Consider the following 57671-nt stretch of genomic DNA (forward strand, 5'->3'; position numbering starts at 1 on the left):
CTCATGAAAGTTGTTTAGAGAAAGAATATCGTTCACAGATAGCGATTGATTACGATGGTGAAAAATTCGATGATGAGTTTTATGCAGCTACCGTATATCTTTGGTATTATTCATCTGGTTACATTAAAGGGACTGGTACCCTGTTTGATTTAAAGAACAATGATTTTAAAATTGAGGTAGAGAAAGAGCTAAAAGAACTGTTAAGACAGAATTCTACCTTTTAAACTAGATCTCACGATTTCCCAAAAAACCCAAAGAATAATTCTATTGTCTTGATATCAAGTCTTCCGGTTTATGGAGCCTTTTTCAAACTAAGCGGATGAAAGTATTGAACTAACGGAGCAGAAGAGTTTAAGAAGGACGTTTACAACGTTGCTGTGTTTGGTTCGAGTAGGTAAGATAGAACCAAAAAAAGAAACATTGTCTTAGAAAACGCAGGCACTAGCTCAAGAAGAAAATAATGCTAAACAGAGCTTCTATTTAAATGGAAGCTCTGTTTTTACTTTACTTAAATATATACATAATTTTTATAGGTTATAGTTTTCCAAAGAATATTGAAACCAAAAACTAATTAATAATGTCTAAATATGTAAGGTGACGTTAATAAGGGGTGAATAGTTTGGAACAGGAGAGTAGCCAATTAAATAATCAAAAAAATATAAAAGAGCAAGACCATAGGGAGTTTCAAAATTTAGATAAGGAATATCTACTAAAGGAATTAATGAAAAAATACACTAACAAAGTTTATTTACTTGCTTATTCTTTTGTAAGAGATAAGGGGATTGCGGAAGATATTTCACAAGAGGTTTTCATAAAATGTTACCGCCACATTAATACCTATCGAGGTGAAGCAGCAATTACTTCTTGGATTTATAAAATTACTGTAAACACCTCGAAGGACTTTTTAAGGAAGCAAAAGTTATTAAAATGGAGATTTCCTCTAAAGAGTGAAGATCATCACAGTAAAATAGAAAGTTCAGAAGAGACAGTTCTTAAAATGGATAAGAAAGAAGAAATATTAAGTTTTGTATTTTCACTGCCATTAAAATACAGGGAAGTGTTAATTTTACACTATTTTCATGAGCTAAAAACCCTTGAGATTTCTGAGACATTGGATGTAAGTCTGAATACGGTTAAGACAAGGTTAGCCAGAGGAAGGAATAAACTAAAAGAAAAACTAAGGAGTGAAGGAGGAGAGAGCTATGTTTGACAAACTTCTAAATGAATCAAAAGACTATTATGAAAATAATTATGTCGATGAAGAAACTTCAGTGCGAATACAAGAACAGGTTCTAAAAAGAATTCGCAGGAAAGAACGAATGCATAAGAAAAAAAGTAAATTAATGTATTTCACTTATGCAGCAGCCACCGTAATAGTAATCTTAATTGGAACATCTTTTACTTCCTCCACGGTATCAAATGCCTTAGCTCAACTTCCTTTTTTAAATTCAATTTATGAAGAGAATTCAGACGCAGGATTAGTCACGGACGTAAAGAAAGAATTAAAACCAACATATAATATTGACAGAATAACCATTGATTATTCGACCAAGACCATGAATATTGGTGTTTTGGGAGAACAGAATTATTTAAATAAGGTAAAAGATAGTATTCAACAATCTGTTCGCGAAATCTTAGATAGAAAAGGTCTAGATGCATATAGTATCAATGTCTATCACGATAAAGGTAAAACAACAACTACTCGTGCGAAATTAAACCAGACTGATGAAACGAAAAGTATGGAATCAACAATTAAACAACAAATAAGTAACCATTATAAAATTGGAAAAGTTGTGCTTTTCCCACAAGAAAAAATACTAAGTTTGGGGGTTAAAGGTGATAGCTCATACTATTATGGTGTGAGTCAGTCACTCAAAAAGAATATTACCAAAATCTTAAATGAGAATGGTTTAAGTAACTACAAACCAGAAATTTTTCATCAAATCAAAGGAACAAACATGGACTTTATTTTGGAAGATACCTGGGAATCACTACAAAAAGTTCAAAGGCAGAGTCTCATCATACAAAACAATGTAGAACATGAATTGGCTAGGAAAGGTTATAAGATATATAGTGTTCAAGCAAGACCCAATCCTAAAGAAAAATTTATGTCCATAGAAGTGCTGCCTTCTGAGTTGAGACATAAAGAGATTAAAGAGTCCGCAATCAGAATACTAGAAAAAATGAATTTCAAAGGTTTTACTGTGAAAACATATAAAGCGGATTATCTACTATCTCCAGGGTGGACAAAAGTATTCACCTCTATTAACCAAGGTTTAATAGGTGTGAAAAAATATAAAGTAAATAATGTTGGTTTTTCTACTTCACCATTGACTCTAAGTGTTAACACATCTCTTAGCTCAAGTAATCCAGATGCAAATAAACTGGCAGAAGAGATTAAGAGTACAGTAAAACAGTTTGTTCAATCCGATGAAGTAAAAGAAAACATTCAAGAAGATGATTATATAATTAACATATATAGTGAAGATGGAAAAAGAATCAACTAAATACTAAGCGTTCTAAGAGAATTCTTTCTTAGAATGTTTAGGTTATTCATCTGAATCAATGGTTTAATATAAGTTAGAAACCGTTAGTTCGTTAAAGTAGGGAAGTTTATGGAAGAGGCGGGAGGCTGGGAGCAATTAAAAGGTCTTTGAAGACACTAATTTTTTTATTTATTATAATTGGGATAGGACTGCTCGGTTGTTCAAATCAAAAAATAAAAGATACCAAGGAAGTTATAGATGTTTCAAAAGGGGATGTTTCAAAACCAATAGAAGAAAGAAGTAAATCCCAAGCCCAAAAATTTGAACTATATCAAGGGAAACCATTACATATCGCTATATTAGGGGAAATACCTAAAGTAAAAGAAGAAAATATAAGGTTTACTAGAATTTCTTTTAGAAATCTAAAAAGGGAAAAATTAACTTCCTACGATGCAGTATTCGTCATGGAGGATACTTTTTCTGAAGCATCATCTAGCCAATACTCAGAAGTTTACTTGAATTCAACTATTCCTTATTTCTTTATTTCAGCCAATAGTTATATACCATTCATAGTAAGCAGTACTGAATTTAGTCCAAGTTGGAAGTGGGAACCAGGTAAAAATTATGCGGTTGGGGTTATCAACAATCCAAGTAAAGATAAATTGAACTTCTGGGGGTTTGGTTTATACAATGATAAAAAAACACAAGAACATATCGAAGAGGTTTACTCTAGGATATTTAAAGTAATTGAAGAACTTAGTCAATAATAAAAAATGATAATTTTTGAAAAAAGTAAATTTTGTTCATAACAGGTTTTCGAGAAGTTTTTCGAAAACCTGTTTTTGATTCATTGATCATTTTGTTAACTGTTCCTTAGGTACCGTAAAGATAGAATTTTCAAAGAGTTGATTTTTAGTTTTAATCAATTCAAGAACGATAAAACGAAATTCGTGATCATTAAGTAGCTTGTCCCTTCTTCAAGTACTATGAGGTAGTTACGGAAAGTGAGTGGTATTTGACCAAACGTCAAAAATAATTGCTTGTGAAAAATTGGGTAATTTCTCTACATCTCATATATATTTTATTCATTTTCTTGAAACCTAAATGCTAACTCGTTAGTCCTAAGAGTATAAAGGAGGGAGAAGAGTGGAAGAAATGTCATTTCAAAATAAAGAAAATCTTTCCGGTGAAGAAATAGATTCTATATTGGAACAAATTATGAATACTTATTCGAAACGAATTTATCTATTAGCTTATTCCTATGTAAAAGATAAAGAGAGTGCTGAGGATATTTCACAAGATGTTCTCATAAAAGTGTATCATCAATACAATCAATTTCGGGGAGACGCGGCTCTTTCTTCGTGGATTTACCGAATTACCGTCAATCGATCAAAAGATGTTCTGCGGCGTAAAAAACTAGCACAGTTGAAATATCCATTCAAGTATTTTGAAAAAGAACATTGGACGGAAAGCACAGAGAACAATTATGTGAAGAAAAATCGGAAGGAACAGGTGTTGAGAGCAGTTTTTTCCTTGCCAGTGAAATATAGGGAAGTGCTCACTCTTCACTACTTTCATGACCAATCCATTGAAGAAATGAGTACCACACTAAACACAAATGAGAATACCATCAAGACAAGACTTTCTAGAGGAAGAGAAAAATTAAAGTCGAATCCAATTATACGAGAGGAGTTGATTTAGTTGGGAGACTTATTCAAAGAGACTAAAAAGCATTATCAACAAGATTATTACAATGATATGATTCACCATAGAATAAAACAAAAGGTTAAAGAATCCATTAATCATAAACCGAATAAGAGGAAAAAGGTTACGTATTTAGCCTCAGCCGTCGTTATTTTTCTAGGTGTTCTCATAGGATCTGCCTTTATCTCTCCTTCCATTTCTAATGTCATGGCTGAATTTCCTCTTATTGGACATATATTCGATGATGAAGAGCCAGCACCTCTTGCATCGGAAATTAAGGATTATCTAATTTCCGAAGATTATCATATCCATGCAGTTAATTCTAACTTTCAACAAAAAGCATACGAAATAGAGGTACCTGGAGGCAATGCTTACTTTCACCAAGTGAAAGAAAAGATTCAAAACCATGCACAAACACTTTTGAAAGAAAAAGGGTTGGATGCCTATTCGGTTAAAGTGGTTCCATATGAAGAAGATACCCACACCCCTGTGAAAAAGAGCCAAGAACTTATAAATGAAGAGCAAAAAATCAAAGCTAAACTTAGTAATATGGGCTATTCTATCGGGCTAGCGTTTTATATACCGAATGCAGATACTTTTACTATAGGGGTTAAAGAAGACGAACAGACATTTAAAGATAACCAAGAGGTTGTAAAAAGTGAAGTGACTACCCTCCTTAAAGCTTTCCATAGAGACGACTATACTGTTGAGATTTTTCGATATGTAGAAGGGTCCAATATAGAAAATGTGGACTACGAGAGGTGGTCAAAAGCAGAAAAATCATGGAGAGAAATAACCATTCTTTCCAGCTATGTGGAAGAAGCTCTTTCCTCTAAAAACATTCCTTATCAAGGGGTGAATTTAAATTATCCTAATCATACTTTAACGGTCAGCGCATGGGGATTTCAAACTAATGCGGAAACTCTAAAAGCAGCGCTTCCGAAAAAAATAGATTCAGTGGACTCAGATTCTTATGATGTAAAAGTGAACATTTTAGACAGAGAAAAAATGGCAAAAGGAGAGAAAGCCCGTCAACTGAGTCGGCCATTGGCTATTGCTTTGGCAGGTCAGAAAGGATTACATGTGAAAACGGTGGGAGTGTCCCTTCAAAATGAAACGTTTAATATTTTTGTCAGTACCACGTTAAGTTCTAATAGTCACGATAAAGATCAAGCAATAACTGAAATAGAAAAACAGATTAAAGAATTCTTAACCTCTAAAGAAGGTAAGCAGTTTATTGAAGAAATAAAAATTCATGACAAGAATGGGAATGTTATCTCCGATTAACGATTTTAATTTAACTAATCTGATTATTAGACTAACCTATCTATCATAGATAGGTTAGCCTAATTAATGACAGGTATGACGACTATGACAGCTAAATTCATTTGTCATATAAGTAATGAGTTTTGGCAAACACTACTGCTGATAATTTGGTCATATTTTGGTCATGCATTATAGATTTTTATAGGTGATTAACGGATATTGTTCATAGTAAAAATCCTTTATAAACCTTTTTATGCCAACGGCTAAGACCACTTTAAGAAATTAAAGGATATTTGACTTTCCAAACTGGCAGTGTAGAGGTCAGCGGTTCGAGCCCGCTATGCTCCACTACCTTGAAACCCTTGATAATCAAGGGTTTTTTATATTTTTAGAGTATTTAATGTCGAAATCAGGTGAATAATCGCTATTCATCATGGACTATGTAATAGCAAATCCTAAACTCCTTTGACAGGGGTTTAGGATTTAATAGGTTCAATGAGGGAAATTTGAAGTTAATATCGCTCCCTTTTAATAATTGAATTTACTATGCCTTGAATGGATAGTATGAAAAGCATAAATAAAAACAATGAAGGTAAAACCTGCCAGTAGTTACCTGTCATTAAAGAATTTCGTGAAGAAGCTACTAAACCAGACCATTCATAGGTGGTAGAAATCGATGGACCGCCTAAAGCACCTAATTGAGGGATCGTCCCACCCAAAAAAAGAGAAAATAATCCCAAATGTATAAAGATATAGAGGGTTTGTATTGTATGCTGCCCCCACTGTTCTATAAGTCTAGAGAAAATATTAGGAGTTATATATTTAGTTAGAATTCTATAGTTACTTGCACCCAATACTTTAGCACTTTGAATATATTCTTTCCTGGTTAGATTTAGCATGTCATTTCCAATAATATTGACCATCATGGGTAATACGAGAAGAGTAAGTATGATTACTTCAAGAGTTATTCTCATCCACATTCCTTCGGAGGCACTTGCGCGATCAACCATTAATATCGGTAACAATAATAGGTAAGCAACAAGACTCAAAGGTAGAAATTGCATACCATCCGCAATAGATTTAATAACGTTCCTTATCATTTTTGGCAAGAAAAATGTATAGATAGCACCGAAGAAGTAACCGGAAAAGACTCTTAAAAATCCTATGAGTATTGAAAAAACTATCGTGAATTTTGCACCAACAATCAATTTCTCAAGAATTGAGTATCCATAGGCGTCCGAACCTAAGATTAATTCTTGAGAAGGAGGATGTGGCGGCGTACTTTTTATTGAACCGTCGGCAGCATGTATATATCTTATTTGTTTTACTGGATCATCAACTAACTGAGGATAAACAATGCTGGTTATTAGGATCAGGAATATAAAAAGAAATCCTATTGCAAATTGTTTTTCCTGCATATGAATTTTAAAAAAGTTAAGAGTACTTCTGAACTTATGAGGAATATGATGCCATATTTTTTTAATGTTTAGATCGCTTTTTACATCAACAAAATAAAGATTTACATAATTTCCTTCACGGACAGTATCTGAATTCGTATCATTTCTGAATAAGAGTAATTCCATTATGTAATAAAGGAAATAAAAAGGGGTGAACAGCATAGCTAACATTAGAAAATTATTAAATGGATCTAAATTAGCAGTAAAGTGCTGAATAACTCCAGGTATCATGAAAACTGTTTCAATAACGACTAAGCTGCTGAGCGTTATCCAGAGGACAGATTTCGATTGGTAAAATAAAGAGTGTACGATGTTTCTCATACAATGCTTTAATAACACTATGGTGTGAGTTAACCCTTTACTCTTTGCAAATTGACTATAATCTTTGTTTAACTCTTCTTTCAAAAGAAGAACGATCATTCGATAAAATAAAATGGCAGGGAGTAAGCCAAGAGAAATGATGGGAGCTAGATATATTTTTTCTCCATTGATATAGACAATATTCATAAGGAGCACGTCAGTATGTTGATAGAACCATACAATAAACATTTGGAATAAGAAAAGATAAAGAAGATCAGGGATAGCAATCGTAAATTCAGAGAGGAAAAATAGAAACTTACTCCATTTTCCGGGAAGAAGGAGCGTTATTATAGCTAAGATAAGACCAATTATTAGAGCAAAAATAAATGAGCCAACAAGTATTTTAAAAGAATATAAGTAATTGTTCCAAAAAAACTCTTGGATTGATTTCTCTAAAATCTGTAAAGTTCTAGGAGGATGATAGAGAATGACCCAAGTATCAGGATGAAATAATTTTTGAAAGATACTAATTATTGAGTTGAAAAATTTAACAAAAACCTTTTCTTTAGAAGAGAAAAATATGGGTGTACAACTGATAAACAGTATACCTAATAGTCCTAATAAATACTTACCAATAAATTTGAAGAATTCTTTTAGTAACAAAACGCTTCCACCTCAGAACCAATTTCTAAATTTACAGAGAAAACTTTAGTTATGTAAAGAAAATAAATTATATTTCATTTCTTCTTAAGTATGCTATTAGTAAACGCGGTTTTAATTATTCTCCCTTGAAAACTTGTAAATCATAAATAAAATAAGAATGATTACAATAACGAAGTAAAGCACGAACGGTAGTCCCAAAAATTGAACCACTAAAAAAGGGAAAATAAGTATAGCTAGTGTGTAAATAATAGTATTCATAAAATTAGTAAACATATTTATCTTTGTCTTACCTCCTAACAATTATTTAATAATCTACAAGAAAACTTTATCCGATTATTAATTTTTTTGGATGTCTTATATCACTCTTCTATATGAAGTTACTTCATTCCTTCCTAAAATTTCTTTATACTATAATATAAATATCAGGTGTGAAATGCTCCCTCACCAATTGCGGGGATAATTTCATGCTGCTTAAAGAAGTGAGAATTTTCAAATTCATCTGCAGCTAAAGCTGGGAGGTAGAAGATTATGAATTCGTTGTGGAAGCAAGTAGACGATTATTATAATGAAAAATTGAACACCATGGATCCTGTTATGGCCTCTGTTCTCCAAGCAAACAAGAAGGCAGGATTGCCGGCGATCGATGTTTCGCCATTGCAAGGGAAGCAGCTTTATTTGCTTGCTAAACTTAAAGGCGCAAAGAATATCTTAGAAATTGGAACACTTGGAGGCTACAGCACAATTTGGCTGGCTAGAGCTCTGCCGGAAGACGGTAAGATGATTTCGCTTGAATTCAGTGAGAAGCATGCGGCAGTGGCTCGGGAAAATTTGAAAAGAGCGGGTGTCGAACATAAAGTCGAAGTTTTAGTTGGACCAGCACTAGAAACGCTCCCTGTACTTGAGGAAAAAGGATTTTCTGATTTTGATTTCGTGTTTATCGACGCCGATAAAAGTAATAACCCGGGTTATCTCAAATGGGCGTTGGAACTTTGTGTTTCTGGTGCTGCAATCGTGGGAGACAATGTTGTTCGAAATGGGGAGGTAGTAGAACAAGAGAGTGAAGACGAAGGGATCAAAGGAATTAGAGAGTTCACAGACCTTTTGTCTACGGACAGTCGGATTGATTCGACAGCTGTTCAAACCGTAGGCAGTAAAGGTTACGATGGATTTGTTCTCGGGATTGTGGAAAAGTAACGTAACATAAGGTAATTAAAAAGGACTGTTCTCCGTAGTTTAGGGAACAGTCTTCTGCTGCTAAAGACATTCAACTGTTATTCAAACAGTGGGCAGTATAGGTTTTATCCTCGAGTTTGTTTATGAAAATATAAGGTCAATCATTTTTTCTTTCCTTATTATCAAAATAGATATATAAACTACCAGTAATTACTAAACCAATCATTAGGATCGTCCACCAAGGGTCATTGCTTATAGTTGAGTGATTTACGATGATTGTTCCTATGCAGAATAAAATTGTTATGGAAAGGAAAAATATTACCTTTTTAATGCTAATCCTCCTAGGGTGTTTTAAATTATATTACCTCTCTATTCAACGGGCCAAACGTTATCCAATGCATTCATGGAAAATTACGTGTGAGAAAGTTGATAAATTCTAAAAAGTCAAACAGGAATTTTAGTGATTTTTAAAGAAAAAGTATATATAGACAAAAAGGAGGAATACACATGGCAGAAGTATCTTCTATGAAACAAGCGGTGGATTTGCTACGGGGGAAGGGACTTTCCAATAGGGAAATCCTTAGTAATGTGGATAACAGCCATTTCCCTTTCGATGATGAAGAAGTCGTAATGACGTTCATTGATTTACAAATTGAATGTTCCTCTGATCAAGATTTTGACAAATTAGTAGCTTATTTATATCAATTTGATTTGAATGAATCATAGCACCATAAAGAAAGATAACCAAGAGGAACAATGAATACAAATAAGTCCCGCATCCAGAGACGGATGCGGGACTTATTTAAGTTAAAGTTTACCTGAAAATTTGAATTGAATTTAATTCTTTTATAGAACCAATTAAGAAGGTAGCTTCACTTCTATTCTACGCATAAAACTTCTGTGTCCCACTATGGTATGTAGGATAGATTTAGAATTAGAGGGTTGTAAAACGCTTTCAACCTATGTATAATCCAAAATAAGTTAATGATCCAAAACGTTTCGGAAAGGAAAATGTAAAAAGCTATGGCTACCATCAAAGATATTGCAAAACTGGCTGGAGTTTCCGTTACAACAGTTTCTAGAGCTTTAAACGGTTATTCCGATGTAAATACTAAAACCAAGCAGCGCATCGAAGAAATAGCAAAAGAAATCGAGTACAGTCCGAACGCTTTGGCAAGAAGTCTTGTGATGAATAAGACGAAGACAATAGGTTTACTGGTATCCGGGCTGTCACGGGAAGGAGCAAAGGATAATATTGTATTCGATGTACTTACAGGAATTAATGAATTTTGCGGTGCCGAAGAGTATGACCTTGTCCTTTTTAATACGACCACCTCTAAGCAGAAGGAGAAGACCTATGCTCAGTTATGCAGAGAGCGCCGGGTGGAAGGCGTCATAGTTCAAGGAATAAAGAATGACGATCCCTATCTTCAAGAGATCTTTGACAGTAATATTCCGTGCGTTCTAATTGACGTACCGGTAGAAAGTGAAACAGCTGGGTATGTCACAACGGATAACGTCGATGGAATAATGAAAACAATTAGGCATCTAGCAAAGCTTGGACATGAAAACATTGCCATGGTAAATGGCCATGATCAGGCTTTTGTAAGCAAAGAACGATTTAAAGGTTTTGAACTGGGTATGCTTGAAGCCGGACTGACTGTTCGTAACGAATGGGTTTGCGATGGAGAATACAGTGAAAGAAAAGCTCAAGAGGAGGCCCTGAAGCTGCTAAACACTTATCCAGAAATTACAGCTTTTGTATGCGCGAGTGATCTTATGGCACTCGGGGTGGTGCGTGCAGCTAAAGAGCTGGGACGGAAAGTTCCGGACCAATTATCGGTAACAGGTTACGATGATATTACCCTTGCTTCCTACGTGACCCCGGCGCTTACTACAGTAGCTCAGGATTGTTTCCGAATGGGTTATGCTGCTGCAGATCTGCTGCTAAGTATTCTTCGTCAAACTTCAGGGGACAGAGTACGATTGATTGAAAATGAATTAAAGATAAGAAATACGACAAAAGAAATAAAATAAATTTTTTTATGAAAGTTCCGAAACGTTTCGGATGTTATTTTTTTAACCAGAATTCAAAACGTTTCGGGTAAAGGGGTGTATGAATGGATTACCGTGTTTTGAAAGACAATGAATTATTTTTACTAACAGATAAAGGTGGAGATATTCCACTTGAGCATCCTTATGGGCTTGGACTTTATAGACGGGATACTCGGTTTTTAAGCGAAATGTCACTGACAGTTAACGGTGAACCATTGGTCCTGCTGAAATCGGAAGCAGGTAAAAGCTATGAGTCTTCTATACTCTTAACAAACTCACATATGGAAAAGGATGGTGTGCTTGAACTCTGGAGGGAATCGATAGAAATTGAAAGGTTCCGCTATATCTCGGAAGACGTTCTATATGAAACAATTCGAGCGAAAAGCTACTATCCAAAACCTGTCAGCTTTTCATTGGAGCTTTCCTTTGAAGCAGACTTTGCGGATATGTTTATCGTTCGAGGATTTCAGCATGGTGAAGTGGGAACAAAGCATGAAACGAAAGTAGAGGATGATCGTCTCATCTTTAATTACACAGGTTCGGATCAAGTCAACCGGTCCACACAAGTGATTTGGAATTCTTCTTCCGGAGCTGAGGTGGAAGGAAGCACGATCGCTTTTCCATTTGAATTAGCACATGAAGAATTGAAAGAAGTAACCGTACGGGTGGTCGCTCTCGTGGGTGAGGAGAGGAAACAGCCACTACCCGCGCATCAAGCCTTTCAAAATCTTAAGCAATCGCATGAAAAATGGAAGGATACGGCGATGAAAGTAGTCACAGATCATCAACCGTTGAACCATCTGATTGAGCGAAGCGTACAAGATCTTCGTGTACTGTCAACTGATGTTGGGTTCGGACCATTTTTTGTAGCTGGTCTGCCGTGGTTTGGTGTTCCTTTTGGACGCGATAGTTTGATTGCAGCTCTTCAGGTGCTTCCTTTTCACCCGGAGATAGCTAAAGGAACTTTAAGGACGATGGCCCGTTATCAAGGCACAAAGAAAAATGAATGGCGAGATGAGGAACCGGGAAAAATTATGCACGAAATCCGCTATGGCGAGCTGGCGAATACGAATCAGGTTCCTTTCACCCCATACTACGGAACGGTTGATGCGACACCTTTATATCTGGTGCTTTTAACGGAATACGTAAGGTGGACAAAAGATATAGATTTATTTAAAGAACTACTTCCGAGTGTTGAAAGCGCTATCGAATGGATCGATCAATTTGGCGATCGAGATGGGGATGGATTTATCGAGTACCATCAAGCATCTAGTAAAGGGATAGCCAATCAAGGATGGAAAGATTCAGCAGATTCTATTGTCCATAGAAACGGGGATTATGCCAAATCGCCGATTGCTTTAGCAGAGGTTCAAGGGTATGTGTACCAGGCACGACTTGGAATTGCTGAGATGTACCAATCTACGGGCAATTCTAGAAAAGCGGAAAAATTGATCTCCCAGGCATCCCGCTTAAAGAAAGAATTCAATGAAGCTTTCTGGATGGAGGATGTTGGATATTTTGCAATAGCCTTGGATGAGCATAAAAAACAGGTCGGTACGATTACCTCCAACCCAGGGCACGCATTGTATGCTGGTTTAATAGAAGAAGGTAAACAGAAACAGGTGCTAGATTCACTCGTTTCCCCAAAGATGTTTTCAGGTTATGGAATTCGGACGATGGCAGAAGGGGAAGCCGGGTACAATCCGATGAGTTATCACGATGGAAGTGTATGGCCTCATGATAACAGTTTGATTTTGCTTGGGATGGGTTTTGTTCAGGGTCATCACCAAGCTAATGTTGTCATGGAGGGACTGATCGAGGCATCGCGTTCTTTTGAATATGCGCGCCTTCCGGAATTGTTTTGTGGCTATGGAAGAGAAGAAGGAAAGCCGGTCCCTTATCCGGTTGCTTGTTCTCCGCAGGCATGGGCAGCCGGTACTTCCTTAACGTTTGTTCGGACGATGCTAGGTCTTTACCCCACATATGACAGCAGGGAAATTATACTTACTCCAAACTTTGTGAGCGGAATGAACGAAATGTCAGTCCAGGACATGCCATTAGCTGGGGGGAAAGTCTCTTTTACCGTCAAACGTCGAGGAGAAAAGTACGAGCTCGATGTTAAAGCAAACTCCAGTGGTTTGAATATAAATCTTCAATTCGAATCACAAATTCACATATAAAACTTTTGAAGGGGTAGATACATGATGAAAATTAACAAAATACTGGCTGCTGTTGGGGTAACTGGAATGTTAATGGGAACTGCTCTTACGGGATGCAGCAATGATACTTCCGGACAGAAAGACGAGGGTGGAAGCGATGGTAAACAGGTAACCGTCGAACTTGCGGGCTGGGGCAGTACTCCCGAAGAGAAGGAATTGCTGGACCAGACACTTAAGGAGTTTGAAGACTCTCATCCGAATATCAAAGTTGAGCATGAAGTCATTGCCGATCAATACATGGATGTGATGAAAACTCGTCTCGTTGGGGGAGAAGCTGCGGATGTATTTTATCTCGATGCATTTGAAGCTCCCGGGCTTGCTAAAACTGGGGTGCTCGAACCTCTCGACGATTATGTGACGGAAGAATTCGATATCAATGATTTTCAGGATCCGCTGTTAAATGCTTTCAAGCTTGATGGGAAACAGTACGGATTTCCGAAAGACTTCTCTACCCTTGCCTTATTTTACGATAAGGAAGCATTTAAAAAAGCAGGCCTTGAAGGTCCTCCCAAAACGTGGAATGAACTTAGAGAATATGCGAAGAAGCTGACAGTAGATGAAGACGGAGACGGTGAACCGGATCAATACGGTCTGGGTTTCTCTTCTGAGCTTGCTCGTCAGTTCTATAAGCTAAAGCCTTATGGAGCGAAGGTCGTGGATAAGAACAATGAAGCAGCTTTCGCGAGCGATGATGCGATTGACGCCCTGGAGCCAATTGTTGAAATGAAGAAAGATAAAATTGCCGCTCTTCCTTCTGATACTGGAACAGACTGGGGCGGAGATATGTTCGGTCAAGGGAAAGCAGCCATGGTGATTGAAGGCAACTGGACCGTCCCATTCCTTGAAAGCAACTTCTCAGATAAGGACTATGCAACAGCTGAACTCCCAACCGTTAATGGGGAGAAGGCAACAGCTGCGTTTACAGTGGCTTATGTAATGAACAAACAATCGAAAGTGAAAGACGCTGCGTGGGAATTAATTTCCTACCTTACTGGTAAAGAAGGAATGAAAACTTGGACAAGCAAAGGTCTTGCTCTTCCGACTCGGGAATCGGTAGCGGCTGAGCTTGGATTTGACCAGGATCCCATTCGTAAAGCATTTGTCGACGGAGCGTCTTATGCTCAGCCTTGGCAGGCAGGACCTAATCTTCCGACCATTAATAATAATTTTAACAACCAGTTCACCAGCGCTCTATTAGGCGATCAATCTCTTGATGATGCTCTCCAGAAAGCTCAGAAAACGGCGAATAAGGAAATAAAAGCATCTAACTAAATGAACGTGAGAGTTACTGATAGTTAACTGAAGGGAGGGCCAGATCCCCTCCTTTCATCCTTGACTTTCATCTTAATGAAACAGACTAAGGGCAATCCTTAATGAAAGAGGTGGCGATATGGAACCGGCTAGAAAAGAAAAACCTTCTGTGGAACATAAGTATTCGAAACCGCCGAAAAAAAAGAAGCGGCCGAAGCGATACATGAGTAAAGGAATGAAAGAAGGGATCTCGGGCTATGTGTTTATGAGTCCGACAATTTTCACTATTGGTGTATTTGTAGTCATCCCGATTATCTATGCCTTTTATTTATCCTTTAATGATGTGCAGCTGCTCGGCGGTATTGACTATAAGTTTATCGGAATGGAAAACTATGCTCGTACATTGGATGATTCGAGAGCCATGATTGCACTTAAAAATACGGCAGAATATGTGCTGATTGTGGTACCTATTCAGACTTGTCTAGCTTTATTACTTGCGGCAGCATTAAACTCCAATATTCGCGGCAAAAATGCTTTTCGTATTATTTTCTTTCTGCCGACGGTAACATCTTCCGCGGTTCTTACGATTATTTTCATGTGGATGTACAATCCAGATGGGTTGATCAACACATTTCTTAAGTTCTTAAGCCTTCCAACTTATAACTGGCTGGCAGACCCTGATATTGCATTGAAATCGATCATGATCATGAATATATGGGCAACTGCTCCATTCTTTATGGTGATTTATCTGGCAGCAATGCAGGATATTTCCGATTCCGTTTATGAAGCGGCAACCATCGATGGGGCAAATTGGTGGCAGAAATTCCTCTATATTACGGTTCCTATTCTGAAACCTGTTACTTTCTTTGTCGTCGTTATGGGAGTAATCGGAACATTCCAGCTGTTTGATCAGTCTTACATTTTCTCAGGAGGATCAGGCGGACCGAATAATTCGACATTGACAGTTGTGCTGCTAATCTATCAATACGCTTTTAAATCTCTTGATATGGGGTATGCTTCGGCCCTGGCTGTTGTACTTGCCTTCATCATTATGATCGTAACCATCATTCAGAAGAAATTCTTTGGAGAGGAAAAACTACATGATTAAGGGGGGGCACCAATGAAGAAAAATACTTTAACGAAGCTAGTTGTGTATGGAATATTAATTATTTATGCCGTAGTGACATTCATTCCTTTTCTATGGGCGATACTTTCTTCTTTTAAGCCTTTATCTGAAATTGTTTCAGGCATCACATTCTTCCCGGAACATTTCACTTTAAATAACTATACGGAGATCTTTTCAAGACAACCTCTCTTCTTACGGTGGATGTTTAACTCTATATTCATTACAGCTTGTATGGTCATTTTGAATATTATCTTTAATTCTATGGCTGGATATGCTCTTGCACGAGTGAAATTTGCTGGTCGTAAGTTCTGGTTCTTTCTCATCTTAGTTGTGTTGATGATTCCTTTCCAAGTTACCTTAATTCCTAGTTATCTCATTTTGAAGGCATTCGGATGGCTGGATACTTATCAAGGACTAATTATTCCCGGCATGGTCAACGCGACTTTCATATTTATGATGAGACAGTTCTTTCTAAATTTCCCTAAAGAACTAGAGGAAGCTGCTCAAATGGACGGTCTCAGCAGAATAGGGACGTTCTTCAAAATTGTTATGCCTTTAGCTAAGCCTGCACTTGCAGCTCAGGCAGTATTCATTTTCATGTCCTCATGGAATGATTTTATGCGGCCATTGATTATTATGTCTTCCGAAGATATGTTCACATTGACGCTTGGATTAAACTCATTTAAAGGACAGTACATTAGCTTTTGGAATTTAATTATGGCTGCTTCAACGCTTATGACGATGCCCTCCTTATTAATCTATGCCTTCTTTAACCGCTATTTTATAAAAGGGGTTACGTTCACAGGAGGAAAATAATATCCGGACTCTCAAGTTTGTAGCTTGGGAGTTTTTCTATGCTGTAGGAGGTCAAACTCTCTCAGCAACTAACTCTTAGATAGATGAGCGCTTTTATTCTGAAAAACAGTAAAATTCACTTTAAATATTTGGAAATTATTCGACAGTAAAGATGTAATAACAAAAATCTATTTTATTTAAATATCTCTCCAATTAATCCTTACGAGAAAAGAGGAATAAAATTGACGGTATCATTTAATTCTTTTAGTCATCGACTGATGGATAATAATCAAATTACTTCTGGTCAAGCAGCTAGAATGAATAATAAAGTTATAAATGTTAAATCGATTGAATTGGGGCATTAGACTCTGGAGGATGCTGTTGGGCCATTAGAAGAGGGAAGACCGCCACAAAAGCTTTAGGTATCCATTGTAGAACAAGAAGCAAACTCTGAAAAAGATTACTGCCGTCGTAAAAGATGCTGTAAATAAAAATGGAACCTTCTCCCATGGGGTTTAGACAAGTGATAAAGGAAGCATGTTCGATTTGCAAAGGTGATGAAAGGGTACGAGGAAATTCAACAACAACACTTAGGTTCACACTGGAACAAGACCAGCCAAGACCAAACAGATATAAATATTCAGCTGCTGCGAGATGACTGGAATAACTTCGTAAGTAATGTTTCTTCTCTCACAAATTATAAGGTCCATTCGAATAATAGCTTAGTGGTGGACTATAGAGTTTGATGTGGAATGAGCAAAGTAAGAATGCACTGCCTGATGTGAATGCTACGAGTGCAGTTTTGTTGGATTAAGGGTGGCAGAGAATCCATGCCTTATTTATTCTAAGTCGGTGGCATCCATAATTGCTATGAAGCTTCTAGAAGAGTAGAAATATCGACCTTCATTTATACAAAATAAGACTAGATAAACGATCTACATGTTTGAATTGTTCTCAAAAAGGATAAAGTCTAAGCGTGACGGAATTACAATAAATTCTTCTATATAAAAGGAGTTTTATCATGCGTAACTATTTAAAGCATTATATTAACGGAGAATGGGTAGAGTCTACCGGCAACGAAACGGAAGACGTCATCAACCCAGCAACCGAAGAAGTCATTGGAAAAATTAGTCTAGGGACGAAAGAAGATTTAGATAAAGCTGTGAAAGCAGCAAGAGATGCTTTTCCTTCTTTTTCACAGACGACAAAAGAAGAGCGCGTTGAAATGCTTGAAAAAATTGCAGCAGAATATGAGAGACGTAAAGATGATATTGTGGAAACCATTACGGATGAATTAGGATCTCCACTTGAGATTTCTGAAAAAGTCCACTTCATGATGGGATACAATCACTTTTCTCAGGCTGCTGAATCACTTAAAGAATTTTCATTTAAAGAAGATCGCGGCGGTCACACCCGCGTAAAAGAATCGATTGGTGTCAGCGGATTGATTACGCCGTGGAACTTCCCAACGAATCAAACATCTACGAAAATCGCCAGTGCGTTTGCAGCAGGCAGTCCGGTCATATTGAAACCGGCAGAACAAACGCCTTTTGCAGCGATCATTTTGGCTGAAATCTTTGACAAAGTAGGCGTTCCTAAAGGTGTCTTTAACCTTGTGAATGGTACAGGAGAAGTTATTGGTGACGGCATTAGCTCACATCCTGGTATTGACTTCGTTTCCTTCACAGGTTCTGGTGCTACAGGTGAGAAGATTATGAAAAACGCTTCTGAGTCGATTAAGAAAGTAGCTCTTGAACTTGGAGGTAAGTCACCATTGATCATCTTGGATGATGCCGATGTGGAGGGAGCAGCAAGAGCCTCAGTTAGTCATATTGCTAACAATTCTGGGCAGGTCTGCTCCGCTGGTACTCGTACACTTGTCCCTTCCTCTATGAAGAAAGAGTTTGAAGAGGCGGTTAAGAAAGTACTGTCAGATTATCCTGTCGGCGATCCTCGTGAAGGTAATCATATCGGACCGCTCGTATCGAAAAAACAGTGGGACACCGTACAATCTTATATTGAAAAAGGAATCGAAGAAGGCGCTAATTTACTTGTCGGAGGTCCTGGGAAGCCTGAGGGTCTTGAAAAAGGCTACTATGTGAAGCCTACGGTATTTACCGACGTGGATAACCATATGGTAATCGCTCAGGAAGAAATCTTTGGACCGGTCCAAACGATAATCACGTATGATTCCATTGAAGAAGCACTCGAAATCGCCAACGATACGATTTATGGTCTTGCCGGCTATGTTTACGGCAATGACCCAGAAACTCTTCGTAAGGTGGCGTCAGGAATTCGTGCCGGCCGTATCAAAGTTAATGATACAGAAGCAGATTTCTCCTCACCATTTGGCGGATATAAACAATCAGGAATCGGTAGAGAATGGGGTGACTTCGGTATTGAAGAATACCTTGAAGTGAAAACTGTTCTCGGCTATCCTTCTTAAGAGAAAATAACAAAAAGAGTGTCCTGCAGGTTTCTGCGGGACACTCTTTTTTTTACATTTTAATAAGGAAACGCCAAACTTGGAGATTGGCTGAGTGTTCATCTGGGTTTATCCAACCGCAGTTCTTTTACGGATGATCATTCCAATCACTATGAATAAAAATCCCAAAAAACAAAGAATACGTTCATCTGATTGAAATAGGATATAAGTTAAAAGCATATATGTTGAGCTAAACTTTGTCGGGTATAGGAACAATATAGGAATCAATCCGATTACTGTGATAAATGCACCCAAACTAATGAGTATTTTATAGAATATTTTGATTGAGAGCACTCCTTTTTGTGGTTATTTTTTCTTTATGTGTAATACTACACATTATTAATTACTTTTACAACCAAGGCATGAAGATGAAGTTATTAGAATTAAATTAAAGAAGCAGAGTGATACTAGCTTTCATTAGGAATTATAATTATGTATGATATGTATCATCAGAGTTGAAAAAATGGAAAATAAATAAGCTCGTCTTTCTTCAGAAATCGAAGAAAGACGAGCTTGATAACTTTTAAGAGGCTCGTATTCTATAAAATGATCGTATTCTTTAGAGCAGCAATAAGGTGCTCAAAGTCTTCATTTACTTGGTTAGAGAATTCAGGTTTTTTGTAATTTTTTTCTTGAGAGATTGATAACCCTGGCTCGATTAGAAGCGTTCTTCCACCCATAAGTTCAACTTCTAATTTTTTCGGAGGAGTATTGTCTGACATGCTGTAATCCACAAACCATTCTTTTAAGGAAAGGATCCTTTGTGCAAAAAGGGTTTCCTTTGTAACGGCCATGTCTTTTGAAATTCCAAGAATCGTCAGGGTCCGGTCATTTCGGTTTACGATATAAAGTTTTTGTTGTTCCGGAGTCAGCACTTCTAAAGAGCAATAGTTGTCTGACTCAAAAACTTCTTCTGAGAATTCCAAGACAGCAGCTTGACGTAAATTTTCCTGACTAGAAGATTTTAATCTTTCTTTTAGTTCGATGGACAATTCCATTACCTCCTTTATAATACTTGTAGGTAATGTCCCCGTCGCAGAACTTAAGAAAACTTAAATTGGATAAAATAAACAGGAATAACTATGTCTTGAAGGTTTCCCCCTATATAAAGTTCGATTCTCTCGACATAAACTAAAAAATTACGCTAAGAGAATAGTCTTAATGATAGGGAGGCGAATCTATTCTATCTGTCATAAATCATAAACCTCTGGCAGAAATCCTAGTGTTCAGTTCTGATGGATTCATCATTTTTTTCCGAACGGTTGATTACTGCAGCCCCAACAATGTCCCCGATTACATTGGAAGCCGTACCAGCCATTCCAATAATTACATCAACTCCTGCAATTAAAGCAACAATTTCAAGCGGCAGGTTGAACATGGTAAGTACCGCGGAGAGAGTTACGAGTCCGGCAGCCGGAATACCAGCCGTACCAATGGATAATAGCGTACCTACGAGCACGATGGTTAAGAAGTCCATCGTAGAAAGGTCCAGTCCAGTAACGTTCGCTGCAAATACGATTGAAACACCCATACGGAGCGCTCCGCCATCCGAATTGAAAACCGCGCCAATCGGTAAAGAAAAGTTAGCGATCCGTTCGGATATTCCTGCTTTTTTAGCAGACTCGATGGCCACGGGAAGAGAGGCAATGCTGCTGGACGTAAAGAAAGCTGTGGAATAAGCTTCTCTTGTATTACGGAAAAATTCTCGTATCCCCATTTTAGAAAACTTGATAAAAGAAGTGTAGACAAGCATCCATAATAGCAATACACCTAAATAAAAAACAGCTGTAAAAGACAGCAAGGAGCGAAATGTTTCCCAGCCCTGATTCCCGAACGAAGAAGCACTAATTGCAAAAATACCAATCGGTGCGTACAGTAGAATTCCTTTTAATAATAAAAAGAATAAGTCATTCCCAGCCTGAAACAACTGATAAAGGCGGGTGCCGGATTCCCGCAGCTTATTTTCATTGGAATGTCGCATTGTATTTAATCCAAGACCGATAATGATGGCAAGAAAAAGAATGCCCATCAGCTTTCCAGAACTAAAGGACTCAAATAAATTACTAGGGACAATATTCAGTAAGATGTCTGAAAAAGCAGGAGTTTCGGGTTTTTCCACTTTAGCGGAAGGAAGAGTAAGCCCTTGGCCAGGGTTGATCCATAAGGCGAGGATGACTCCTATCAATACCGCAGCTGCCGTAGTGACTCCATAATAAACCAAAAGCTTACCACCGACCCTGCCCAAATATCCGGGTTTCATCTGATTAATCGCTAATACGACAGTTAAGAAGATTACAGGAATTGCGATTAAATTAAGCAGGTTTATAAGAATGGTTCCCAGAGGCTTGATGGCCTGGGCGTCTTGTCCGAAAATTATGCCGGCTAGTATTCCCAAAAGGAATGCTAGTGTCATTTTTAATAAGAAAGAAGAATTTTTGTATGTAGACCAAATTTGTTTCATAACATCACCCTTTTTACTTTAAGATAATCTTATTATAAAAAGAATTCTGTTCAAATTGCGAATGTGAAGTCTTTTGCAGCCTGCTAAGAGTGATTTGATCTAGGTGAAGTGGTTAAATAAGAGTGAAAAACAGGAGTTGAAATCGTTGACCTCTCAAGTATAAGATTCGCTTAGTTTAAGATACTAATACGCAATCACTTTAAATAGGAGGCAGGAAGATGAAAACTGCAATTATCGGTGCGGGGTTATCAGGTCTGGCTTGTGCTTTAACTCTTGAAAAATACGGACATCAAGCAGAGATTTTTGAAAAACGGCAAATGGTTGGAGATCGATTCGTCATCGCTGAAGCCATGTTTTCCATGTTACATACTCCTATTGATGATGAGATTAGATATTTATCTGATACACACGGAATTCATCTTACTCCTTCAAGTAACATCCAAAAAGTATTCTGTTACTCTAAAAATGAGTCTGCGTGCCTTGATGGATCTATAGGTTTTACCAATATGAGAGGGAAGCATCCTGACTCCTATGAGAAACAGCTCGCGGCCCAGTTGAATAGTACGATTCATTATAATCATAATGTTCGTTATGATGACGTGAAAAACGACTACACACATGTCATTCTGGCAACAGGTGATGCCTTAGATACAACCCAATTTCAACCCTATGACGTAGCTTATAAAGCAAGCTTTAAAGGGGCAGTTCTAGCAGGGGAGTTTAATCCAACTGAAGCTCATACTTTTTTTAATAATGATTTTGCACCCAAAGGGATGGCTTACTTACTTCCTCATTCCCAATCTGAAGCTTCTCTAGTTCTCGCTTATCCTCAATATTCTGAAAATGAAGACCTGGATAAAGAGGAACTGTGGAAAATGTGTTACGAAGAATGTTCTAAGATACTGGATCAAGATTTTAAAATCATGCATGAATACTCGATTAAAGACTATCGGATCGGTAAGATAGAGCATGCCAGGATAGGTAATACCTTCTTCGTAGGAAACTGCTGGGGTGCCATAACTCCAGTCTTTGGATTTGGCCAGTTTGAATCAATACTAACCGGCATTTATGCTGCCCAGGATATAGCTGGATACGGGGATTATCAAAAGCTGGTTGAACCATTATCACAAGGGTATCACGATTCTCTTTCGCTTCGGCGGACAATCGAAAAATTTGATAATCACAAGCTTGACTTAATTATCAAATCATTGAATAATAAGGCGCTCGAGGGCATAATCACCAATAAAAATATCAACTTTTTTAAACTAATCAGCCGTCTGGTTCACCCTTTCAGCCGGCATGCATAAAGATAAACATTAAGAGAGGTTTTTCGCTGATAAACTGAAATTAAATCATTTTATCTTTTTTTGGGTAGATGGAATAGGAAAGTACAATTCTTTCATATGAGTGATCCGAAATTTATGTTATTAAAAGGTGAGAAACAAGAGAGGGAGCAGGGTAGGAACACAATCAAAAAGGTGCTAGTAGTTTTTGTATTGTGTGACCCTGGAGATGATGTTTGTGAAAACGAAGAATTACATGTACCATACTTCGTTATTCGAGGTGGAAATAGCAATGGCACCTGCTTGCAACGCTGTCACAACGTCTTCTTTTTCGCAAACAAGACCGCTTGCTATGATGGGGGTATCTATTTTATCTCTGACCCACCCAATCGCTTTTGACATCCCGCCAGGAAGGATTTCGATAAAGTGAGGGTTTGAATTGGCTACTTGTTTATCCATACTGTGAAACGAGAAGGAATCCACTAGGAAAAAGCGATGGATGGTATAGAAACCGTACGTTCTTGCAGCATGTACCATAGGTGCTTTGGTACTGATAATTCCGTCTGCTTCTGTGTTTTCTTTAAGAAACTGCAAAGCTACTTTCTTATTAGACGCTCCTTCGAGTAAATCAACATGAACAAAAGCGATTTTTCCTTGTTCTTTCACTTTTTTTACAATTTCACCCACATTAATAATGTCGCTGTTTAAGATGAAGATGATATTGCAATCGGTTGTAATAGCTTCCTTCAGTCCTTTCTTGTCCTTGACTGCGGCGATGATTGGGTTCTCTTCCAGAACTTCTTCGATATTTACTCTCATAACAGTCTCCTATTCTATACTCGATGGGGATATTATATATTAGTTTTTGGAAGAATTAAAGATACACGGGTTGGCAGAGTTTAGGAGAGCTTTTTCCTAATTAAAGAAAATGAGCTGACCCGGGGATGCGGTTGACAGTTTTGCAAGACCACCTTATACTGATAACTATTCAAAGTTACTAGAGCCGAGAGAAAAGTAACTTCCCTTTGGGGGAAGTGTGCTTTTCTCTCTTTTTTTTGCTTTATTTTAAGCAAAGAACCAGGAGGTAGATTAGGAGTATGTTGGATTTTTCGATGGATTATTTTTCACTGAAAGGACAAACGGCGCTCGTCACAGGAGGGAATTCTGGGCTGGGGCAGGCCTTTTCACTTGCTTTAGCAAAAGCAGGAGCGAACCTGTTTATCCCGAGCCTTTCTGATGACGATGGAACAACCCGCGCATTAATTGAACAAGAAGGAGTTTCCATGGAATTTATGAAAGTGGACATCACTGAAGAAGGAGCTCCTAAGCGAGTGATCGAAGCTTGTCAGAAAGCGTATGGTTCTGTGGATATTGTGGTGAACAGCGCTGGCATGAATAATGTAGCTGCCTTTGAAGATTTCGGCAGGGAAAAATGGGATCCGATGATCAATGTCAATTTAACGGCTGCCTTTGAGGTGAGTCATGAAGCGGCTAAAACGATGGTGCCGCAGCGCAGCGGAAAGATCATTAATATTTGCTCGATGTTCTCCTTTCATGGCGGTCAGGGTTCTCCTGCTTATGCAGCTACAAAGCATGGTCTGGCGGGATTGACCAAAGCTTATTGTGATGAACTGGCGCAGTATAACATTCAGGTTAATGGAATCGCGCCAGGATATTATGCCACTGATCTTACGGAGACGACGAGAAATGACCCGGATAAAAATGAAAAAGTAGTCGGTCATATTCCTGCAAACAGGTGGGGAGAAACCGAGGACCTTATGGGGACGACGGTTTTCCTTGCAAGCAAAGCTTCCGATTACGTAAATGGTCATATTCTTGCCGTTGATGGGGGCTATTTAGTCAGGTAGATCGTTCCAACTACAAACGAAAAGGAAATGTGATAACGCCATGAATGAGAAATACTTAATAGGAGTAGACTTGGGTTCGCAAAGTGCGAAAGTAGCGATATTTGATTTAGATGGAAACGTCGTGAGCGAAGGGAAAGAACGTTTAAGGCCGACGAACCTGCCAGCGCCTGGGAAGGTAGAACATCCAGATGATGATCTTTGGGATTCCGTGGCTGCGGCAAGCAGGGAGGCGATGACCCAGTTTACCGGCCATCCAGAGTCTATTGCTGGAATAGGACTGTGTACAATTCGATTCTGCAGAGCCCTGCTTAAAGAGGACGGGACGCTCGCCGCTCCAGTAATGAGCTGGATGGATGAACGAGTCTCCCAGCCCTATGAACATACTCAGCCAGACGTGAAGTATGTGACCACCTCATCCGGCTATATCACGCACCGTTTTACAGGAGAATTCAGGGATACAGCTGCTAATTATCAAGGGATGTGGCCGATTGATACGGATACGTGGGATTGGAGTGAAAGCGACCGCATCATAGATGAATTTAAGATTCCAAGGGAGATGTTGTTTACACTGCAAAACCCGGGCACAGTACTTGGCCGAGTTACCAAAAGTGCTGCTGAGGTGACAGGTATTCCAGAAAATATACCCGTCGTGGCCACTGCTAATGATAAGGCTGTGGAAGCTTTAGGGTCTGGTACATTAAGCGAGAATACGGCTCTTGTTTCCCTGGGCACCTATATAGCTGGAATGATTCATGGGAAAACCAACCCAAAGAATGTCAATCATTTTTGGACCAATTTTGCTGCTATGCCTTATGAATATTTGTATGAAAGTAACGGAATTCGCAGAGGTATGTGGACCGTCAGTTGGTTTAAAGAACTGCTTGGGAAAGAGCTGGTGAAGAAGGCAGATCAACTGGGGATGTCTCCTGAGGAATACTTGGATATGGAAGCTCAAGAGAATGTGCCCGCTGGAAGCGATGGCCTGATGACGGTTCTCGATTGGCTGGCTCCACCGGATCAGCCGTTTAAAAAAGGGATGATGATTGGGTTTGATGGCAGGCATACGAGAGCCCATATCTATCGTTCTATTTTAGAAGCCATTGCCCTTACGATGAAAACGCATGTGGAGGCTATGTGCAAAGAGCTGGATGCGGATCTTAAAGATATAGTTATTACAGGCGGGGGATCAAATGGAGATTTGATGATGCAGATCTTTGCCGACGTGTTCGGACTGCCGGCAAAACGTAATGTAATCAATGGAGCAGCGAGTCTAGGGGCATCGATCAATGCTGCTGTTGGTTTAGAACTGTACTCGAGTTATGAAGAAGCGATCGAACACATGGTGAAGATTCGCGATACGTTCCATCCAGAATCGGATACTCATGAGTTTTATGACCAGTTGAACAAGGAAGTCTTTCAGCAGATTACCGCAAGTACAGATGGAGTATTAAAAAGATCTTATGATTTATTTCGTTCCTGGGATTCTAAATCATAAAGAAGTTTAGTAAATAAATATTTTTCATAAAGGAGTTAAATCATGACATTAACTAGAGAACAAATCGTAAATGATGTTAAAGAAATTTTATCTGAAAAACAGGTCATTACAGATGAAACGGTATTAAGAGAAAACAGTGCAGATCGCTTTCGTAAGTATGAAACCATCCACGGGGTGTACACGCAGCCGATGCCCGCTGCGATCGTAAAAGTGAAGTCCGCTGAGGAAGTTTCTCAAATTCTCCAGTATATGAATGAAAACAAGCTCAATGCAGTTCCTAGAACAGGGGGTTCAGCAACCGAAGGCGGTCTGGAAACGACGGTTGAAAATTCTCTAGTTATCGACGGGTCAGGCATGAATGACATTGTTAGTATCGATTCTTACAATATGCTGGCCACGGTTAAATGCGGTGTGCCCCTGGAAATATTAGAGGATCAGCTTCGTGAGCAAGGATTAACGACCGGGCATTCGCCGCAGTCCAAACCTCTTGCTCAAATGGGCGGGTTAGTGGCCACAAGAAGTATCGGTCAGCTCTCTACTTTATACGGCGGCATTGAAGATATGGTCGTGGGCGTGGAGGCTGTCTTTCCTAACGGCGAAATTACTAAAATTAAAAACATTCCCAGACGCGCGGCCGGGCCAGATATTCGCCATGTGATTATCGGAAACGAAGGGGCTCTTTGCTACATTACTGAGGTTACCGTGAAAGTCTTCCAGTACCAGCCGGACAACAATCAATATTATGGCTATGTACTTGATCACATGAAAACTGGGTTTGAGATCCTTCGTGAAGTGATGGTTCAAGGATATCGTCCTTCTGTCGCTCGTTTGTATGACCCGGAGGATGCTGCAGATCACTTTAGTTTTTCTGAAGATAAGTGTGTTCTTATCTTTATGGCAGAAGGACCAAAACCGATTGCAGAAGCTACCGGACAGGCGATTGAAGATATCGTAGCTCAATACGGAGAAAGTAAGCGGATTGAGAGCCATCTTATTCAGAATTGGTTTGAAAACCTGAACTGGGATCCTTCAAAAGTGGAAGAAGAAAGACAGGAAATCAAGGAAAAGAACAATATTGGTTTTACAACTGAAGTTTCTGGAGCATGGGGCGTCATCAATGAGATTTATGAGCGCTGCATCACCCGTGTACGTGAGGAAATTCCTCATATTACCATGCTTGGCGGACATTCATCTCATAGCTACATGAACGGAACCAATATGTATTTCGTATATTATTATGATTTGGTTGACATCAAACCTGAAGAAGAGATTACTAAATATCATTACCCTATTAACAAAATTATTGTTGAAGAAACGATTAAAGCCGGCGGGTCCATGGTCCACCATCATGGTGTCGGAAAGCATCGTACTCCATGGATCAAAGAAGAATACGGTTCTTCCTATTACATTCTGGAAACCTTGAAAAAGGCGTTTGATCCAAATGGAATTATGAACAAGGGCACCATTTTTCCTGATGATAAGTAAAGATCTATTTAAGTCCTAAAGAAGTAGAGTAAGGAAGCGGTGATAGAATCCTATGGCCGCTTTCTGCTTTCCTTTATAAAAACAATTGAAATTTTGTGAAAGTATGGTTTTTCGTATTTTCGTAGCAACAATTAATGAAAACGGTTACATAATTAGGCCGTTTATTCACAATCGCTAAATACATCTATTGATAAATACTAATAAGGAGGTAGAACGTGAAAAAGCTAAAACTTAATTCCATTCGTCCGCTCGTATTTTTGCCTGCTTTTATCCTGCTCTTAATTACCATTATTTTAAATTTTGTCAATTATGATTGGTTTTTAAAGGTCACTACAGGGGCTAAATCCTTTATGACCCATGAATTAGGTTGGGTATTCAGTATTGCAGGTGTCGTTAGCGTTATTCTAGTCAGTTTAGCGTATTTCTCACCGCTTGGAAATGTACGAATTGGTGGAGAAGACGCTAAACCCTTACTGAAGAAACAAACGTGGTTTGCGATCACCTTAACAACGACGATTGCAGCTGGTATTCTGTTTTGGGGAACGGCTGAGCCGATTTTTCATTTATCAAACCCGCCCAAATCGCTGGGAATTGAACCAATGTCAGCAGATGCTGCCAAATTTGCTATGGAGACGTTATACCTGCACTGGACCTTTATCCCCTATGCTTTCTACTCTGTTCCTACTATCGTCTTTGCGTTTGCTTATTACAATATGAAGCGCTCGTTTAGCGTAGGATCTCAAATTTCTCCTGCCATGAAAAATCTTAATCAAAATAAGATTAAAGTAGTGGTGGACGCGGTTATTCTATTCGCAGTTTCAGCCGCAATTGCTTCTTCCTTTGGCACTTCCGTTATGAATATGGGGGGAGGAATTTATTCACTCTTTGGAATAGATAATGGCAAAACACTTTGGATATTTATTACCATTATTGGTACTATTGCTTTCATTATTTCCTCTAGTACAGGACTGTTGAAAGGAATACGAGTGTTAGCCGACTTTAATATTTACTTATATTATATAATCATAGCGGCTTTGATCATTTTAGGCCCGACGGTATATATGTTCGCTGTTGGAACCGAAAGCTTTGGTGGTTTCCTATCCCACTTCTTTGAAAAAGCCTTATTTACCGGGGAGGCGGCCCATGATGATTGGGCAAGCGGATGGACGACGTTCTATTGGTCTAATTGGATGGCGTGGGCCCCTGTAACGGCGGTATTTCTGGCAAGGATAGCTTATGGATATACGGTCAAAGAAGTGATCATGATGAACTTTGTTATTCCTGGATTTTTTAGTGTTCTATGGATGACTGTACTAGGTGGATCAGCGATTAACTTCCAAATGACGGGGCAGGTAGACCTCGTATCGATCCTCAATGAGCAGGGGTCTGGAGCTGCAGCATATGCAGTGTTAAATCATCTGCCATTTTCCGGTATTTTAATTGGACTATATTTGCTTGCTGTGATGATTTCCTTTATAACAGCTACGGATTCTACAACCAATGCTATGGCCAGTATTAGTTCTACCGGGATTACCGAAGCCTCTCAAGAAGCCCCTGTATTTATTAAAATCACCTGGGGTGTGATTGTAGGAGCGGTGGCTTTGATTTTCATTTCCACTCTTGGAATTGATGGGATTAAAACTCTTTCCTATCTAGGAGGGTTCCCTGCTCTGTTTTTAGGGATTTTTAGTATCCTTTCGCTTATCTTTATCATGAGAAATCCTGGAAAGTTTGATCGGGTTTCAAAAGCAGCTAATAAACAAAAAAATGTCAGCTAGAAAGAATTCATTTTACCAAAAAAACCCGAACCTTTGAATGGTTCGGGTTTTCTGCATATAGTATCTAATAAAGGTACCGCTCGTCCTTTGTTTTTACAGTTAGGAAATGAATCCTCTGCGCCTTAATTCGTTTTCCACTTCCTTAAAGCTGGTCATAGGAATGAAAGGAATATTTCTGTCTTTTAAAAGGTCCTGCAATTCTTTCTTAGCAAATGTAAGGTCTGCATAGACTGCAGGATGGGAATCCGGTTCACTATCACCGGCGTAATGAATCGTCTCATACTGCTCCTTTAATTCTTGGACCACTTTTGATTTATCGATGCCATACTTCTCCGAGTAGTGACGGTGCTCTGGATCGATGTTCAAATGAATGTTCTTGTTGTGATAATAACCTTCGTTCGAAAGTACCTTCACATTTTTAATCTTATATTCTTTCAGGAGATGATTAATATAATAGTCTGTTCCCGCACTTAAAATGTAAAAATCTCCGCCATTATCCTGGACGGTTTGAATAAAGGAAGGGACATGTTCATCAATAGGAATCTGCATGATTTCCTTAATGATTTCCTCTTCGTTCTGATCGATGGAAGCAAATACCTTGCTGAGGAAATCAATATTCTTCATGCGGCCGGCCTGCCAATCCTTCATTAAATCTTCCCCGCCAGAAAAATGATTTTCTATCACGATGGAGTAAAAGTCTTTATGTGAAATTGTTCCGTCAAAATCGGAAACAAAGGCCCACTTCTTCATATTGTATTCCTCCTAAATATAGAATTTCTATTCATTGTAACTGACTTCGTATAACTGAACTACAATTAAGCATTCTTAGATGAAGAAAGTGACTGATTTAATTAGATCAGCCACTTTCTTCATATTACATGACGGGTTCATATTTCTTTTGATAAAGGGGATGGAACAGATAATAGAATGGATATTCGAATGTATAACAGTATTGAATAATGGGTCCTGCAAATAAAACACCTGCAGCAGTTCCAATCCCAACTGGGCCGCCGATTAAGAGTGCGGTCGTCGAAGTCGTCATGGCTACTAATGTCTGACTCATTCGTAAGCTGAGTTTGAATTTTTGTGCGATGGCCAGAAATAATTGGTCCACTGGAGCCCTTGGGAGCTGGGGTAAGATATAAATCGATACGCCGATCGCACTGAATCCAACACCTAACAATAATGTGACAAGCTGCACTAGAAATGGAGAAGAAGCTAAGCTGACGTTCTTAAATACAATTTCCAGCCAAAAATCGAGAATTACACTTTCTAAAACAAGTGGAAGTACAGCACGGAATTCAGGTTTTTGCTTGATCAGCCATCCGTTTATAAAAATAAACAGAAGCTGAAATAAAGCATACCAGATTCCGACTGTAAAACCGAAGCGATCGGACAACCCGACGAATAAGGCAGTCCAAAAACCTGCCCCCAGGGTAGCTTTTATTAATAGGGAAACACCAAAAAAGTTGATGAGCATTCCCATAATATAAATAGTCATTCGGTAAAACATAAACAACCTCATCTTTCACAGGCAAATACAACTGAATAGAAGAGCCAAATTTTATTATTAGGCCATTCTATTAGCCTGATAAGCTATGGTCAATGAGATTTTATTAAAAAAAGTAAAGAAATATTGAGCAATTGAATTGATCTATCATATAAAAAATGGCCCTGATTAAACCAGGACCATTTTTTACTACATTGTGATGAACTTAAATGGTAACTTTCTGTCCATAATAGGCTGCAGTGAATAATTCTTTCATTTGGTCTACGGATGTTTCACGAGGATTGGTACCTGTACAAGGATCTTCTACAGCATTCGCTGCCATTTGATCTACGTGTTCGTTAAATAATTCTTCAGAAACACCGAATTCTTCTAGCGTATTCGGTACATCCATTTTGCGATTTAAGTCGCGCACCCACTCAATAAGTGAATCTACTAATTCTTCGTCAGTATTTCCGGAGAGTCCGATCCTTCTTGCTAATGCTGCGTAGCGGTCTTCTACTACGCTGCGGTTGAACTGAATGACGTAAGGTAAATAGATAGCATTGGCACATCCGTGTGGGACTCCGAAAGTTGGACCGCTTTTATGGGCGAGACTGTGAACATTACCTAATACAGCATTCGCAAAGGCCATACCTGCCATAGCTTGTGCATAGTGTACTTGTTCGCGAGCTTCCTTATCTTCATTGTAGGAAGCAAGGAGATTATCATTTAAAATTTCAGCTGCTTCAATAGATAATGAATTGGTAAAGGTTGTGCGCGGCTTCGCAACATAAGCTTCAATACTGTGAGTTACCGCGTCCATGCCGCTGTAAGCAAGTACATGCTTAGGCATAGACTGTACCATGACTGGATCAATAATGGCTAAATCAGGGGTTAATTCGAAATCAGCCAGTGGATATTTAACACCTGTTTCAGAATCTTTGATTACAGATAGATTAGAGATTTCTGAAGCTGTTCCGCTTGTTGTTGGAATCCCAATAAATCTTGCTTTACTGCGAAGCTCTGGAAGGTTAAATGGCTGAGACATCTCTTCAAACGTTAATTCAGGATGTTCATAAGAAATCCATAATGCCTTCGCGGCGTCCATTGGTGAACCGCCACCGATCCCGATAATCCAATCCGGCTGGAAATCTTTTACGACTTGAAGGTGATCCTGGACCATTTGAGTAGATGGTTCTTCTGTGATTCCTTCTATTACTTTTATATCGATTTTCGCTTCTGAAAGATTTGATTGGATTTTATCGAGGTTGCCATTTTCTTTAACAGACCCTCCTCCGATGACTAATAGTGCTTTTTCACCTTTTATAGACTTCAATTTATCTAATGCATTTTCTCCGAAATAAATATCTCTTGGTATAGTAAAACGATTCATTTGAAATACCTCCTGTTAGTTAGTACAAATGTTCAAGTTATGCTGCATTTCAATTGTTAAGCAGCACATATTACGACTGCATTCACCGTTTTACCAATGATTAAACATCGGGACCGGTTAAGTCCAGCCTGACGGAAGACCAGATAAGAGGATCAACCTGTTTTATCTGCTTATCATTAGGGAATTACATACAAACTAGAAGACAAGATTGAATTGATCGCAGGAGGTTGTGGGTATGCTATTCTCAGGTACAAAAATATCTGATATCTCCAAGGCATCTATTTTTATTATCCTTGGAGGATTTATAGCTGTAGGCGGAGCATTTTATTTGTTTTACCAGCTTGCAGAGGACGTCTTAGAGCATGAAAAGTTTGCCGTCGATCAGGCGGCTGTTAATGTTGTAAAATATATTCAAGCTCCTTGGCTGCAGAATGTGGCAGGTTGGGTTACGGAAACGGGGTCAGTGATGTGGCTGTCGGTCGGCTCTGTATTGCTAATTCTGTTACTGTTTTTCTTCACCAAGTATAGTAATTGGGTACCGGTCTACTTTATTATAAACATGGCTGGAATTAGTGCCCTGACTAAAGTGATGAAATTAATTTTTGAAAGGAAACGACCAGAAGTTTTAGCTCAGTACGATGGGACAGGGTTTAGCTTCCCTAGTGGTCATTCCACGGGGTCTATGGTGTTTTATGGGTTTATTATTTATTTAATCGCTATCAGCCCATTAAACAAGAAGACTAGATACACGATTAATGTTCTATTAGGTTTATACATTTTGTTAGTAGGGTGCAGCCGGGTTTACTTAGGAGTGCATTATTTAACAGATATTCTTGCTGGCTTTTCATTTGGGCTAGCCTGGCTTGCGATCTGTATTGCTTCTCTGGAAATTACAATGTGGAACCAGCGGCGCACCAGTGCTCATAAAGAGATGGAAAACACGACATTGATGGATCGGAGGAGTGAATAAGGATGTTATATGTATTAGCTATTTTCGTACCGCCACTTGCGGTATTATTTACTGGAAAACCATTGAAGGCATTACTAAACTTGCTGCTTACGCTCGTTTTCTATGTGCCGGGAGCGGTTCACGCTGCCGTTGTTGTAAAAGAGCATTATGACGGAAAAAAACTGTAAAGAATATAAAAAATCCGAACGAGGATGGAGATAATCATGATTCCATCTTTGTTCGGATTTTTTCGTGCATGAGGCAAGATTTTCTAGACGTTCCCCACTCCTTCAGGCGAGGTAGTGTCATTTTGTTCTATTAAACCCACGTGTAAGGGAAGGGAAAATCACCGTACCAGCGTAGTGTATTTCCGGAGCGGTCCTTCGTAAACTCCTTTACTTCCCATGGCCCGTCTTTAAATGTGGGGGATTTTCTTATACCTCTGCCTCGTCTGTGCTTTACACGCCTCGCTTGTTTCCCCATACGAGCGCATGAACTTGCGGGAGGACACGAACACGATTAAGCCTGGAAGAAGCAACCACCTGATCAATCAGCCATTCATATTTATCCAGCAGTTCGCTGGCAAGGGTGGCTGGTTTACTTTCTTCTAAGTCATCGTTGCCGACTTGCAGGAAAAAGGCAACATCTGGATAACGCTCGTGTACATCCTCGGCATATGCAAGATCTGTTTCATCGAAAATCACAACTTTAATACTCGTGTTTGTGAGCCGTTGGTGATCTCGTAATTGCTGGATAATACCATCAAGAATGTCCCAGTTGGTATTCATTTTAGAGCTTGGAGGCTTTGGAGAGATCGTTAAATCGTCAATTTTGGGAAACCAATCCTGCCAGCGGCTTCCCTGCGTTTCTAAGGCGACTTCAATGCCTTGCTGATGCAGCGGAGTAATAAGTTCATCTAGTTTAGCCAAGAGAGCTGGGTTTCCTCCAGAGATCGTCACATGATCAAATTGAGTGCCGCCAGTCTCTTTTAACCGTGCTACGATTTCATCAGCAGTGAGACGTTCGATTTCATCTTTTGCACTTCCGTCCCAGGTAAATGCCGAATCACACCAGGCACAGCTGTAGTCACAGCCAGCGGTCCGGACAAACATTGTTTTTCTGCCTACTACCATACCTTCCCCTTGGATGGTAGGGCCGAAAATTTCAAGAACGGGGAATTTGTTCATTGCTCCATCCACTCCCGTCTCGCTTCGGCATAGCTTGTCGGAGTTTCATAAAGCTTCACAAATTCCACTCTAAGCTCAGCGTCCTTGAGAGCTTCTGCCATTTTCTCATAAATCCAGACCACCATATTTTCAGCTGTGGTATTCATAAGGGGGAGTGTCTCATTTAAATAGCGATGATCAAGGTGAATTTCGATTTGTTCTTTCCAAATAGTTTTAATGTCTCCAAAATCAATCACCAAACCGATTTCATCGACAAATCCACTAATGCCAAAAATCACTTTATACGTATGACCATGAAGGTTTTTACATTTCCCTTCATAGGCATGCAGGTGATGAGCCGCGTCAAAAGAGAACTCCTTACTAACCAGCACCCGTTTCTTGTGGTATTTCAGTTCCTCGCGTTTAATATCTTCGTCCATTTTCTGCAGATTTTCTACGATGGTAAATCCGTATTGCTGCATTACTTATTCACCTCTTCAAGCTGCTGTAAATAAGTTTCTAATCCGTTCTGGCGCAGTCTGCAGGCAGGGCATTCACCGCAGCCATCTCCACGCACCCCGTTGTAACAGGTTAACGTATTCTCACGGACATATTGAAAGGCGTCGAGCTCATCCGCAAGCTCCCACGTCTGCCCTTTATCAAGCCACATGAGGGGAGTATGCACCACGAATTCATCATCCATAGATAAATTGAGGGTGACGTTTAGTGATTTAATAAACACATCGCGGCAATCAGGATAGCCGCTGAAATCTGTTTCGCATACTCCTGTTACGACATGTTTGGCTCCAATTTGCTTGGCAAGAATGGAGGCAAAGGAGAGGAATAGCAAATTCCTTCCCGGCACAAACGTAGAAGGGAGCTCCCCGTCTTCTCCATCTTGCACTTCAATGTCATCTCTCGTTAATGCATTCGGTGCAAGCTGGCTTAGAAGTGACATATCAAGCACATGATGCTTGACCCCCAAGTCTTTCGTAATTTCCTTAGCAACTTCTATTTCTTCATTATGACGCTGATTATAATCAAAAGTGACAGCCTCAACTGATTCATATTTTTTTAACGCCCAGAATAGGCATGTTGTACTGTCTTGACCGCCGCTGAAAACGACGACCGCTTTATTATTTTTTTCCATAAAAAAATTCTCCTTTCCATTGAAAAAGAGAATTCTACTCACCCAAAAACATAAAAAAAACCATACCTAAGGTCAGGTATCGTTCCATCCTTAGTTTTTTATAGAGGGTGTAGCTAGAACCTCTCCTGCTTCATTCGCAGACTTATATTCGTATAGGAGTCATTATAGCATATTAAAACAGGGAAGGAGAAGAAGAAAATGTCTCCGCTGAACAAGACTGAGAGAAAATAGAGCACGAGGAGGCACACCAGCCGCCCGCGAAAAGCGGAGTGTGTTTCCGGAGCGGTCTGCTAGCGTAACCCTCTGTTCTTCCCTTGAAGTTCGTTGATTCCTTCTGTCCCTGCCTGATTTAATTGCCTATGCACTTTTACGAAGGTCTTTAATTTCCTCCTTAAGCTTCTCTGTGTTGTATTTTTTACTCACATTCTTTTTCATCATAATTCCAAGAACAACCAGGAGAATGATAATGCCTGCTAATATTGTAAGGTTCATCGGCTTAAGTGAAAGCAGACTGGAACCGAAGAAACCAAGCATAAGAGATCCTGGAAGCGTTCCAACCGCAGTAGCTGCTATATACTTCCATGGTGTCACCTGTGTTTTTGCACAAATATAGGTGAGTAAATCAAAGTTAATGGCTGGCAGCAGACGCAGCATGAGCACTGATTTAAATCCATTCTTCTCAAGTTCAGATTTAAGAGCGCTCACATTTTGCTTGTTTTTATCCTGAATATGAATTTCTTTACTGAAATATTTCAGTGCAAAGAAAGACGCCGTTCCACCAAGTACGGTCCCAATTACAATATAGACAGAACCCATATAAGGCCCGAATACGATGCCGCAAGCGACTGCGAAGATTGATAATGGAATAAGGGTAAAGGGGCGGATGGTGAAGATAAGAAGAAAAATAATCGGAGCCCAGAATCCAAGGTCTTCCATCCAATCTGCCACATTTGAAGGTTTTATATGGAAGAATAATTTATTTAATAACACGAGAATTCCTGCTATTCCTAGAAGGAAAATAATTTTGATTATGTGACTTTTGAGCTTACTGCTGTTCATAGAACCTACCTTTCTACTGCTCGTTTGACTACTGCATTAAGAGTTTGATGATTTAGCCAATAATACCTATTTCCACTCAAGGAGTGGTTTGAAACAATGGATTGCGAATATAGGAGATTTCTTTCCCATACTGCTTCCTGAAAGATTTTTAGATTTATTTTATTTTTTTGTTCAAGAAGGTGTTGACATCTTTGAATGGTTTTGTATAATTATAATCAATTATTAATAAAAATACATTTACATTCAAGGACGAAGAAAGTACGTAAGGAATGAATCTAAAAGCGAGCCGGGGTTGGTGAAAGCCTGGAGATTTGCTCTTGCGGAAACGCACTTCTGAGATGTTCGGTGAACGTTAGTAGCCAGAACCGGGAGCTCCCGTTAACAGTTTCGAGTTGGTCTATAAACTAGACAATGAGAGTGGTACCGCGGATTTAAATGACACATCCGTCTCTTACACGTTAGTAAGAGGCGGATTTTTTTAATGGATAATAACTAAGGAGGCAGCTTGTTATGACAAAACCTAAAGTAGTATTAGCGTATTCTGGTGGACTTGACACTTCCGTATCTGTGAAATGGATTCAGGAGAAATATGGGTATGATGTAATTGCCCTTGGATTGGACGTAGGAGAAGGAAAAGATCTCGAAACGATTCGTCAAAAGGCTTTAGACGTTGGAGCCATTAAAGCGATTATGGTAAATGCAAAAGAATTGTTAGCTGAAAATTATTTAATGCCTGCGCTGAAGGCGAACGCTTTATATGAAGGGAAGTATCCTTTATCTTCAGCACTCTCTCGTCCGCTGATCTCTAAACTTTTGGTGGAAGTCGCTGAACAAGAAGGCGCTGTAGCCGTTGCCCATGGCTGTACGGGGAAAGGGAATGACCAGGTTAGATTTGAAGTTTCAATTCAAGCGTTAAATCCAGAGCTTGAGGTTATTGCTCCTGTAAGAGAATGGGGCATGTCCCGGGATGAAGAAATTGCTTATGCCGAGGAAAAAGGGATCCCAATTCCGGTGAATCTTGATAATCCTTTCTCTATCGATGCCAACATCTGGGGTCGTGCATGCGAAGCGGGAGTACTTGAGGATCCGTGGGCGGAAGCTCCAGAAGCTGCCTATGCATGGACGAATCCGATTGAAAACACACCGGATCAACCAGAAATATTGGATATTGATTTTGAACAAGGAATACCGGTCTCCTTAAATGGTCAACCCATGAACCTTGTTCCTCTCATTGAAAAGCTGAACGATTTGGGCGGCAAACATGGTGTTGGACGTATTGACCATGTTGAAAACCGTCTCGTCGGGATTAAATCAAGAGAAGTGTACGAGAATCCTGCTGCGATGATTCTCATTAATGCTCATAAAGAACTGGAATTCCTAACCTTAACGAGAGAGGTTTCACAATCGAAAGCGAATATTGATCAACAGCTGTCTAAGATGATTTATGACGGACTCTGGTATTCACCACTGCAGCCGGCGTTATCCGCCTTTGTTGAAGAAACTCAAAAGGTTGTCACCGGGACGGTGAAGGTGAAATTATTCAAAGGACATCACAATGTGATTGGTAAGAAATCTCCTTATAGTTTGTATAATGATGCGTTATCCACGTATTCCAAGCACGATGCCTTTGATCATAACGCAGCGGTTGGCTTCATCAAACTATGGGGACTTCCAACCAAGGTTCATGCGGATGTGCATAAAGCAGAGGGAAAAGCACCAGCGAAAGAGCCGGTGAGTGTGAATGAGTAAGCTGTGGGGAGGACGTTTCACTAAACCAACCAATAAACTGGTCGAGGAATATACGTCCTCGATCAGCTTTGATAAAAAATTGGCCCTGCATGACATTCAAGGGAGCTTTGCGCATGTTGAAATGCTGGGCAAATGCGACATTATTTCTTTAGATGAAGCAGCACAGATTAAGCAGGGGCTGGAGATTGTCCAGAAAAAAATTAAAAATGATGAAGCAGAATTTACTGTAGCGGATGAAGACATTCACATGAATATCGAAAAGCTTCTTATTGAAGAAATCGGTCCCGTAGGTGGCAAGCTTCATACTGGCCGAAGCCGTAATGATCAAGTGGCTACGGATATGCACCTGTATCTTCGTGAAAAAACAAAAGATTTAATTCATCTCGTAGAAGCGGTTCAATCCGCCCTCGTTGGGCAGGCAGATACTCACGTGGAAACGATTCTTCCAGGATACACCCATTTACAAAGAGCCCAGCCGGTCTCATTCAGTCATCATCTGCTCGCTTACTTCTGGATGTTTGAACGTGATAAGCAGCGGTTGCAGGATAGTATAAAGCGGATCAATTGGTCTCCGCTCGGGGCCGCTGCCCTGGCAGGTACCCCTTATCCGATTGATCGCGAGATGACCGCAGAAACGCTAGGTTTTGATTATGTTTATCCTAATTCGCTAGATGCCGTCAGCGATCGGGATTTTATTTTAGAATTTCTATCGATCTCATCTATTTTAATTACCCATATTTCCCGTTTATCTGAAGAATTGATTCTCTGGAGCAGCCAGGAGTTTAATTTCGTAGAGCTTGATGATGCCTTCTGCACTGGTTCAAGTATTATGCCGCAAAAAAAGAACCCGGATGTACCTGAACTGCTGCGCGGAAAAACCGGCCGTATTTATGGGAATTTAATGGGGTTGCTCACTCTCTTGAAAGGACTGCCGCTTGCTTATAATAAAGACATGCAAGAGGACAAGGAAGGGATGTTTGATACAGTAGAAACGCTGGATGGTGCGCTTTCACTGCTTGCTCCTATGCTTGAATCAATGGAAGTGAAGCAGGCAAACATGAAACAAGCCGTCCAAGAAGATTACTCTAATGCGACCGATATTGCTGACTATCTAGCCGTCAAGGGACTTCCTTTCCGTCAAGCGCATGAAGTGATTGGGAAAATCGTGCTGTATGCCATTGAGCAGCAAAAATATTTACTTGAATTAACGATGGATGAATACAAAGGCTTCTCAGATTTATTTGAAGAAGATATTTATGAAAAACTAGCCCCCGATCATGTGGTAGCTGCTCGTAACAGCCAGGGAGGAACAGGCTTTGACCAGGTTTATAAGCAGCTTCAACTGGCGAAGGAACATATAAACTGATCTTGAAAAAGCTTCTCTAAGGAGGAGCTTTTTTGATGCCTTGTTCTAAGTCATCACCTTCCAGAGGGGGAAGGTGATGACTTAGCCCGAAGAATCTAACCGCTCACCTCCACTTTTAATATATCCAGTTGCAGCGCCTAGACACTCGAGACATAAGTTCATCGCCTCTGTGACAAAGACCGTCACGGCGCCGCTGTACTTATGCTTGTCGTGTCTATCAAGGCGCCTCCACTATTAATTAAATGTTTTGTTTTTTTGAAATGGGCTATTATAAAAGTACTAGCTATTTTGAAGGGATTGGTAGTTATGTCTAAACATGTTGAGGCTTATTTTAAGACGGAGAATGATGCGGAGAGTGCTAAAGCGGAGCTGCAGTCACTTAGGACAGAGAATGAGTTAGTTGAAGCGATACCTGAGGATGCAAATTTAACTACTTCTATTATTCCATTGGGCGGGGCGAATCAATTTGGAGCGGGAGCTGGTGTAGCGGGTGCGTTAGACCCTGACGATGAAGCGGCGCCTGGTTCAAATGACGAGCATTTGACTCATCTTCTGCATTTTCAAATTCACGAGGAGGACTTTGATCAAGCACTGCATATCATTCAAAAACATCAAGGGCATATGGATCAATCTCACCTCTAATCTGCAATACTTAGGAGTGGAAAGATGGAGGAACATGCAATTTTGAATAAGAAAGAGGAAATTATTGACCATTATGAACAGTCCTTAACATGGGTTCATTCTTTAACGGATATGACGGATGAGAATTGGCGCTTGCCGATTAGTCCTGGTAAATGGAGTGTGGCAGAAGTGATTCGTCATCTTGTTGCATGGGACAAATTCGTGCTGAACGAAAGGCTACCCTATATCTTTACGCAGCAGAAAATGCCTGTAGCTCCAAATTCGGAAGTGATTAATGCTCAAGCAGCCATTCAAGCAAGAGATGAAGAAAAAAGTGATACGATCGAATCCTTCTGTGATACCCGACGGTTACTGCTTCAGGCTATTTCACATTTTGAGGTAGAGGAATTCACTCAAGACGTTCATATGCGTTCAAGAACAATCACGCTTTATGACTATTTTATTGAGTTGAAAGAACACGATGATCATCATATTAATCAGATTAAAGAATTGCTGGAGATACCGCCTGAATAATGGTGTCTTCATTTTTTATAAATAAAGCAGCGAAGTCTGGATATCGACATCGCTGCTTTTTTAGTTGTGATAGGACTCTCTGCTTTACATATAAAGACTTGCCAAGAAAATTCCAAGAGCTTCCTGATAGATTTCATCAAATTGGCTAAGGGGAAGTGGGTTAAGACCGCTTCCGAGTTCCACTGTGAAACCCGGACGTCTCCATACCTTAATAAACCAGTCCTTGTAACCAGCATAACTATCAACAAAGCGAATCGGTTCATAGCCGCTTACTCTGGAAAATTCATTTACAATCGTTTGTGATCTCGGGGGTTCCAAGTTTTCGTAGCCCCAGTAAATCACTTCTCCTTGCGTATGGAAAGCAAGGAGTTTTTCAAATTGCCGTTTCCCAGCAAGCTCCGCCATTGCCACGGCTTCAGGTTCAGTTAAAGGCTGATAACCAGGGAAATCCCTTGGTGCAGGAGATTTCGGCTTTCTGGCCGCTTCTACTTCCCATTTGGCAGGATACTGATTATTTAAGTCAACTCCGCGGATGTTTGCTTTCCATCCAGAAAAATCCTGGCTACCCTTGTTAATTCTTAACGCTTCTTCCCCATAAGTTCCTTCCGGAGGGCCATTGAGCACAAGATCTACGCCATCAGGGTCGACCATAGGAACAATGGAAACAGTCACTTGGTTATAGAAAGGGAGAATAGAGACGCCGCGAATGGTTTCTTGATTCGTAAGAGCAAGCAAATAATCATTAAGAAATTGCATGATGATAGCGGAGGTAATCCATTCATTAGCGTGAAATGACCCATCCCAATGAATAATTTTCGACCCTCTGCCAATCTGTAATTCATCGAGATTTTTCCCCATAACACTTTTGCCGATAGTTTCTCGTCTTAGAAAGGGATAAAGTTCAGCCAGTTGATTGAGGTGACTTGACAGCGTTTTAAAGCTATAGTTTTGATTACTATTTATGATGCGGTATGTGACACGGACGGGGACAATAATCGATTGACCGTATTGCAGGTTGCTGGGATTTACATCCTGATTCAACAGAAATAAAGTATCAATAGAAATTCTTCTGTCGGAAGCGATTTTCCAAAATGTGTCGCCGGGCTGGATTTGATAGGTGGTGGATCTATACCCTGGAATTTTAATCAATTGACCAATGCCCAGTGCACTGGGAGAGACAGCAGGGTTAGAATCTATAATCAATTGTAATGGAACATTAAAGGTGTTGGCATAGTACCAGAGAGTGTCACCTTTTCTCACTCTTATATCCATGTGCTACCTCCTTACAGTCCTCGTCTTTATTACTATATGGGCAATTTCTGCAACCATGATCCGAAATAGAAAAAAAGCAGCCTTAACGAAAAAACCCGAACCAATTTAATTCTTTGGATCGGGTTTCCTGGTGAATAATAGTTGTAAGCCGCTGACTTTGAAACTTTAAGTACTTCAGCATTTTTGAAAGTAGATTTATGAAGACGCAGAAGAACGTTTGCGCTTTTGGGCAAATTCAAATTCCAGCTTTCCATCCTTCAACTTTAAATAAGCATTAAACGGTTTCTTCGATTTTCCTTTCATCCCTTTGATTAGGCTGGTTTTTTTACCTGCCAAGAGTTTTTTTGCATTCGTCGCACTAATGGATTTCCCTAGAAATCGTTTAGGAATAACGAATTGACATCCTTCTTTGTACTGGCTGCAACCGTAAACCTTGCCTTTATCTATAATGGACCCTTTTTTACAGGAAGGGCAAAGGGCCAATTCTTCTTTAATCTGAGCTTGTTGAATAGCAGTATCGAGCGGCCGGCTGTCAATATCTTTCGGGGCCTGGCTGATGAGATGATAGAGAAATTTTTCAATACTTTTCAGTAAGGTTTTCTGCTGGCCATCACCTTGACCAATCTTTTTCAAAAACTGTTCCCATTTGGCGGTCATTTCCGGGCTGGCAAGCAGTGTCTCGTCCACAGCCTGGCAGAGGATAATTCCTTTTGGAGTAATGGTTACACTATTTTTTGTTACAGAAATATAGTTCTGGTTCTTTAGCGTCTCAATTATATTGGCTCGTGTAGCTTCTGTTCCTATTCCTTCGGTTTCCTTAAGGGTTTCTTGCGCCACTTCATCTTCAATCATCTTACCTGCTGTTTTCATCATGGTAATTAATTGTCCCTCTGTATAAGGCTTGGGCGGTTTAGTCATGTCTTCTTTCGTTTTTAAAGAAGCTGTACAGTTTTCCCCTTGATGGATGACAGGAAGTTTAGGTGTTTGTTTATCCTGCTTACTTGCTTTCTCTTTACCAAAGAGTTCTTTCCAGCCTCTCTTGATGTCTACTTTACCTGTCGCTTTGAAAATCAGGTCATGAATATTAACGTCCACTTTTGTTTCTTCAAAGTGATAATCATCATGAAACATGGCAAGAGTGGTATGAACGACTTCAAAATAAATCTTCTTCTCGCGATCGGAGAGACGGTCAATGACTGCTTTGGTCGGAATCTTCTTAGTGGGAATGATCGCATAGTGTTCCTGAACCTTGGAAGAGTCGACGAATTTCTTTCGAGCATGAAGATAAGTGGGCTCAAAAGATTGATTGGCTAATTGCTGATAAGAAGTTAGATTTTCCTTTAAGTAACTAAATTCGCTGGGAGTAATATGCTGCGTATCCGTTCGCGGATAGGAGAGCAGCTTCTTCTCATAAAGCGATTGCATCATTTTCAGTACTTGGCTCGGGCTGATTCCCCAAACTTTATTTGCTTTCGTTTGCAGGGTGGAAAGGCTGTGCAGCTTAGGAGACCCCATTTTTTTCTTCGTTTTCTGCAGTTTCTCAATAATCGCATCATTTTCTTTTTCTAATTGATGATTCTTGATGATCTGATGTAAATCTTCTTTGTTTTTAAATTGCTTCGGGTACTTTGCCTGAAATTGACCTTCCTGAACCTTAACGTCTGCTAGTAATTCGTAAAAAGGGACGGGCGTAAATTCATCGATTTCCTTTTTACGCTGATAAATCATAAATAACGTAGGGGTCTGGACTCTTCCGATACTGAATGATTCGCGAATCCCCTTCTTTTGAAGAAGCAGGCTGTACAGCCGTGAGCCATTCATGCCGACCAGCCAGTCGCCAATCTGGCGTGTTTGTGCTTCCTCGTACAGGGATAAGTAAGATTTTCCGTCTTGTAAGTGTTGAAACCCTTGTTTAATGGCTTCCACTTCTAATGAATTTATCCATAATCGCTTCGTTGGTTTGCGGCTTTGTCCGGCTAATTGTATGATACTGCGGGCGATATTTTCCCCTTCACGATCCGGGTCGGTCGCGACAATAATTTCACTGGCCTGTTTTAATAGATTCTTTACAATGGAGAATTGTTTTCTTTTATCTTTAGGGACTTCAAATTTATATTGGTCTGGCAGAATCGGCAGCGTTGTCAGCTTCCATTGCTTCCATTCTTGTTTATAATGACTGGGTTCAACCAGCTGGGTAAGGTGCCCAAATCCATAAGTAATGTAAGCAGGGGAAGGAAAGAATTGATCATCGTTGACTTCGATATAGCCGTCTTTGGCTTTCGTATTTCGAAAAGCAGCGGCATAGGCTTTTGCCTGGCTTGGTTTTTCAGCTAAAATGACGGTGGTCATCGCTGGACCTCCTTTATAATAAAAAAGCCGTTTAGCATTCGTAATTAGAGACCTTTCTAATCTTGTATCATATCATAATTATAAAGTGTCAATGGAAAGAAATCTCAATCAAGAAAGTGAAGAAAAATTGTGAAAAAGTGCTTCCGTTGTAGTCCCTTTTGAAATATGATACATTATACATGTAATTCCGAGTTTACAGATTGGAATTATAAACAATGAGGGGTTGAAATAGATGGGAATAGAATTTGTCGACCTTTTTAATCAATGGGCGAGTTCCTATGATGATACAGTAGCTGGAAAAGATCCTGAATATCGCGAGGTTTTTGAAGGCTATCATGATATGCTTGAAGAGTTAGCAGACTTATCCCTTTCACCTGTGATAGAATTTGGTGTAGGGACAGCTAATTTAACTAGAAAAATGGTGGATAAAAATAAAGTCGTTATCGGCATTGAACCGTCAGAAGAAATGCGGAGAATAGCGGCCATGAAATGCCCGGAAGCGGCGATTTATGAAGGGGACTTCATAAACTATCCATCCCTGCAGACGCCGGTACAGTCGATCGTTAGTTCATTCGCTTTCCATCATTTAAAAGCTGATGAGAAAATAGCGGCACTAGCTAAATATTACCATCAATTAGAGGCAAAAGGTCAGATCATCTTTATTGATACTTTATTTAAAGATGAGGATCATAAACAGACGTTAATTAAAAATGCTGAAAAAGCAGGATTTTTAAATTTAGCACAGGATTTGCAGGAAGAGTATTATAGCTGTCTGGAAGATTTGAAAGAGATGTTTTTAACGCAAGGATTTGAGGTAAGTTTTAAACAACTGAACAAATACGCCTGGCTCATTCAGGCAAAAAAAGGAGAATGATCTTATGACACAAATGAACGTAGAAAGTTTTAACCTGGATCATACCAAAGTAAAAGCACCTTATGTACGACTCGTTGGAGTTACAGAGGGTGATAAAGGCGATAAAATTTACAAATATGACATTCGAGTAAAACAACCCAATAAAGAACATATGAATATGCCTGCCCTTCATTCCCTGGAGCACTTGATGGCAGAGAACAGTCGTAATCACCATGATCGTATTATTGACATTGGGCCGATGGGCTGCCAGACAGGTTTCTATCTAGCTGTAATGAACGATGATAGCTATGATAATATTCTTCAAGTGGTGGAGAAAACGTTGAATGATGTCCTTCAAGCTGAAGAAGTACCAGCTTGCAACGAAGTTCAATGTGGATTCGCTGCAAGCCACAGCTTAGAAGGAGCTCAGGAACTTGCCCGTGAATTGTTAAATAAACGTGATGAATGGACGGAAGTTTTTCAATAAGCGGAGGTTGAAGCAGCTATGAGCTACGTGAAGAACGTACAATCACTAATCGGAAATACACCTATGATCGAACTGACACACTCGGATATTCCGAATCAAGCGCGCATTTTTGCGAAGCTTGAATTTATGAACCCAGGCGGCAGTATTAAAGACCGCCTGGGTTTAAAACTGATTGAAGATGCATTAAATAGGAATCTGCTAAACCCAGGGGGGACTATTATTGAACCGACGGCTGGGAATACGGGGATAGGGCTCGCACTCGCTGCAATCGGCAGAGGGTTCCGGGTGATGTTTGTAACTCCTGAGAAATTCAGCCAGGAAAAACAAACATTAATGAGAGCGCTTGGGGCAGAGGTAGTTAATACCCCCACGGACAAAGGTATGCGCGGAGCCATTGAAAAAGCCAATGCCCTTTGTAAAGAGGTTCCCAATTCGTTTAGTCCACAGCAATTTAACAATCAGGCGAATCCGGATACCTATTATGAAACACTTGGACCCGAAATCTATTTAGATATGAATGGTGAGATCGATGTCTTTCTTGCTGGTGCAGGCACCGGTGGCACGTTTATGGGAATATCCAAGTTCTTAAAGGAGAAAAACAAGCACACGAAAACGGTGATCGTAGAGCCAGAAGGTTCCGTGATTAATGGTGGAGAGCCTGGTCCACATAAAACAGAAGGAATTGGCATGGAATTTATGCCGTTTTATATGGATGACAGCTATTTCGATGCTGTTCATACCGTTACTGATAAAGTGGCCTTTCAAAGAGTTCGGGAATTAGCATTGAATGAAGGCTTGCTTGTCGCAAGCTCTTCCGGCGCTGCCTTTGAAGCTGCCTTGAGAGAAGCAGAACAAGCGAAACCCGGGACTAAAATTGTTACAATTTTTCCTGACAGCAGCGATCGTTATTTAAGTCAAGGGATTTATGAGGAGGAAAAGCTATGAGAAAGAAAACACAACTAATACATGGCGGCATTACAGGTGATGACAAAACAGGTGCCGTATCAGTACCGATTTATCAAGTAAGTACGTATCGTCAGGATGGAGTCGGCCAGCACCGCGGATACGAGTATTCCCGGACAGGAAACCCTACTAGGTTTGCTCTAGAAGAACTGATTAAAGAGCTTGAAGGCGGTCATGCCGGCTTCGCATTTGGCTCTGGAATGGCAGCTATTACCGCTGTACTTATGACTTTCAACCAAGGCGATCATGTGATTTTCACGGATGATGTTTACGGAGGCACATACCGTTTAGTAAACAATGTGATCAATCGCTTTGGCCTGGATGTAAGCTTTGTAGATACGAGTGATGTGAAGAACATCGAACAAGCGATTACAGATCGAACAAAAGCCGTTTATGTGGAAACGCCGACCAACCCGCTTCTTAAAATTACAGATTTGAAAAAAGTATCTGAACTGGCTAAATCTAAAGATTTAACCTTTATCGTGGATAATACGTTCAGTACGCCTTATTGGCAGAATCCAATCGAATTCGGGGCGGATATTGTTCTGCATAGTGCAACGAAATACTTAGGCGGCCATAGTGATGTTGTCGCTGGTCTAGTAGTCGTGAATTCGCAAAAGCTTGCTGAAGAAGTACACTTTGTTCTTAATTCCTCTGGCGGCATTCTTGGACCGCAGGACTCTTGGTTATTGATGAGAGGAATCAAAACACTCGGAATCCGTATGGAAGAGATCGAAGAAAATACGCGCCAGTTTGTAGAATTCTTGGAAGAACTCCCTGAAGTGAAGAAGATTTATTATCCAGGGTTAGCGGGACATAAAGGTCATGACGTTCATCAAAGCCAGGCTAGAGGCAATGGTGGTATGATTTCGTTTGACGTCGGCAGTGGTGAAAAAGCAGATCAAGTATTGAAAAATGTAAAATATTTTACGCTTGCTGAAAGTTTGGGAGCAGTGGAAAGTCTGATTTCCGTTCCAGCTATGATGACACATGCTTCTATTCCGAAAGAGCGTCGTGCTGAACTCGGTATTGCCGATGGTTTAGTCCGTGTATCCATTGGACTTGAAGACATCGAAGATCTGAAAGAAGATTTCTTAGAAGCTCTTCGTAAATAGAATTGTTACGATGTTCAATAGAGGAAACAGAATACAAAGAGGAGACCAGCCTGAACAGGATTTGGTCTCTTTTTTTGTTATCTCATAGTTAAAGTAGGGTTGTGGAAGACTTGAAATCGAGACATTTGTTGAGACTGTAGGGGCTCCGAGGTACGAATCGCTTTTCAAGAAGTTTGTTACTTACATATTCTTCACAATATCGGAACGATTAGCCGTAAATGCTCCGGTCTTTTGAATAGGTGACCAATCCTGAGCCAAACTAAGGACAATTACTTTACAGGAGTGGAAATCATGGATTATACCCAGTTGAAAAACCAATTAGAACAACGAAAACATGAAATAGAGCAACGGATGGTAAATACAGATCAGTTAGGATTAGAACGCGGATTTGCCAGTGACATGTCCTCTGGTGAATTATCTCAATACGATAACCACCCCGCTGATTCAGGAACAGAATTGTATGAAAGAGAGAAAGATATCGCTTTGCTGGGACATTTAAAAGAAGAACTTTCCGATATTCATTATTCTTTAACTCAAATGGAAAATGGAAGTTATGGGATCTGTGAGGCGACAGGGAAAACGATTCCTTATGAACGATTGAAAGCTCTGCCTACAGCACGAACGATTGCGAAGGCATCTTTAAACCAAGATATCTCAACAGACCGCCCGGTAGAGGAAGAAGTTATTGAGAATTTGGAAGAGGAGTATGGAACCGATGATGGCATGACGGGGTATAATGAACAGGATGCTTATGAGCAAGTTGCCTCTTTTAATCAGACAAGCATGGTGTATGAAGGCTCATCCCTTATGGACAGTGAGGATGGTGTGGGGTATGTGGAAGAATATGAACCATTCGTATCCACGGATATTCAGGGATATACGGGAGAAGAGCATGTTCATATTGAAAGAAATATCCACTATGACCGCTATATGGATAAGCAGGATGAAGAAGAAGATCCTTCTTGAAAAAAAGCTCCCTCTCATGGGGAGCTTTTGCAATTAATAACCAACTTCTACAGCGGCGTTCACGATATACATTTGATCATTTTTATCTTCTTTGTCTTCAAGAAAAATACCGCTAGTCGTCAGCATACCGCCATCTAAGACTTCTATGGAAACCTCGCCGTAAGGGATCGCCTGCTTCACTTCTTCATGATTCAGCTTATCTTTATCACAAGGCAGGGCAAGCTTTACATTGATTTTCATATTGTCCAGCGATCCTTCAGGAAGCGCCGTGCGAATACCAGGCATAGAGTTAGTATGAATGGCGTTTTTTATAGCACGGACGGATGCCTTGGTAATATTTTGTCCGTGGACATCGGTCCCCATTCCAGTTTGAATAAACATGAGTTGGTCCATCATTCATTCTCCTTTCCTGTTCCAATCCTTATTTCTCGACATGAATAAGGATGTAAAAGGTTTTCCCTTCTAAACGACAGACAAACCTCAATTTGCTATCGAAAAGTGATGGCCTAGGAAGAGTGGGCGGCATTCTCCGGCTGAGCTTGGAACACGTGCATCATCCATTTTCCAATATCTTTAAATCCTAATCGTTTATAAATACTGCCTGCTTTAGGGTTATCGTAAAATAAGCAGAGCATTTTCCCTTCATTTAACAAGTCTTCACAGAGCTTTGTCATACATAAGCTTGCGTACCCTTTTCTCGAATGTTCCGGATGGGTGCATACTCCTACAACCATGGCCGACATGGAATTCTCGGCGGTTGTCGAGGCGGAGGAGAGAATCTCCTGGTCATTATGAATAAAATAAGTTCGGGCAGAACCGTTTTCGATGCCTCTAAGCAGACCTGCTTCTCGATTAGGATCGGCTTCGAATTCAGAAATCTGCGACTGCAGATGAGCGATAGCAGGAACATCCTCTGCGGAAGCCAATTTTACTTTTTCAAGAGCAGATGACGGAGCTAACTGGTTGATGGATTCACAATTTGCATAATAAAGCGAACGGGTTTTGGGTGATGCTTTTTCAATATGAGGGAGAATCTTACTTGTAATGGACTGCAGTCCTGAGAGTTCTTTAAATTCTGGATCCTTGTTCATAATTGCGGCGAATCCTTCCGCATTAAATTCATCTTCAGCGTAAGCAATGTAGTTGCTGGAATACTTCAGCAGCACTGCCTTTAATTGACCGTCTGCATTAAAGTCTCCCCAAAGCTTTTGAAAATCCTGCTCATAGCCAAAGTTCTCAATATCTCCGATGATAAATAAATTTTCCGCAGGTTTTTGAGAAATCAACTGCTGACAAATTTCATTATCAGTTTCTTGCAGCCTTCGGATCATAGTTCTCCCTCCTTCTATAAAATTGTTATTTATTGTAACAGACAGCGGAAGAAATACAATAGGTAACTGGAATATTTTAGAGTTGTTTTGACTTAGATCTACATTTTCGATAAATATTTTCTGCTTCCTTCTGTACTTTTGATAATTTTGGTCAAACTAAGAGGAAACGGAGGGATTGAATTGAAACGTTTCTTAGGTCTTTTATTAGTTTGTGTGGTCATTATTGGGCTCTCAAATCCGTTAGAAGCTGCTAGTCGATATGGGATTAAGCATAAAGATCAAGTCAATCAAGATTGGGAAGTTCATGTGGATTATCCTGTGTTTGAAGCATTAAAGAATAGACAGCTTCAAAAGGAAATTAATGAAAAAATCATTCAAAAACTTGAGGACACGAGCAGTGAGATTAGAGGAGCTGCCGAAGAGATGTCGGGATTTCCGGTTTTATATTATGAAGAAGCTGCTGTGTTTAGAGAGGAGCAGTTTTATTCAGTGGTCTTAACGTCACATATTTCGAGAGGAAATAATTATACCTCTACAGTCACTTCCTTAAATTTTTATGATCGGGAACGTGGCAAGGTTCTGGCTTTGAATGAGCTATTTGAAATGGATGAAGTAAACAAACAGGTAAAGAAAGAGTTAGCAAAAGAACCGGATACCTATTTTGTGAAAACATTTAGCAGTGTTCGTCCTAACACAGCTTTCTATATCCGCGGGGACATGCTGAATTTAGTATTTAATAAATTTGAGATTGCTCCTGGGGTTTATGGAACGCCAGAGATACAACTTCCCCTAAAAAGATTAAAGGAAAAAGAAACGGAGAATGCTCATGCTCCATTCCCATCTATTTCATAAGAATAGACGCAAATAACCCCCTTCTAATCACAGAGGGGGTTATTTGTTAACAAAATCCACAGGGGTGTGGATAGATTTATTCACATAATGCCAAGGTTTTAGTATGCATGAAATAAGGGGTGGTTACAGTTATTAACATTATACACAACGTTGTGGATAACGTCTGTGGATAATTTGGTTATGCTTGTAGAATTTCTTCTGAGTTATCTTGTTCTCCATAGTAATGAAACAAGTACTGTTCTTTCGTAATGACGAACAAATCATAAACATCCTGATCTCGATTAATCCAGGATAGAACTTCTGGATACTGTTCATTTGCAGATACCAGATAAGGCAGCTTTAACGCCGCTTTCATAGATCTCTGGTTGGATCGCCTGATTTTCATAAAGATGGCCTCTATATCGAGCTGAAAGAATAATTCCTCGAAAAAAGCATCCTTCGCAGTTTTGTTATAGCCTTTACCAAAGTAAGGCTGCCCTATCCAAGTAGCGAGGAATCCTTTCCTTTCCTGAATATCAAATAAATTAATGGTACCAATGGGCTGCCCCCATTCATCAAGGATGGTTCGTGAAATGATTTCTCCCCGATCTTCTGCTTCAATAGTCTGCTTGGTTAAGAAGTAAAATTCATCTGTGGACGCGGCTTTGTGACGGACATACGGAAATACTTCTGGGTGGCTCATTAATTCAAACAAAAACGGGGCGTCGTGCAAATCACGTTTTTTTAGCATAAAAAATCCCTCCTTATGAATAGAGGAGGGTAGTCTGAACGTAGGAAAACAGACGCTCAGCAGGTTCGGACCACCCTCGAATTTTTATCAACAGCTCACAAAAATTCGGGGTGGGAATCGAACCCACTAGAACCAGCGTTTGCTGGTGGCGCACCATTTGCCTTCCCTGTTACAGATAAGATCAATAGCGTGATCATCTAAGTTTATAATAAGCGATTTTCAGAAAAAAGTGAATAATTTTTTTGTTAATTTAACTTAAATTTTTCACCCGAAAGATCAGTTGAATTTCCTTAAGAAGTGAGGAGAATAATCAGCTGATCTTTTACTGCGGATTTATTGATTTGTGGTGCCGCAAAAGGCTGACATAGGGTTATTCTTGGATATAAACGATGTCGCCATCAATCATCGTCCATATGGGTTTGGACATGAATTCAAACGGATGTCCATTCCAAAGAACAAAGTCCGCATCTTTCCCTTTCTCAATTGATCCGACTCTGTCATCAATGCCGAGATTCTTTGCGGGAGTAATGGTGATGCCGCGGAGAGCATCCTCTATACTCATCCCTTCACGGGCAGCGAGTGCAGCACAGACATTTAGGTATTGGATCGGTGTATAAGGGTGGTCCGTCATAATAGATACTTTAATACCGTGGTCGTGCAGAATATGATAGGTCTGCCAGGTTTTATTTCTTAATTCAATTTTGGACATTCGTGTAAACGTGGGGCCGACAGATACTTGGAGATCATCCCAAGCTGACAACTCATCTATAATCAGATGGCCTTCAGTACAATGTTCAATGCGAAGGTCCAGGTTGAATTCACGCGCAAAACGAAGTGCTGTAATAATATCATCGGCACGGTGTGCATGGATTCGAACTGGAATTTCGCGATTTAAGGCTTGTAAAATTGGCTTCACCCGTAAGTGATTAGGAGTTGTACTTTCCATGGCCGCATAGAATGTTTCACGCAGCGTGCCCATAATTCCTAAACGGGTAATGGAAGCGTTACGGGACTGAGAATGGACTCGTTTAGGGTTTTCGCCTAGAGCAAGTTTGAGCCCGGCCGTCTCTTTCAAAATCATATTGTTTATCGTATGACCAACGGTTTTGATGACGGAGGTGGTCCCTCCAATCATATTCGCGCTGCCTGGCATGATGTGGGCCGTGGTGACACCTGCTTTACGTGCATTAAAGAAAGCGGGATCAAGCGGATGGGCTCCATCAATGGCTCTTAAATGAGGAGTCACGGCTTCAATAGTTTCATTAGCATCGCTGCCTGCCCAGCCTGTTCCTTCATCGTAAAGACCGAGGTGAGTGTGAACATCAATAAAGCCTGGATATAAATCCCCGTTTTTTCCATCAATCATTTCAGCATCTGGAGGAATAGGGATGTCTGGGCCGAAATCTTTTATTTTTCCATCTTCAATCACGACAGTGCCGTTTGGAATCTTTGAAGAAGTTACAGGGTGAATGGTTACATTCTTAATTACTGTAATCATCAGCATCTAGCCCTTCCGTTATTATTACTTCTATTATACGGAACATTGGTCCATTTGAGGCATAAAAAAAGTATACCTGCCTTCAATTGTTTACTCTTTAACTAAAATGGACTGAAGTGCCGGTTTTAATTCAGGGTATTTAAAATGGTATCCGTGAGATATCGCTTTTTTAGGAACCACCGACTGACCGCCCAACAGAAGCATGCTCATTTCTCCAAGTGCAGTTTTTAAGACAAATCCCGGCACCGGAAGCCAGTGAGGGCGGTCTAGTACATCTCCGAGTGTTTTGCCGAAATCTTTATTTCGCTGGGGGTGGGGAGCGGTACCATTCACTGGTCCTTCTAAGTCTTTCGCTTGAATGGCGTAAGCAAACAACCGGACCACATCATCAATATGCACCCATGACATCCATTGTTCACCTGATCCTAAGTTCCCGCCGGCCATTAATTTGTAAGGCAGAATCATTTTTGGGAGGGCCCCTTCTTCACCAAGAATGACTCCCAGACGGATGAAGACTGTTCGAACCCCTCGTTCCACTGCTTTGGAAGCACGATCTTCCCATTCTTTTACCACGTTTGCTAGAAAATCCCGGCCAGGGTGGTCTGTTTCTTCTGTAAACGTTTTTATTTTAGATTGACCGTAATAACCAACAGCGGACGCATTCACTAAGACCTGAGGCTTCTCACCCAGGGCATCGATTAGATCAATGACTGCTTCTGTTGCTAGAATACGGCTGTCCATGATCGAACGTTTTCTTTCTTCTGTCCATCTTCCGCTATTTAGAGATTCTCCGGCAAGGTTAATAATAGCGCCCACATTTTCCAAGTGAGCTTCTGGATGAAACTCATCCTTCAACCATCCGACATGAGTCACATGCTCGGAGTCTTCGTACTTTTCTGGATGACGAGTTAATATGTAAACATGGTGTTCTTCTTGTATCAGGTGTTCCGTCAGCTTGCTCCCGACAAATCCCGTACCGCCAGTAATTACTATATTCATCGCTCGTTCCTCCTTTGGAAACATTTGTATTAGTTTACTTGATTTCTGTTTGAAAAGCGATTCTTATTCGTGACCGAATGAGGTTTAAACGTGCTACAATAGGTGGAAAAGGGGTGGCAAACGTTGGCTAAACTCACTCGGATCACGACTCAGAAAAAGAATAAGAATCGCTACAATATCTTTTTAGATCACGGCAATGGAGAAGAATACAGCTTCAGTGTAGATGAAGATGTATTAGTCAAATTCCGTCTCCAAAAGAATATGGAACTTGACAAACCAACCATCGAACAAATGATCCAAACAGACACTGTACATAAATCCTTTACCCTTGCGCTTAACTATTTAAGCTATCGAATGCGTTCAGAAAAAGAAATCAGAGACTATTTAAAGGATAAAGAGGTGGAAGAAGATCATATTGAAGAGGTCATTCGCCGTCTCCATGAACAAAACCTGCTGGATGATCAGGAATTTGCTAATTCTCTAGTCAGAACAAGGGTAATGACGTCTAGTAAAGGGCCGTTACTCGTAAAGAAAGAGTTAATAGAGAAAGGAGTTGCCGCCCGGCAGGCAGAGGAGGCGCTCCAATTTTTCCCTTTTGATAAGCAAGTTGAAAAGGCGTTAAAGTCTGCCCAGAAAAAAATGAAGTCAGACCGCCGAAAATCTTGGAAACAGCAAATCCAAAACTTGCAGCAGACTTTAATGCAAAAAGGATACCAAAATGATGTGATCCAGGAAGTTCTTGCCAATCTGCCAAAAGATGAACAAGAGGAAGATACTGAATGGCAGGCTGTCGTATATCAAGGGGAAAAACTTTTAAGAAAATTTCAATCTAAGTATGAAGGTTATGAGCTTAAGCAAAAAGTGAAAACCGGGTTATATCGCAAAGGGTTTACTTTTGATTTGATCGACTTATTTATGGATGAATACCTTACGGAAGAAGATGCATAAGAAAGTAGCGCATTCTAGCAGGAAATTATTCAGATCTAGAGAATAATTTAAGTGGATTATAGTGCAGGATATTCGAACTAAATGGAGGAGACACATGATCTATCGAAGAAAAACCTATACGATTGACCCGAATAGCTTTGAGGCATTCACGCAATTCTTTCATGAGTACCTTCTTCCTAACCAGTTAGGTCATGGAGCTCGTCTTATAGGTCGATATGTAACTTTGGACCATAAAGAGATCATGGCCTTATGGGAATATGATTCCTTTGGTGATTATGAAGCGATTACAAACAAAATACGTCAATCAGAATTACATGAAAAAGCTCAAAAACGCCGAAAAGAATTAGGAGATCTATTTATTGAGTCTAAAGAGGATTTCCTTGAATCTACAGGTGAATATCATTTTACCAAGCACATTGTTTCGGTGTCTGCCTTCATTACTAATGAACGGGGAGAAGTTCTGCTGATTAGAAATGAACACCGCGCAGATACGTGGGAGCTTCCAGGCGGAAGAATGGAAACAGGAGAAACGCTTAAAGAAGCCATACAAAGAGAAGTATTAGAAGAAACGGGAGCAGAAGTTCAGATCACCGGAATGACCGGGGTATACCATAATTTAACCCGTGGCATTGTCTGTATGGTATTTAAAGGTGAATATCAATCCGGAGAGTTGACGATTCAGCCTGGCGAGACAAGTGACGTTTGCTTTCAAACGCTGACAGAAGAAAATATGGACAAACTTGTAACGAGAGAGGCGTTCAGAGTAAGAATTACCGACGCCATGAATAATGAAGGAATGAGTGTAGAGAGTTACTATGTTCGGCCGTATGATTTGATCCATCGCATGGAAATTTAAAAAATCCGCTCCGTGTTTTTGATAAAACGCGGAGCAGATTTTTTAAAGGAGTCCCTTTTTTTCTAAATCTTCAATGGCTTCATGGACATGGTCTACCACTTGGCTTGCTCTTTCTTTTACTTCGGGACGTGCGGTAGACATGGCATAACTATGAGGAGTTAATTCAAACATAGACAGATCATTAAATGAATCGCCTACGCATGCAATTTCTTCCGGTTTAATATTTATTTCTTGCAGCAATGCCTTAATTCCATTGCCTTTATTTATTGCTTTTGGCATCAAGTCCACGCAGGTTTCATGAGAGACAAAGCTATCCAGATTCTGTCCGTAAGTCTTGTCGATCATGCGGGAAGCTTCAATCACTTCTTCTTCTCTGCCGTGCAGTGAAATTTTTGAAGGATGAATGGACTTGCCAAATTCTTCAATCATATTTGGCTCTACAATGATCTCGTGAAATAACTGTTCAGAAATAACGTCAATCCATTTGCTATGCTTAAGAGTGTACGTCCTATCTGCTGTGGAAACGGTCTTCAATAAAGGAACTTCCTCCATATCCTCCATAACCTTTCTGGCAGTGGATTCATCAAACGTTTTGGAATGAATATTATTACTCTCACGGTCGTAGACGAAGGCACCGTTTTGACTGACCCGGTGTCCGGAAACCTCCATACGTTTAAGAACTTCATTTATTTCATGATCCATACGTCCGGAAGCAACAGCAAGCTGAACTTTTCCAGCTGTTAATTCCTGAATGGCATAAATATCTTCTGATTTCATGTAATGATTCATTCCAAGCAAAGTACCGTCAAGGTCGCTTATAAATAATTTAATCATTAGAAACACTCCTTTCTCTAAAAAAATCTGTCTCTCTGAAAGCACCCTAACGATTGTACAACACGGAAGCGTTTTCGTACAAAAATGAAGCATTTCCCCGTCCGTTGCGCTTGTAAAACCGTAAGAAGGAAGATAGGATATAGATTATAAGTGTGCTGAAAACGCTTTTAATAAAAAGCGGAGAGAAGGCAGGTAATTTTAAGTGGAGGCTTTTCAACATGGAACAACAAGTGACCATTAAAAAAGTTCTGAATAATAATGTCATTATTGCCGAGCATCCTTCATATAAAGAAGTGGTGTTAATTGGCAAGGGAATTGGATTTAATCGCAAGAAGGACGAAGCGATATCATTTGCGAAAGCGGATAAAACCTTTCTATTAAGTGATGAAAAAGAAAAAGAACAATATATGAACTTACTGCCTCATATTGATGAAAGCTTAATCGACTTTATGAATGATATTCTAATCTACGTTGAGAAGCGAATGGGGCAGGAGTTAAATGAACACATCCACGTGGCATTAACGGATCACATCGCATTTGCTATCAACCGTGCGAAGAATAACATGCAATTCTCTAACCCTTTCTTAATGGAAATCGAATCGCTGTATCCTAAAGAGTATCAAATTGCTATGGAAGTGGTTACTATGGCATATGACCATATGGGAATTCAATTTCCAGAAGGGGAAGTTGGCTTTATTGCCCTTCACATTCATAGCGCTGTAACCGATAAGACTTTAAGAGAAATTAATCGACATAACCAGTTAATTTCCCAATTGGTCACAATAATAGAAA

Annotated in this window: 52 protein-coding genes, 1 pseudogene, 1 riboswitch and 1 other annotated feature (1 of these 55 running past the window's edge); of the genes and pseudogenes, 34 read left to right on the plus strand and 19 right to left on the minus strand. The window is 39.9% G+C overall.

Features of this window, described 5'->3' with window-relative positions; genetic code table 11:
• The 6 genes and pseudogenes from Q7A53_RS19080 to Q7A53_RS19105 all read left to right on the plus strand — a co-directional run.
• Positions 1–224: pseudogene (locus tag Q7A53_RS19080) on the plus strand (hypothetical protein); the annotation flags it as partial.
• Positions 225–619: 395 nt separating this feature from the next.
• Complete coding sequence (locus Q7A53_RS19085; protein WP_411790800.1) at positions 620–1210, plus strand: sigma-70 family RNA polymerase sigma factor; 591 nt, start codon at positions 620–622, stop codon at positions 1208–1210.
• Complete coding sequence (locus Q7A53_RS19090) at positions 1203–2507, plus strand: DUF4030 domain-containing protein (protein WP_411790801.1); 1305 nt, start codon at positions 1203–1205, stop codon at positions 2505–2507. Before Q7A53_RS19085 ends, Q7A53_RS19090 begins: the two co-directional genes overlap by 8 nt.
• Positions 2508–2653: 146 nt before the next feature.
• The gene (locus Q7A53_RS19095) at positions 2654–3253 is read left to right on the plus strand and encodes a hypothetical protein (RefSeq protein WP_411790802.1); all 600 of its coding nucleotides are present in this window, start codon (positions 2654–2656) and stop codon (positions 3251–3253) included.
• 388 nt (positions 3254–3641) lie between these two features.
• Positions 3642–4187, plus strand: coding sequence for a sigma-70 family RNA polymerase sigma factor (locus Q7A53_RS19100; protein WP_411790870.1), 546 nt, complete (start codon positions 3642–3644; stop codon positions 4185–4187).
• Complete coding sequence (locus tag Q7A53_RS19105) at positions 4188–5477, plus strand: hypothetical protein (protein WP_411790803.1); 1290 nt, start codon at positions 4188–4190, stop codon at positions 5475–5477.
• A 491-nt stretch (positions 5478–5968) separates the two neighbouring features.
• Here the strand turns inward: Q7A53_RS19105 and Q7A53_RS19110 are convergent, their stop codons facing one another.
• Complete coding sequence (locus Q7A53_RS19110; protein ID WP_411790804.1) at positions 5969–7876, minus strand: ABC transporter permease subunit; 1908 nt, start codon at positions 7874–7876, stop codon at positions 5969–5971.
• A 528-nt stretch (positions 7877–8404) separates the two neighbouring features.
• On the opposite strand from Q7A53_RS19110, the gene Q7A53_RS19115 reads away from it, so the two are divergent.
• From Q7A53_RS19115 to Q7A53_RS19150, 8 genes are all read left to right on the plus strand, one after another.
• A complete protein-coding gene (locus tag Q7A53_RS19115; RefSeq protein WP_411790805.1) occupies positions 8405–9070 on the plus strand; it encodes an O-methyltransferase in 666 nt (221 codons plus the stop codon).
• Between the two features lie 486 nt (positions 9071–9556).
• On the plus strand, positions 9557–9775 hold the full coding sequence (locus Q7A53_RS19120) for a hypothetical protein (RefSeq protein ID WP_411790806.1): 219 nt from the start codon (positions 9557–9559) through the stop codon (positions 9773–9775).
• A 297-nt stretch (positions 9776–10072) separates the two neighbouring features.
• On the plus strand, positions 10073–11086 hold the full coding sequence (locus Q7A53_RS19125) for a LacI family DNA-binding transcriptional regulator (RefSeq protein WP_411790807.1): 1014 nt from the start codon (positions 10073–10075) through the stop codon (positions 11084–11086).
• An 83-nt stretch (positions 11087–11169) separates the two neighbouring features.
• Positions 11170–13284 carry an amylo-alpha-1,6-glucosidase gene (locus Q7A53_RS19130; RefSeq protein ID WP_411790808.1) on the plus strand — a complete coding sequence of 705 codons (2115 nt, stop codon included), beginning with the start codon at positions 11170–11172 and terminating at the stop codon, positions 13282–13284.
• Positions 13285–13308: 24 nt separating this feature from the next.
• The gene (locus Q7A53_RS19135; protein WP_411790871.1) at positions 13309–14595 is read left to right on the plus strand and encodes an ABC transporter substrate-binding protein; all 1287 of its coding nucleotides are present in this window, start codon (positions 13309–13311) and stop codon (positions 14593–14595) included.
• Between the two features lie 202 nt (positions 14596–14797).
• Entirely contained in the window at positions 14798–15682 is an 885-nt protein-coding gene (locus Q7A53_RS19140) for a carbohydrate ABC transporter permease (RefSeq protein WP_411790872.1), read from the plus strand.
• 12 nt (positions 15683–15694) lie between these two features.
• The gene (locus Q7A53_RS19145; RefSeq protein WP_411790809.1) at positions 15695–16516 is read left to right on the plus strand and encodes a carbohydrate ABC transporter permease; all 822 of its coding nucleotides are present in this window, start codon (positions 15695–15697) and stop codon (positions 16514–16516) included.
• Between the two features lie 1000 nt (positions 16517–17516).
• A complete protein-coding gene (locus tag Q7A53_RS19150) occupies positions 17517–18941 on the plus strand; it encodes an aldehyde dehydrogenase family protein (RefSeq protein ID WP_411790810.1) in 1425 nt (474 codons plus the stop codon).
• 578 nt (positions 18942–19519) lie between these two features.
• Here the strand turns inward: Q7A53_RS19150 and Q7A53_RS19155 are convergent.
• Complete coding sequence (locus Q7A53_RS19155; protein ID WP_411790811.1) at positions 19520–19972, minus strand: hypothetical protein; 453 nt, start codon at positions 19970–19972, stop codon at positions 19520–19522.
• 227 nt (positions 19973–20199) lie between these two features.
• Positions 20200–21441, minus strand: coding sequence for a dicarboxylate/amino acid:cation symporter (locus Q7A53_RS19160; protein ID WP_411790812.1), 1242 nt, complete (start codon positions 21439–21441; stop codon positions 20200–20202).
• A gap of 218 nt (positions 21442–21659) precedes the next feature.
• On the opposite strand from Q7A53_RS19160, the gene Q7A53_RS19165 reads away from it, so the two are divergent.
• Positions 21660–22748, plus strand: coding sequence for an NAD(P)-binding protein (locus Q7A53_RS19165; protein WP_411790813.1), 1089 nt, complete (start codon positions 21660–21662; stop codon positions 22746–22748).
• Between the two features lie 228 nt (positions 22749–22976).
• Here Q7A53_RS19165 and Q7A53_RS19170 read toward each other — a convergent pair whose 3' ends face one another.
• Entirely contained in the window at positions 22977–23543 is a 567-nt protein-coding gene (locus tag Q7A53_RS19170) for a glycerol-3-phosphate responsive antiterminator (protein ID WP_411790814.1), read from the minus strand.
• A gap of 278 nt (positions 23544–23821) precedes the next feature.
• Between Q7A53_RS19170 and Q7A53_RS19175 the strand changes: the two genes are divergently transcribed.
• From Q7A53_RS19175 to Q7A53_RS19190, 4 genes are all read left to right on the plus strand, one after another.
• Positions 23822–24592 carry an SDR family oxidoreductase gene (locus Q7A53_RS19175; protein ID WP_411790815.1) on the plus strand — a complete coding sequence of 257 codons (771 nt, stop codon included), beginning with the start codon at positions 23822–23824 and terminating at the stop codon, positions 24590–24592.
• A gap of 40 nt (positions 24593–24632) precedes the next feature.
• Entirely contained in the window at positions 24633–26087 is a 1455-nt protein-coding gene (locus Q7A53_RS19180) for an FGGY-family carbohydrate kinase (RefSeq protein WP_411790816.1), read from the plus strand.
• Between the two features lie 42 nt (positions 26088–26129).
• Complete coding sequence (locus Q7A53_RS19185) at positions 26130–27572, plus strand: FAD-binding oxidoreductase (protein WP_411790817.1); 1443 nt, start codon at positions 26130–26132, stop codon at positions 27570–27572.
• A 215-nt stretch (positions 27573–27787) separates the two neighbouring features.
• On the plus strand, positions 27788–29350 hold the full coding sequence (locus Q7A53_RS19190) for a BCCT family transporter (protein ID WP_411790818.1): 1563 nt from the start codon (positions 27788–27790) through the stop codon (positions 29348–29350).
• A gap of 99 nt (positions 29351–29449) precedes the next feature.
• On the opposite strand, the gene Q7A53_RS19195 is transcribed toward Q7A53_RS19190, so the two are convergent.
• The 3 genes from Q7A53_RS19195 to Q7A53_RS19205 all read right to left on the minus strand — a co-directional run bounded on the left by Q7A53_RS19195 (position 29450) and on the right by Q7A53_RS19205 (position 32232).
• Positions 29450–30100: an MtnX-like HAD-IB family phosphatase gene (locus Q7A53_RS19195; RefSeq protein WP_411790819.1), complete on the minus strand. Its 651-nt coding sequence runs from the start codon at positions 30098–30100 to the stop codon at positions 29450–29452.
• 124 nt (positions 30101–30224) lie between these two features.
• The gene (locus Q7A53_RS19200; protein WP_411790820.1) at positions 30225–30863 is read right to left on the minus strand and encodes a YczE/YyaS/YitT family protein; all 639 of its coding nucleotides are present in this window, start codon (positions 30861–30863) and stop codon (positions 30225–30227) included.
• A 202-nt stretch (positions 30864–31065) separates the two neighbouring features.
• Positions 31066–32232: an iron-containing alcohol dehydrogenase gene (locus tag Q7A53_RS19205; protein WP_411790821.1), complete on the minus strand. Its 1167-nt coding sequence runs from the start codon at positions 32230–32232 to the stop codon at positions 31066–31068.
• Between the two features lie 235 nt (positions 32233–32467).
• On the opposite strand from Q7A53_RS19205, the gene Q7A53_RS19210 reads away from it, so the two are divergent.
• Both Q7A53_RS19210 and Q7A53_RS19215 read left to right on the plus strand, forming a co-directional pair.
• On the plus strand, positions 32468–33202 hold the full coding sequence (locus tag Q7A53_RS19210) for a phosphatase PAP2 family protein (protein WP_411790822.1): 735 nt from the start codon (positions 32468–32470) through the stop codon (positions 33200–33202).
• A 2-nt stretch (positions 33203–33204) separates the two neighbouring features.
• Entirely contained in the window at positions 33205–33369 is a 165-nt protein-coding gene (locus Q7A53_RS19215) for a YqaE/Pmp3 family membrane protein (protein WP_411790823.1), read from the plus strand.
• Between the two features lie 270 nt (positions 33370–33639).
• Here the strand turns inward: Q7A53_RS19215 and queE are convergent, their stop codons facing one another.
• The 4 genes from queE to Q7A53_RS19235 form a co-directional block, all read right to left on the minus strand.
• The gene (queE, locus tag Q7A53_RS19220; RefSeq protein ID WP_411790824.1) at positions 33640–34368 is read right to left on the minus strand and encodes a 7-carboxy-7-deazaguanine synthase QueE; all 729 of its coding nucleotides are present in this window, start codon (positions 34366–34368) and stop codon (positions 33640–33642) included.
• A complete protein-coding gene (gene queD, locus Q7A53_RS19225; RefSeq protein ID WP_411790825.1) occupies positions 34365–34829 on the minus strand; it encodes a 6-carboxytetrahydropterin synthase QueD in 465 nt (154 codons plus the stop codon). Before queD ends, queE begins: the two co-directional genes overlap by 4 nt.
• Positions 34829–35497 carry a 7-cyano-7-deazaguanine synthase QueC gene (queC, locus tag Q7A53_RS19230; protein WP_411790826.1) on the minus strand — a complete coding sequence of 223 codons (669 nt, stop codon included), beginning with the start codon at positions 35495–35497 and terminating at the stop codon, positions 34829–34831. Before queC ends, queD begins: the two co-directional genes overlap by 1 nt.
• Positions 35498–35581: 84 nt before the next feature.
• A riboswitch (PreQ1 riboswitch) is annotated at positions 35582–35626 on the minus strand.
• A gap of 228 nt (positions 35627–35854) precedes the next feature.
• Positions 35855–36487: a TVP38/TMEM64 family protein gene (locus Q7A53_RS19235; protein WP_411790827.1), complete on the minus strand. Its 633-nt coding sequence runs from the start codon at positions 36485–36487 to the stop codon at positions 35855–35857.
• Between the two features lie 306 nt (positions 36488–36793).
• Positions 36794–37011 (plus strand) — a binding site (T-box leader).
• A 55-nt stretch (positions 37012–37066) separates the two neighbouring features.
• Here Q7A53_RS19235 and Q7A53_RS19240 point away from each other — a divergent pair.
• The 4 genes from Q7A53_RS19240 to Q7A53_RS19255 all read left to right on the plus strand — a co-directional run bounded on the left by Q7A53_RS19240 (position 37067) and on the right by Q7A53_RS19255 (position 40826).
• The gene (locus tag Q7A53_RS19240) at positions 37067–38305 is read left to right on the plus strand and encodes an argininosuccinate synthase (protein WP_411790828.1); all 1239 of its coding nucleotides are present in this window, start codon (positions 37067–37069) and stop codon (positions 38303–38305) included.
• Positions 38298–39671, plus strand: a complete 1374-nt coding sequence (gene argH / locus Q7A53_RS19245) for an argininosuccinate lyase (protein ID WP_411790829.1) — start codon at positions 38298–38300, stop codon at positions 39669–39671. The genes Q7A53_RS19240 and argH overlap by 8 nt, the downstream gene beginning before the upstream one ends.
• 306 nt (positions 39672–39977) lie before the next feature.
• The gene (locus tag Q7A53_RS19250) at positions 39978–40313 is read left to right on the plus strand and encodes a hypothetical protein (RefSeq protein WP_411790830.1); all 336 of its coding nucleotides are present in this window, start codon (positions 39978–39980) and stop codon (positions 40311–40313) included.
• A gap of 24 nt (positions 40314–40337) precedes the next feature.
• Entirely contained in the window at positions 40338–40826 is a 489-nt protein-coding gene (locus tag Q7A53_RS19255; protein ID WP_411790831.1) for a DinB family protein, read from the plus strand.
• Positions 40827–40910: 84 nt separating this feature from the next.
• Here the strand turns inward: Q7A53_RS19255 and Q7A53_RS19260 are convergent, their stop codons facing one another.
• Positions 40911–42098 carry a M14 family metallopeptidase gene (locus tag Q7A53_RS19260; protein WP_411790832.1) on the minus strand — a complete coding sequence of 396 codons (1188 nt, stop codon included), beginning with the start codon at positions 42096–42098 and terminating at the stop codon, positions 40911–40913.
• A gap of 195 nt (positions 42099–42293) precedes the next feature.
• The gene (locus tag Q7A53_RS19265; RefSeq protein ID WP_411790833.1) at positions 42294–44447 is read right to left on the minus strand and encodes a type IA DNA topoisomerase; all 2154 of its coding nucleotides are present in this window, start codon (positions 44445–44447) and stop codon (positions 42294–42296) included.
• A gap of 232 nt (positions 44448–44679) precedes the next feature.
• Here Q7A53_RS19265 and Q7A53_RS19270 point away from each other — a divergent pair, with 232 nt between their 5' ends.
• The 5 genes from Q7A53_RS19270 (at position 44680) to Q7A53_RS19290 (ending at position 48831) form a co-directional block, all read left to right on the plus strand.
• Positions 44680–45321: a class I SAM-dependent DNA methyltransferase gene (locus Q7A53_RS19270; RefSeq protein WP_411790834.1), complete on the plus strand. Its 642-nt coding sequence runs from the start codon at positions 44680–44682 to the stop codon at positions 45319–45321.
• A 4-nt stretch (positions 45322–45325) separates the two neighbouring features.
• Positions 45326–45787, plus strand: coding sequence for an S-ribosylhomocysteine lyase (locus Q7A53_RS19275; protein WP_411790835.1), 462 nt, complete (start codon positions 45326–45328; stop codon positions 45785–45787).
• A gap of 18 nt (positions 45788–45805) precedes the next feature.
• Positions 45806–46732: a PLP-dependent cysteine synthase family protein gene (locus Q7A53_RS19280; RefSeq protein ID WP_411790836.1), complete on the plus strand. Its 927-nt coding sequence runs from the start codon at positions 45806–45808 to the stop codon at positions 46730–46732.
• Positions 46729–47865, plus strand: a complete 1137-nt coding sequence (locus Q7A53_RS19285) for a bifunctional cystathionine gamma-lyase/homocysteine desulfhydrase (RefSeq protein ID WP_411790837.1) — start codon at positions 46729–46731, stop codon at positions 47863–47865. The genes Q7A53_RS19280 and Q7A53_RS19285 overlap by 4 nt, the downstream gene beginning before the upstream one ends.
• 291 nt (positions 47866–48156) lie before the next feature.
• Positions 48157–48831 carry a TraR/DksA C4-type zinc finger protein gene (locus Q7A53_RS19290; RefSeq protein ID WP_411790838.1) on the plus strand — a complete coding sequence of 225 codons (675 nt, stop codon included), beginning with the start codon at positions 48157–48159 and terminating at the stop codon, positions 48829–48831.
• A gap of 33 nt (positions 48832–48864) precedes the next feature.
• Here the strand turns inward: Q7A53_RS19290 and Q7A53_RS19295 are convergent, their stop codons facing one another.
• Positions 48865–49227 carry a Lin0512 family protein gene (locus Q7A53_RS19295; RefSeq protein WP_411790839.1) on the minus strand — a complete coding sequence of 121 codons (363 nt, stop codon included), beginning with the start codon at positions 49225–49227 and terminating at the stop codon, positions 48865–48867.
• A gap of 110 nt (positions 49228–49337) precedes the next feature.
• A complete protein-coding gene (locus Q7A53_RS19300; protein ID WP_411790840.1) occupies positions 49338–50162 on the minus strand; it encodes a GNAT family N-acetyltransferase in 825 nt (274 codons plus the stop codon).
• 180 nt (positions 50163–50342) lie between these two features.
• Between Q7A53_RS19300 and Q7A53_RS19305 the strand changes: the two genes are divergently transcribed.
• On the plus strand, positions 50343–51014 hold the full coding sequence (locus tag Q7A53_RS19305) for a DUF3298 and DUF4163 domain-containing protein (RefSeq protein WP_411790841.1): 672 nt from the start codon (positions 50343–50345) through the stop codon (positions 51012–51014).
• 178 nt (positions 51015–51192) lie between these two features.
• Here the strand turns inward: Q7A53_RS19305 and Q7A53_RS19310 are convergent, their stop codons facing one another.
• The 3 genes from Q7A53_RS19310 to Q7A53_RS19320 form a co-directional block, all read right to left on the minus strand.
• Positions 51193–51744, minus strand: coding sequence for a GNAT family N-acetyltransferase (locus tag Q7A53_RS19310; RefSeq protein ID WP_411790842.1), 552 nt, complete (start codon positions 51742–51744; stop codon positions 51193–51195).
• Positions 51745–52114: 370 nt separating this feature from the next.
• Entirely contained in the window at positions 52115–53242 is a 1128-nt protein-coding gene (locus tag Q7A53_RS19315) for an amidohydrolase (protein ID WP_411790873.1), read from the minus strand.
• Between the two features lie 90 nt (positions 53243–53332).
• On the minus strand, positions 53333–54241 hold the full coding sequence (locus tag Q7A53_RS19320; protein ID WP_411790843.1) for a TIGR01777 family oxidoreductase: 909 nt from the start codon (positions 54239–54241) through the stop codon (positions 53333–53335).
• A 123-nt stretch (positions 54242–54364) separates the two neighbouring features.
• Between Q7A53_RS19320 and recX the strand changes: the two genes are divergently transcribed.
• Complete coding sequence (gene recX / locus Q7A53_RS19325) at positions 54365–55189, plus strand: recombination regulator RecX (protein WP_411790844.1); 825 nt, start codon at positions 54365–54367, stop codon at positions 55187–55189.
• Between the two features lie 94 nt (positions 55190–55283).
• Positions 55284–56045 (plus strand): NUDIX domain-containing protein, encoded by a 762-nt coding sequence (locus Q7A53_RS19330; RefSeq protein ID WP_411790845.1) that lies wholly within the window; start codon positions 55284–55286, stop codon positions 56043–56045.
• Between the two features lie 42 nt (positions 56046–56087).
• Here Q7A53_RS19330 and Q7A53_RS19335 read toward each other — a convergent pair whose 3' ends face one another.
• Positions 56088–56879, minus strand: coding sequence for an HAD family hydrolase (locus Q7A53_RS19335; protein WP_411790846.1), 792 nt, complete (start codon positions 56877–56879; stop codon positions 56088–56090).
• A 218-nt stretch (positions 56880–57097) separates the two neighbouring features.
• Between Q7A53_RS19335 and glcT the strand changes: the two genes are divergently transcribed.
• On the plus strand, positions 57098–57671 hold the 5' portion of the coding sequence (gene glcT, locus Q7A53_RS19340) for a glucose PTS transporter transcription antiterminator GlcT (RefSeq protein ID WP_411790847.1). It continues 269 nt past the right edge of the window; 574 of the gene's 843 nt are visible here — the first part of the coding sequence; it begins with the start codon at positions 57098–57100; its stop codon lies beyond the right edge, outside the window.

The sequence above is a fragment of the Halobacillus rhizosphaerae genome, from assembly GCF_046719735.1.
GTDB lineage: Bacteria > Bacillota > Bacilli > Bacillales > Halobacillaceae > Halobacillus_B > Halobacillus_B rhizosphaerae.

Bases quoted from the DNA above. Each gene is read 5' to 3' on its own strand.
- Q7A53_RS19090 (WP_411790801.1), top strand. From the start codon at position 1,203: ATGTTTGACAAACTTCTAAATGAATCAAAAGACTATTATGAAAATAAT.
- Q7A53_RS19100 (WP_411790870.1), top strand. From the start codon at position 3,642: ATGTCATTTCAAAATAAAGAAAATCTTTCCGGTGAAGAAATAGATTCT.
- Q7A53_RS19115 (WP_411790805.1), top strand. From the start codon at position 8,405: ATGAATTCGTTGTGGAAGCAAGTAGACGATTATTATAATGAAAAATTG.
- Q7A53_RS19120 (WP_411790806.1), top strand. From the start codon at position 9,557: ATGGCAGAAGTATCTTCTATGAAACAAGCGGTGGATTTGCTACGGGGG.
- Q7A53_RS19125 (WP_411790807.1), top strand. From the start codon at position 10,073: ATGGCTACCATCAAAGATATTGCAAAACTGGCTGGAGTTTCCGTTACA.
- Q7A53_RS19130 (WP_411790808.1), top strand. From the start codon at position 11,170: ATGGATTACCGTGTTTTGAAAGACAATGAATTATTTTTACTAACAGAT.
- Q7A53_RS19135 (WP_411790871.1), top strand. From the start codon at position 13,309: ATGAAAATTAACAAAATACTGGCTGCTGTTGGGGTAACTGGAATGTTA.
- Q7A53_RS19140 (WP_411790872.1), top strand. From the start codon at position 14,798: ATGAGTAAAGGAATGAAAGAAGGGATCTCGGGCTATGTGTTTATGAGT.
- Q7A53_RS19145 (WP_411790809.1), top strand. From the start codon at position 15,695: ATGAAGAAAAATACTTTAACGAAGCTAGTTGTGTATGGAATATTAATT.
- Q7A53_RS19150 (WP_411790810.1), top strand. From the start codon at position 17,517: ATGCGTAACTATTTAAAGCATTATATTAACGGAGAATGGGTAGAGTCT.
- Q7A53_RS19160 (WP_411790812.1), bottom strand. From the start codon at position 21,441: ATGAAACAAATTTGGTCTACATACAAAAATTCTTCTTTCTTATTAAAA.
- Q7A53_RS19165 (WP_411790813.1), top strand. From the start codon at position 21,660: ATGAAAACTGCAATTATCGGTGCGGGGTTATCAGGTCTGGCTTGTGCT.
- Q7A53_RS19170 (WP_411790814.1), bottom strand. From the start codon at position 23,543: ATGAGAGTAAATATCGAAGAAGTTCTGGAAGAGAACCCAATCATCGCC.
- Q7A53_RS19175 (WP_411790815.1), top strand. From the start codon at position 23,822: ATGTTGGATTTTTCGATGGATTATTTTTCACTGAAAGGACAAACGGCG.
- Q7A53_RS19180 (WP_411790816.1), top strand. From the start codon at position 24,633: ATGAATGAGAAATACTTAATAGGAGTAGACTTGGGTTCGCAAAGTGCG.
- Q7A53_RS19185 (WP_411790817.1), top strand. From the start codon at position 26,130: ATGACATTAACTAGAGAACAAATCGTAAATGATGTTAAAGAAATTTTA.
- Q7A53_RS19195 (WP_411790819.1), bottom strand. From the start codon at position 30,100: ATGAAGAAGTGGGCCTTTGTTTCCGATTTTGACGGAACAATTTCACAT.
- Q7A53_RS19200 (WP_411790820.1), bottom strand. From the start codon at position 30,863: ATGTTTTACCGAATGACTATTTATATTATGGGAATGCTCATCAACTTT.
- Q7A53_RS19205 (WP_411790821.1), bottom strand. From the start codon at position 32,232: ATGAATCGTTTTACTATACCAAGAGATATTTATTTCGGAGAAAATGCA.
- Q7A53_RS19210 (WP_411790822.1), top strand. From the start codon at position 32,468: ATGCTATTCTCAGGTACAAAAATATCTGATATCTCCAAGGCATCTATT.
- Q7A53_RS19215 (WP_411790823.1), top strand. From the start codon at position 33,205: ATGTTATATGTATTAGCTATTTTCGTACCGCCACTTGCGGTATTATTT.
- queE (WP_411790824.1), bottom strand. From the start codon at position 34,368: ATGAACAAATTCCCCGTTCTTGAAATTTTCGGCCCTACCATCCAAGGG.
- queD (WP_411790825.1), bottom strand. From the start codon at position 34,829: ATGCAGCAATACGGATTTACCATCGTAGAAAATCTGCAGAAAATGGAC.
- queC (WP_411790826.1), bottom strand. From the start codon at position 35,497: ATGGAAAAAAATAATAAAGCGGTCGTCGTTTTCAGCGGCGGTCAAGAC.
- Q7A53_RS19240 (WP_411790828.1), top strand. From the start codon at position 37,067: ATGACAAAACCTAAAGTAGTATTAGCGTATTCTGGTGGACTTGACACT.
- argH (WP_411790829.1), top strand. From the start codon at position 38,298: ATGAGTAAGCTGTGGGGAGGACGTTTCACTAAACCAACCAATAAACTG.
- Q7A53_RS19250 (WP_411790830.1), top strand. From the start codon at position 39,978: ATGTCTAAACATGTTGAGGCTTATTTTAAGACGGAGAATGATGCGGAG.
- Q7A53_RS19255 (WP_411790831.1), top strand. From the start codon at position 40,338: ATGGAGGAACATGCAATTTTGAATAAGAAAGAGGAAATTATTGACCAT.
- Q7A53_RS19260 (WP_411790832.1), bottom strand. From the start codon at position 42,098: ATGGATATAAGAGTGAGAAAAGGTGACACTCTCTGGTACTATGCCAAC.
- Q7A53_RS19265 (WP_411790833.1), bottom strand. From the start codon at position 44,447: ATGACCACCGTCATTTTAGCTGAAAAACCAAGCCAGGCAAAAGCCTAT.
- Q7A53_RS19270 (WP_411790834.1), top strand. From the start codon at position 44,680: ATGGGAATAGAATTTGTCGACCTTTTTAATCAATGGGCGAGTTCCTAT.
- Q7A53_RS19275 (WP_411790835.1), top strand. From the start codon at position 45,326: ATGACACAAATGAACGTAGAAAGTTTTAACCTGGATCATACCAAAGTA.
- Q7A53_RS19280 (WP_411790836.1), top strand. From the start codon at position 45,806: ATGAGCTACGTGAAGAACGTACAATCACTAATCGGAAATACACCTATG.
- Q7A53_RS19285 (WP_411790837.1), top strand. From the start codon at position 46,729: ATGAGAAAGAAAACACAACTAATACATGGCGGCATTACAGGTGATGAC.
- Q7A53_RS19290 (WP_411790838.1), top strand. From the start codon at position 48,157: ATGGATTATACCCAGTTGAAAAACCAATTAGAACAACGAAAACATGAA.
- Q7A53_RS19295 (WP_411790839.1), bottom strand. From the start codon at position 49,227: ATGATGGACCAACTCATGTTTATTCAAACTGGAATGGGGACCGATGTC.
- Q7A53_RS19300 (WP_411790840.1), bottom strand. From the start codon at position 50,162: ATGATCCGAAGGCTGCAAGAAACTGATAATGAAATTTGTCAGCAGTTG.
- Q7A53_RS19310 (WP_411790842.1), bottom strand. From the start codon at position 51,744: ATGCTAAAAAAACGTGATTTGCACGACGCCCCGTTTTTGTTTGAATTA.
- Q7A53_RS19315 (WP_411790873.1), bottom strand. From the start codon at position 53,242: ATGATTACAGTAATTAAGAATGTAACCATTCACCCTGTAACTTCTTCA.
- Q7A53_RS19320 (WP_411790843.1), bottom strand. From the start codon at position 54,241: ATGAATATAGTAATTACTGGCGGTACGGGATTTGTCGGGAGCAAGCTG.
- Q7A53_RS19330 (WP_411790845.1), top strand. From the start codon at position 55,284: ATGATCTATCGAAGAAAAACCTATACGATTGACCCGAATAGCTTTGAG.
- Q7A53_RS19335 (WP_411790846.1), bottom strand. From the start codon at position 56,879: ATGATTAAATTATTTATAAGCGACCTTGACGGTACTTTGCTTGGAATG.